At 56.7% G+C, this 57671-nt stretch carries 49 protein-coding genes, 1 pseudogene and 2 riboswitches (1 of these 52 cut by a window edge); of the genes and pseudogenes, 16 read left to right on the forward strand and 34 right to left on the reverse strand.

All coding sequences use genetic code 11. The features are described 5' to 3' along the window. Nucleotides 1-308: pseudogene (locus tag Q1L34_RS28395) on the reverse strand (ISNCY family transposase) (its annotated part extends 117 nt beyond the left edge of the window); the annotation flags it as partial. Between the two features lie 183 nt (nt 309-491). Here Q1L34_RS28395 and Q1L34_RS13425 point away from each other — a divergent pair. Next, nucleotides 492-1124 carry a DUF6904 family protein gene (locus tag Q1L34_RS13425; protein WP_236949582.1) on the forward strand — a complete coding sequence of 211 codons (633 nt, stop codon included), beginning with the start codon at nt 492-494 and terminating at the stop codon, nt 1122-1124. A gap of 28 nt (nt 1125-1152) precedes the next feature. On the opposite strand, the gene Q1L34_RS13430 is transcribed toward Q1L34_RS13425, so the two are convergent. Together Q1L34_RS13430 and Q1L34_RS13435 are read right to left on the reverse strand one after the other, a co-directional pair. Next, nucleotides 1153-2556, reverse strand: coding sequence for an ISNCY-like element ISKpn21 family transposase (locus tag Q1L34_RS13430; RefSeq protein ID WP_001567368.1), 1404 nt, complete (start codon nt 2554-2556; stop codon nt 1153-1155). A 179-nt stretch (nt 2557-2735) separates the two neighbouring features. After that, entirely contained in the window at nt 2736-2897 is a 162-nt protein-coding gene (locus Q1L34_RS13435) for a hypothetical protein (protein WP_155075028.1), read from the reverse strand. Between the two features lie 311 nt (nt 2898-3208). Between Q1L34_RS13435 and Q1L34_RS13440 the strand changes: the two genes are divergently transcribed. Then, on the forward strand, nt 3209-3508 hold the full coding sequence (locus Q1L34_RS13440; protein ID WP_327204094.1) for a hypothetical protein: 300 nt from the start codon (nt 3209-3211) through the stop codon (nt 3506-3508). A gap of 105 nt (nt 3509-3613) precedes the next feature. Here the strand turns inward: Q1L34_RS13440 and Q1L34_RS13445 are convergent, their stop codons facing one another. The 6 genes from Q1L34_RS13445 to Q1L34_RS13470 form a co-directional block, all read right to left on the reverse strand. Then, the gene (locus tag Q1L34_RS13445; RefSeq protein WP_268962088.1) at nt 3614-4489 is read right to left on the reverse strand and encodes an NAD(P)-dependent oxidoreductase; all 876 of its coding nucleotides are present in this window, start codon (nt 4487-4489) and stop codon (nt 3614-3616) included. Between the two features lie 261 nt (nt 4490-4750). After that, on the reverse strand, nt 4751-5467 hold the full coding sequence (locus Q1L34_RS13450; protein ID WP_004861956.1) for an ABC transporter ATP-binding protein: 717 nt from the start codon (nt 5465-5467) through the stop codon (nt 4751-4753). Next, nucleotides 5464-6339 carry an ABC transporter ATP-binding protein gene (locus tag Q1L34_RS13455; RefSeq protein WP_015584331.1) on the reverse strand — a complete coding sequence of 292 codons (876 nt, stop codon included), beginning with the start codon at nt 6337-6339 and terminating at the stop codon, nt 5464-5466. The genes Q1L34_RS13450 and Q1L34_RS13455 overlap by 4 nt, the downstream gene beginning before the upstream one ends. Further along, nucleotides 6336-7622, reverse strand: coding sequence for a high-affinity branched-chain amino acid ABC transporter permease LivM (gene livM, locus Q1L34_RS13460; RefSeq protein ID WP_069475942.1), 1287 nt, complete (start codon nt 7620-7622; stop codon nt 6336-6338). Before livM ends, Q1L34_RS13455 begins: the two co-directional genes overlap by 4 nt. Before the next feature lie 10 nt (nt 7623-7632). Next, nucleotides 7633-8547 carry an ABC transporter permease subunit gene (locus Q1L34_RS13465; protein ID WP_015584333.1) on the reverse strand — a complete coding sequence of 305 codons (915 nt, stop codon included), beginning with the start codon at nt 8545-8547 and terminating at the stop codon, nt 7633-7635. Between the two features lie 99 nt (nt 8548-8646). Continuing rightward, nucleotides 8647-9705 (reverse strand): branched-chain amino acid ABC transporter substrate-binding protein, encoded by a 1059-nt coding sequence (locus Q1L34_RS13470; protein ID WP_162180097.1) that lies wholly within the window; start codon nt 9703-9705, stop codon nt 8647-8649. 714 nt (nt 9706-10419) lie between these two features. Here Q1L34_RS13470 and Q1L34_RS13475 point away from each other — a divergent pair. Continuing rightward, nucleotides 10420-11826, forward strand: a complete 1407-nt coding sequence (locus Q1L34_RS13475) for a glycoside hydrolase family 10-like protein (RefSeq protein ID WP_015584334.1) — start codon at nt 10420-10422, stop codon at nt 11824-11826. On the opposite strand, the gene Q1L34_RS13480 is transcribed toward Q1L34_RS13475, so the two are convergent. The 10 genes from Q1L34_RS13480 to Q1L34_RS13525 form a co-directional block, all read right to left on the reverse strand. Beyond that, entirely contained in the window at nt 11759-13090 is a 1332-nt protein-coding gene (locus Q1L34_RS13480) for a type II toxin-antitoxin system HipA family toxin (protein ID WP_015584335.1), read from the reverse strand. The two genes, Q1L34_RS13475 and Q1L34_RS13480, sit on opposite strands and share 68 nt — an antisense overlap. Beyond that, nucleotides 13090-13362, reverse strand: a complete 273-nt coding sequence (gene hipB / locus Q1L34_RS13485; protein ID WP_032717448.1) for a type II toxin-antitoxin system antitoxin HipB — start codon at nt 13360-13362, stop codon at nt 13090-13092. The genes Q1L34_RS13480 and hipB overlap by 1 nt, the downstream gene beginning before the upstream one ends. A 202-nt stretch (nt 13363-13564) precedes the next feature. Continuing rightward, entirely contained in the window at nt 13565-14119 is a 555-nt protein-coding gene (locus Q1L34_RS13490) for an RNA polymerase sigma factor (protein ID WP_004861926.1), read from the reverse strand. A gap of 5 nt (nt 14120-14124) precedes the next feature. Next, complete coding sequence (locus Q1L34_RS13495; RefSeq protein WP_032724724.1) at nt 14125-14550, reverse strand: hypothetical protein; 426 nt, start codon at nt 14548-14550, stop codon at nt 14125-14127. A gap of 133 nt (nt 14551-14683) precedes the next feature. Then, nucleotides 14684-15637 carry a hypothetical protein gene (locus Q1L34_RS13500; protein ID WP_004861921.1) on the reverse strand — a complete coding sequence of 318 codons (954 nt, stop codon included), beginning with the start codon at nt 15635-15637 and terminating at the stop codon, nt 14684-14686. A 213-nt stretch (nt 15638-15850) separates the two neighbouring features. Then, the gene (locus Q1L34_RS13505) at nt 15851-16483 is read right to left on the reverse strand and encodes a class I SAM-dependent DNA methyltransferase (RefSeq protein WP_048023555.1); all 633 of its coding nucleotides are present in this window, start codon (nt 16481-16483) and stop codon (nt 15851-15853) included. 19 nt (nt 16484-16502) lie between these two features. Then, nucleotides 16503-17744, reverse strand: coding sequence for a GGDEF domain-containing protein (locus Q1L34_RS13510; RefSeq protein WP_004861912.1), 1242 nt, complete (start codon nt 17742-17744; stop codon nt 16503-16505). Nucleotides 17745-17972: 228 nt separating this feature from the next. After that, nucleotides 17973-19079, reverse strand: coding sequence for a DUF4056 domain-containing protein (locus Q1L34_RS13515; RefSeq protein WP_004861907.1), 1107 nt, complete (start codon nt 19077-19079; stop codon nt 17973-17975). A gap of 53 nt (nt 19080-19132) precedes the next feature. After that, complete coding sequence (locus tag Q1L34_RS13520) at nt 19133-20092, reverse strand: porin family protein (protein ID WP_015584341.1); 960 nt, start codon at nt 20090-20092, stop codon at nt 19133-19135. 17 nt (nt 20093-20109) lie between these two features. Further along, entirely contained in the window at nt 20110-21237 is a 1128-nt protein-coding gene (locus Q1L34_RS13525; protein WP_004861901.1) for a BamA/TamA family outer membrane protein, read from the reverse strand. A gap of 292 nt (nt 21238-21529) precedes the next feature. Further along, nucleotides 21530-21631, forward strand: a riboswitch (TPP riboswitch). Between the two features lie 66 nt (nt 21632-21697). Between Q1L34_RS13525 and Q1L34_RS13530 the strand changes: the two genes are divergently transcribed. The 6 genes from Q1L34_RS13530 to Q1L34_RS13555 all read left to right on the forward strand — a co-directional run bounded on the left by Q1L34_RS13530 (nt 21698) and on the right by Q1L34_RS13555 (nt 27980). After that, nucleotides 21698-22390 carry a TenA family protein gene (locus Q1L34_RS13530; RefSeq protein ID WP_004861896.1) on the forward strand — a complete coding sequence of 231 codons (693 nt, stop codon included), beginning with the start codon at nt 21698-21700 and terminating at the stop codon, nt 22388-22390. Next, nucleotides 22387-23115 carry an ABC transporter ATP-binding protein gene (locus Q1L34_RS13535; protein WP_327204095.1) on the forward strand — a complete coding sequence of 243 codons (729 nt, stop codon included), beginning with the start codon at nt 22387-22389 and terminating at the stop codon, nt 23113-23115. The genes Q1L34_RS13530 and Q1L34_RS13535 overlap by 4 nt, the downstream gene beginning before the upstream one ends. Then, nucleotides 23112-23852, forward strand: a complete 741-nt coding sequence (locus tag Q1L34_RS13540; protein WP_004861892.1) for an ABC transporter permease — start codon at nt 23112-23114, stop codon at nt 23850-23852. The genes Q1L34_RS13535 and Q1L34_RS13540 overlap by 4 nt, the downstream gene beginning before the upstream one ends. Before the next feature lie 9 nt (nt 23853-23861). Further along, nucleotides 23862-24797: an ABC transporter substrate-binding protein gene (locus tag Q1L34_RS13545; RefSeq protein WP_064367562.1), complete on the forward strand. Its 936-nt coding sequence runs from the start codon at nt 23862-23864 to the stop codon at nt 24795-24797. 306 nt (nt 24798-25103) lie between these two features. Continuing rightward, nucleotides 25104-26489: a diaminobutyrate--2-oxoglutarate transaminase gene (locus Q1L34_RS13550; protein ID WP_015584344.1), complete on the forward strand. Its 1386-nt coding sequence runs from the start codon at nt 25104-25106 to the stop codon at nt 26487-26489. Between the two features lie 9 nt (nt 26490-26498). After that, the gene (locus Q1L34_RS13555; RefSeq protein WP_160873090.1) at nt 26499-27980 is read left to right on the forward strand and encodes a pyridoxal phosphate-dependent decarboxylase family protein; all 1482 of its coding nucleotides are present in this window, start codon (nt 26499-26501) and stop codon (nt 27978-27980) included. A 224-nt stretch (nt 27981-28204) separates the two neighbouring features. Here Q1L34_RS13555 and Q1L34_RS13560 read toward each other — a convergent pair whose 3' ends face one another. From Q1L34_RS13560 to Q1L34_RS13590, 7 genes are all read right to left on the reverse strand, one after another. Next, the gene (locus tag Q1L34_RS13560; RefSeq protein WP_123629349.1) at nt 28205-29395 is read right to left on the reverse strand and encodes a cytochrome c biogenesis protein/redoxin; all 1191 of its coding nucleotides are present in this window, start codon (nt 29393-29395) and stop codon (nt 28205-28207) included. Between the two features lie 84 nt (nt 29396-29479). Then, on the reverse strand, nt 29480-30841 hold the full coding sequence (locus Q1L34_RS13565; RefSeq protein ID WP_032717441.1) for an ATP-binding protein: 1362 nt from the start codon (nt 30839-30841) through the stop codon (nt 29480-29482). Continuing rightward, on the reverse strand, nt 30838-31578 hold the full coding sequence (locus Q1L34_RS13570) for a response regulator (protein ID WP_004861874.1): 741 nt from the start codon (nt 31576-31578) through the stop codon (nt 30838-30840). The genes Q1L34_RS13565 and Q1L34_RS13570 overlap by 4 nt, the downstream gene beginning before the upstream one ends. 84 nt (nt 31579-31662) lie before the next feature. Then, nucleotides 31663-32655: an alpha/beta hydrolase gene (locus Q1L34_RS13575; protein ID WP_327204096.1), complete on the reverse strand. Its 993-nt coding sequence runs from the start codon at nt 32653-32655 to the stop codon at nt 31663-31665. A gap of 186 nt (nt 32656-32841) precedes the next feature. Continuing rightward, on the reverse strand, nt 32842-33582 hold the full coding sequence (locus tag Q1L34_RS13580; RefSeq protein WP_113991092.1) for a glutamine amidotransferase: 741 nt from the start codon (nt 33580-33582) through the stop codon (nt 32842-32844). Between the two features lie 159 nt (nt 33583-33741). Next, a complete protein-coding gene (locus Q1L34_RS13585; RefSeq protein WP_004861863.1) occupies nt 33742-34728 on the reverse strand; it encodes a YhfZ family protein in 987 nt (328 codons plus the stop codon). Nucleotides 34729-34743: 15 nt separating this feature from the next. After that, on the reverse strand, nt 34744-35595 hold the full coding sequence (locus Q1L34_RS13590; protein ID WP_004861860.1) for a class I fructose-bisphosphate aldolase: 852 nt from the start codon (nt 35593-35595) through the stop codon (nt 34744-34746). A 168-nt stretch (nt 35596-35763) separates the two neighbouring features. Here Q1L34_RS13590 and Q1L34_RS13595 point away from each other — a divergent pair, with 168 nt between their 5' ends. The 6 genes from Q1L34_RS13595 to Q1L34_RS13620 all read left to right on the forward strand — a co-directional run bounded on the left by Q1L34_RS13595 (nt 35764) and on the right by Q1L34_RS13620 (nt 42855). Continuing rightward, nucleotides 35764-37161, forward strand: a complete 1398-nt coding sequence (locus tag Q1L34_RS13595) for an FAD-binding oxidoreductase (protein WP_004861858.1) — start codon at nt 35764-35766, stop codon at nt 37159-37161. Between the two features lie 24 nt (nt 37162-37185). After that, complete coding sequence (locus Q1L34_RS13600; RefSeq protein WP_015584351.1) at nt 37186-38529, forward strand: FGGY family carbohydrate kinase; 1344 nt, start codon at nt 37186-37188, stop codon at nt 38527-38529. Beyond that, nucleotides 38526-39491 carry a 1-phosphofructokinase family hexose kinase gene (locus tag Q1L34_RS13605; protein ID WP_327204097.1) on the forward strand — a complete coding sequence of 322 codons (966 nt, stop codon included), beginning with the start codon at nt 38526-38528 and terminating at the stop codon, nt 39489-39491. Before Q1L34_RS13600 ends, Q1L34_RS13605 begins: the two co-directional genes overlap by 4 nt. Before the next feature lie 14 nt (nt 39492-39505). Next, entirely contained in the window at nt 39506-40888 is a 1383-nt protein-coding gene (locus tag Q1L34_RS13610; protein ID WP_327204098.1) for a sugar porter family MFS transporter, read from the forward strand. A gap of 79 nt (nt 40889-40967) precedes the next feature. Next, nucleotides 40968-41474, forward strand: coding sequence for a D-ribose pyranase (gene rbsD / locus Q1L34_RS13615; protein WP_004861848.1), 507 nt, complete (start codon nt 40968-40970; stop codon nt 41472-41474). Nucleotide 41475: 1 nt separating this feature from the next. Continuing rightward, a complete protein-coding gene (locus tag Q1L34_RS13620; protein WP_004861845.1) occupies nt 41476-42855 on the forward strand; it encodes a sugar porter family MFS transporter in 1380 nt (459 codons plus the stop codon). A gap of 146 nt (nt 42856-43001) precedes the next feature. Here Q1L34_RS13620 and mrdA read toward each other — a convergent pair whose 3' ends face one another. The 8 genes from mrdA to Q1L34_RS13660 form a co-directional block, all read right to left on the reverse strand. Next, complete coding sequence (mrdA, locus tag Q1L34_RS13625) at nt 43002-44924, reverse strand: penicillin-binding protein 2 (protein WP_004861842.1); 1923 nt, start codon at nt 44922-44924, stop codon at nt 43002-43004. Between the two features lie 222 nt (nt 44925-45146). Continuing rightward, nucleotides 45147-46946: an allophanate hydrolase gene (gene atzF / locus Q1L34_RS13630; protein ID WP_327204099.1), complete on the reverse strand. Its 1800-nt coding sequence runs from the start codon at nt 46944-46946 to the stop codon at nt 45147-45149. Beyond that, nucleotides 46943-50548, reverse strand: a complete 3606-nt coding sequence (gene uca, locus Q1L34_RS13635) for an urea carboxylase (RefSeq protein WP_327204100.1) — start codon at nt 50546-50548, stop codon at nt 46943-46945. The genes atzF and uca overlap by 4 nt, the downstream gene beginning before the upstream one ends. Before the next feature lie 168 nt (nt 50549-50716). Further along, nucleotides 50717-51352 (reverse strand): urea amidolyase associated protein UAAP2, encoded by a 636-nt coding sequence (locus tag Q1L34_RS13640; RefSeq protein ID WP_004861833.1) that lies wholly within the window; start codon nt 51350-51352, stop codon nt 50717-50719. A gap of 10 nt (nt 51353-51362) precedes the next feature. Then, the gene (locus Q1L34_RS13645) at nt 51363-52091 is read right to left on the reverse strand and encodes an urea amidolyase associated protein UAAP1 (RefSeq protein WP_004861830.1); all 729 of its coding nucleotides are present in this window, start codon (nt 52089-52091) and stop codon (nt 51363-51365) included. Nucleotides 52092-52095: 4 nt separating this feature from the next. Continuing rightward, nucleotides 52096-52875 carry an ABC transporter ATP-binding protein gene (locus Q1L34_RS13650; RefSeq protein ID WP_004861827.1) on the reverse strand — a complete coding sequence of 260 codons (780 nt, stop codon included), beginning with the start codon at nt 52873-52875 and terminating at the stop codon, nt 52096-52098. Further along, nucleotides 52872-53687 carry an ABC transporter permease gene (locus Q1L34_RS13655; protein WP_327204101.1) on the reverse strand — a complete coding sequence of 272 codons (816 nt, stop codon included), beginning with the start codon at nt 53685-53687 and terminating at the stop codon, nt 52872-52874. Before Q1L34_RS13655 ends, Q1L34_RS13650 begins: the two co-directional genes overlap by 4 nt. A 24-nt stretch (nt 53688-53711) precedes the next feature. After that, complete coding sequence (locus tag Q1L34_RS13660) at nt 53712-54770, reverse strand: putative urea ABC transporter substrate-binding protein (RefSeq protein ID WP_004861822.1); 1059 nt, start codon at nt 54768-54770, stop codon at nt 53712-53714. A 56-nt stretch (nt 54771-54826) separates the two neighbouring features. Continuing rightward, nucleotides 54827-54925, reverse strand: a riboswitch (guanidine-I (ykkC/yxkD leader). Nucleotides 54926-55491: 566 nt separating this feature from the next. On the opposite strand from Q1L34_RS13660, the gene katG reads away from it, so the two are divergent. Further along, nucleotides 55492-57669: a catalase/peroxidase HPI gene (katG, locus tag Q1L34_RS13665; RefSeq protein WP_015584359.1), complete on the forward strand. Its 2178-nt coding sequence runs from the start codon at nt 55492-55494 to the stop codon at nt 57667-57669. Nucleotides 57670-57671: the final 2 nt, after the last annotated feature.

Genomic DNA, 57671 nt, shown 5'->3' on the forward strand with positions numbered 1-57671 from the left:
ACAACCATCATTCAGAATCAGCTCACCACATCTTTGGTGCCTGCGTCGGCCCAAAGTCGATATAGCGTTCGCGGATTATGTTGAGTGCATACCGGGCAAGACCGGCCGGGAGCTGGTTATTGCTGGTTTTTCCCCGAGACGGTTAGCTGTGTTCGCGTAACGCGAAAGAAGACGTCGCGACACTGACGCTCGAAGATACCCAAGGCGCTGCGCGGCTATCTGTGTGGTCAGTCGCCGGCGACAACATCGTGAATGATTTTGAGTCGGTTAACTTCATCCAAAGTGAAAAACTCCGCTGCATGAACAATGCATCGGAATCCCTCGATGGTGAAGAATCTACGGCTTAGGACATTACAGCTTTGCTACCACATCATTTGTCAAGGCTCAATTGAAATGTCCGTTATCCAGCTCAATTAAAATGACCACTTTGATCTCTCATTCTCTTTACTGATAGACTTTCCTCCGACTGAAACAACAGGATGATTGAGCCCATGCTTCGATACGAGTTAACGCCGAACAATGCAGGTTTTATACTGTGGGGAGATTCAGAAGCCCTGAATGAATTACATGAACTCATTCATTACATCGTGGATGAAAGCCCACTGATTAAAGTTAAAGACGGATTTATGTTATCCCTTGCCTATGATATTCGTAAAGCACGGGAAGGTAATCATCGTGTTGAGCAACATCAGTATGATCAACATGATACATATAAGCTTTATGGTGTTGAGCTTTTATGGCCTCTGGTCCTGGTACAGTCCTCAATACTCAGAAACTCAATGGGTTATATTCAGACAGACAAAAACCAGCTGTCTGTCATGTATGCCTTTGAATACCTGATAGAATCAGCATTAACAGAGTCTGAGAGAACAACGTCGAATGATATTATGCTAACAGTAAAATATGCATCAGACTCTGATTTTAATTTCATTGAGGATAATATTGACAGCAGGTGCTGCTATTTTATCAGCCTATCTCCGGAGCAAAGAAAAAAGCAGTTAATCAGTATTGTTCGTTCTTTTCATTCATTATGGGGTAAGTATGCCCGTGAAAAGCAGGACATAAAGATGCTGAACGAAATGAATAATACATCATGGGTCTGGCCGGACAATATCAACTGGTGAGCAACCACTGTCCGGCCAGTGAGTACCATCAGCGGGCTCTTTTACCAAAAATGTCCTCTGAACGTGACTGAAGCTGTTTGAGTGCTTCGAGCATGTCATCATTATCCAGTGAGCGCTGGGATTTCTTCCCTTCCTGCTTTGGCCGTCGTCGGGAAGGGCCATCTCCAGCGGGAATTGACTGAGAGCGCGTGTTATCCCGCTTGCTCTGCACCAGACTGATAAACTCCAGGGTTCGGCCAAGACGCTTGTTATCGACAATCGCGCCCTGGTCGATTTCTGACAGTCGGTCGTAGGTAGAGTAGGGAAGTAGCGTACCGTTCAGGCGCAGCTCTTTTCTGCCATCAGGATAGTGATACACATCGATATATTTACCTATTGCACGGCGACTCAGTTCGCTGTCTTCAATCAGGTACAACATTTTATCATATTGTATCGTCAACGATTTTGAGACTTTACGTTTTTCACGAACAGTGAAAATAAGCCCCAGGTCCTCATCATGTTCTACAGCACGGTGTACGTCAAAATCATGTCGCGGTACTTTGCCAAAACGGCGGTTATAGTCAGCCATATAGGCCTCAGCGAAGTCATTTGCAGCCTCCATTGAACAAATGCCCTGTAACCGCAGCTCTTTGACCAGACGATCCTGTAAAGTGAGGTGAGCTCGTTCTACACGCCCTTTGGCGGGACTGGTTTCTGCACAGATAGTCTGGATGTTCAGTTCATGCATGGCTCGCCCAAACTGAGTATGCCCGTCTCCGCCTGTGGCGTGTTTATTGTTAACACGAAAAACACCGGCTTTATCGCTGTACAGTGCCAGCGGTTTACCATGCTTATCGATATAGCGCCGCGTGGCTTCGAAGTAAGAAAACGTGGACTCCGATTTAACAAACAACAGTTCCATCAGTTTGCTGGTTGCATCATCAACATAGACCAGCGCGGTGCAGGCCGGGCCACGGCCTTCAAACCAGTCGTGATCACAGCCATCTATTTGTATCAGCTCACCAGTACACGGACGCCGGTACCGTGGTTGAGGGATCCTTGCGGCACGTTGTTTACGGGGAACCCATAAGCCAGCCCGCACCATGATGCGCCGGACAGTTTCTTTGCCAAGAAACAGTCCGTGGAGTTCTTCGAGCTTTTCACGCGCCAGAGTCGGACCGAAATCAGCATAACGCGTCTTGATCAGTTCCAGAGCCTGATCTGCGAGCCCGGGTGGCAACTGGCGGTTACCACGCATGCCACATCGTCTGCTGGCCATACCAAGCGGTCCGCCTTCACGGTAACGGGCAAGAAGTCTGCGGCATTGCCTGTCGCTGATACCGAGGTGCTCGGCCGCACGGCGCGTTGTGATGCGACGTTCAATGACGTCCTGTATAATCTTGATCCGGTTGATCTCTTTCAAAGTAAACACTCCTGAGCTTTCTGCGCTCATGATATGCCTCCCGGTAGTTTAAACGGACCAGTGAAGCTTACCATAGCGCGGACATCTGAATTGAGCCACAGGCGGACATTACTATTGAGCCATTACATCATTGGTGCGCATAATGTATATTATGTTAAATTGCATTTAAGGAACCCTGACGTTATACGGCCCTGATGCTATGCCAGATATCAATAGATGCCCGCCTTGAGTTCCTGCCCTTTTTCATACATCAGCTCGGGATACATTATCTTCATACCGCGTGCTGCTTGTTGCTGCTTCATCAACTCAGCATCACCACCGCAGATTGCTACCATAATCACAAATGTCTGTGGATGTGGATAAATACCCATTCGGCTCACCCTCAGTTGCCAGCTGATGAATTGGGCACTATCTCAGTCCTGTCTGGCTGAATACGGCCTGACTGAGTCATCACGTTGTCGGACACTGCGTTAATCCGGCTCCGGCGCATTCCAGTTTTCTCGTCAGTGCAGGCAATTCCCGGTGTCCCGAACGCCAGTGACCCAGTCAAACCACTGGTCCGGCAGCTTGTCGCTAACTCAAAATGAAACGAATAGCGGAAAAAATGAAATACAGGCAGCACACGAGCTGTATTAAATTCTATCCCCACCTGGCATAGCACCATTGATGGCGCTCTCTGGCGTTGGCTGCGGCAATTTTGTCTTCAGGTTCTGCGACTTTTGTATTCACTCTTTTTCTTAAAAAGTCCCAACACAACATAACGAAAATTAAAATCACGATCGCTTTAAAAAGTAAGGTGTTAAGCATTGTCAAACAGTCAGCCTCGTCTGGCTTAATAACACAAAACCCTGCAGGTACAGCGCAGCAATGGTGCTCAGAACACAAACGTAATATTCCACGCCCAGGCACAACTACAGCGAATATCGCTGATGTCGGCGTAGCGATCCCCAAAAACTGGAATATTCCGCGCATTACCTTATGATTTATAAAGATTTAATGGAAAATGCGTGCGCTACGTGAATTCTGTATGTTTCGCAGTACGATTATGCACAAGAATTCACGTAGGCTCCCTGCTCTTTTGGCATTATTACTCGGTTGTCGGCCGTCCCGCCAGCCAGGCATACACCGATGCCAGGTCTCGATCGGCATATCCCTCATCGGCGGCGTCATCCCAACAGTCGGCGATGGTGGCCAGAATCGGCAGCTGCGTATCTTCCGCCGCTTCGAGCGCCAGCCGGGCATCTTTCAGCGCATGGCTGAGCTGCATCTGCGGAGTAAAATCATTCGCCGCGATCATCTCCAGCTTGGCTTTCACATACGGTGCCGCCAGCGGGCCACCGTCAAGCGCGCCCCAGAACGCTTCTGGCGTAAAACCTAATTTCGCCGCCAGTAGCGTACTTTCTGCCACGCCTTCCATCATGGTGATCAGCCAGGCGTTCAGTACCAGCTTCATTTTCTGGCTGTTGCCGGCATCACCAAACCATTGTGTGCCGCGCGCAATCGCGGCAAAGACGCTCTCGGCCTTTGCGCCTCGCTGACGATCCCCGCTGGCAAGCACCAGAATTTGCGCATTTTCCGCCGGTTTTTTGGTTCCCGACACCGGAGCATCAAGATAGACCATCGATGGACGAAGCGACGCCAGCAGGCCAACGGCCTCCTGTGTTTCTTCCACGCCAATCGTCCCCATCTGGCAGAAAACGGTATCTGGCTGGCAAACCGGAGCCATTTCGCGGATCGCATTCAGAGTCGCCTCACCATCGGTCAGTACCGACAGAATCACCTCCGCCGACGCCGCGGCCTGTTGCGGCGTCGCGTGACGGATTAATCCGCTGGCCATCAAATCTTCACCCCGCTCAGGGGAACGGTTCCAGCCATGAACGGTAAAGCCTTTTTTTAACAAATTGCTGGCAAAAGCATGCCCCATGGCGCCGAGCCCAATAACGGCAACAACCGGTAAGTTCATTCCATTTCTCCTGCGTTAATTTCGCACCTGCATAGCGTCCCGGGCAGCGATCCGTCCGTTCAGGTGACGTCGGTAGCGTGCTAACCGGGTAAAGTTCATTCAGTATGCCCGTATCCGCGGAACAAAGGCCAGCACGTTTATCGTCTTTATCCTGCAGAAATCAGTGGCTTGCCCTGGCGAGAAAAACAAACGCCGGCGGGAAATCGCCGGCGGACAGGATATCGCTGCTTTTTTATGTTTAAATGGTGACACTGTCACTTATCAGGTGACGCCGAGATAGGCATTTCTCACCTCCGGGTTATTCAACAATTCCCTGCCCGTTCCGGTTAATTGAATCTGACCATTCACCATGACGTAGGCGCGATCGGACAACTTCAGCGCATGATGCGCATTTTGTTCCACCAGAAACAGCGTCATGCCCTGCTGCGTCAGCTCCCGCAGGATCTGGAATATCTGTTTGACCACCAGCGGCGCCAGTCCAAGGCTGGGCTCATCCAGCAGTAACAGTTTTGGCCGGCTCATCAATGCCCGGGCAATGGCCAGCATCTGCTGTTCGCCCCCCGATAACGTCATGGCGCGTTGCGCCCGTCGCTCTTCAAGACGCGGAAAAAGCTGATACATTCGCGCTTTGTCCTCATTCTGATAGCGGCTGCCTACGGGAATTGTCCCCATCAGCAGGTTTTCCTCCACCGTCATATCGGCAAAAATTCGCCGCCCTTCCGGCGCCTGGGCAATACCGTTACTGGCAATAAAATGGGTAGATCGTCGGCTGATATCCTCGCCGCGATAGCGAATTTCTCCTGCAGCGATGCGTGGCTGGCCAAAAATGGACATTAACAGCGTGGACTTCCCGGCGCCGTTGGCGCCGATTAGCGCCACCGTCTCCCCTTCATTAACCGTTAAGGAGACCTGTTTCAACGCCTGGATTTGACCATAGAACACATCAACCTGACGAAATTCAAGCAACGGTTGGCTCATTCGGCAAGCTCCTCTTCATCCGTTCCGAGATAGGCCGCGATCACGCTGGTATTCGACTGAATCTCCTTCGGTTCGCCGCGGGCGATCACGTCGCCATGATCGAGCACGATCACGTGATCGGAAATCTCCATCACCATTCCCATATCGTGTTCAATCAAGAGTACCGTCACGCCGTGATACTGGCGCAGGAAGCGGATAATCTTGCTCAGCGCCTGAGTCTCCACGGGATTCAGCCCCGCCGCCGGCTCATCCAGACAGATCATCTCTGGCCCGGTACACATCGCGCGGGCAATCTCCAGCCGCCGCTGCTGCCCGTAGGAGAGCGTTCCCGCCAGCAGGTTAGCGCAATCCGCCATCCCGACCACCTCCAGCCAGTAAAAGGCCCGATCCAGCGCCCGGTTTTCGGCATTTCGATACCCGCGGGTATTTAAGATCCCGGCGAGTAAATTACGGTTTACCTGCATGTGCTGGGCCACCAGCAGATTTTCAATTACCGACATCTCACGAAACAGCCGGATATTCTGAAAGGTTCGTGCCAGCCCCGCCCGGTTAACCAGATGCGTCCCACCGAACATTTTGTAATACAGCCGCGATCCCAGCGCGGCTGGATGAAGAAAATCCGTCGGATGAAGCTTCTGTCCCAGAACCTGAATCACGTCGGTGATCCGCGAACGGGCATCTAGCCTGATCGCCCCGCCGGTTGCACGATAAAACCCGGTCAGACAGTTAAATACCGTGGTTTTCCCCGCGCCATTAGGGCCAATCAGCGCGGTAATTGACCCTCTTTTGACCTCAAGATTGACATCATTGAGCGCTTTAATGCCGCCAAAATGCATCATCAGATGCTCAACCTGCAAAATAGTGTCATTCATGGCGCCACTCCCTTCCGTACCGCTACCCCCGTACGACTGGTACGCACCAGCCCACGCGGCCGCCAGATCATCATCAGCACCATTAATACGCCAAACAGCAGCACCCGATATTCGTCGAACCCCCTGAGCAGTTCCGGGGCCACCGTCAGGACAAACGCGGCCAGCACCACGCCCAGCGTCGAGCCCATTCCGCCCAACACCACGATGGCCAGAATCAACGCCGACTCAAAAAAGGTAAACGAGGTCGGGTTAACAAACCCTTGATAGGTGGCAAAAAAGACCCCGGCAATTCCTGCCGTGGAGGCTCCCAGCATAAACGCCGAGAGCTTCACCAGCACATGGTTGAGCCCCATAGCCCTGCAGGCTATCTCATCTTCACGCAGCGCCTCCCACGCGCGCCCGATAGGCATTCGCGTCAGCCGGTGCTTAATAAACAGCACCAGCAGGACCACCAGACAAAGCACGGCGTAGATAAAGATAAATTTGAGGTTGGGGTTATAGCTGATGTGCAGAAACTCGTGGATGGGCACCCCGCCGTCTTTGGCCCGCCGGCCAAACTCGAGGCCGAACAGCGTCGGCGCCGGGACGGAAACCCCATTCGGTCCGCCGGTAAAACTGACCCAGTTATTCAGCACCAGGCGGATAATTTCGCCAAACCCGAGGGTGACAATCGCCAGATAATCGCCATGCATTCGCAGCACCGGAAATCCCAGCAGCGCACCGGCCAACGCCGCCATAATGGCACCTGCCGGCAGCATTGCCCAGAATCCCAGCCCCAGATACTGATAACCCAACGCCAGCCCGTAGGCACCAATAGCATAAAAGGCCACATAGCCCAGATCGAGCAGGCCCGCCAGACCGACTACAATATTCAGCCCCAGTCCCAGCAGGACATAAATCAGCCCGAGAATGGCGACCGTCAGCAGATATTTCGTGGCGACGATCGGGAACAGGATTGCGAGGAGCGCCAGCAGCGGAATCACCCAGCGCAGCCGCGAACGATAACCGGCGGGTCTCACGTATACGCCATCATTCGTTCCTTCAAAACGGGCGAGAAACTGGCGACCGCTGCGACTTTGCAGCAGCAGACTGAGCAGCAGTCGCCCAATCATCACGATGCCAACCAGTATCAACACCCGCTGGGTTGACAGATTGTAACTGTAACCTTTAAGCACAATGCCCACGATCGGGCCAAATACAATCAGCGCGCACAATCCGGCCAGGATGCTGTCGATCAGGCAGCGCCTGATCGACAGCCCTGGCTTACGGGACACTTCAGCCATGTTTGACCCCTTAAACCTTAGCAACCATCGGGCGACCCAACAGCCCTTGCGGGCGGAAAATAAGGATCGCCACCAGCAGCGCGAAGGAAAAAACATCTTTGTAATCCGAGTTCACCAGCCCGGCGAACTGCGCTTCGGCCACCCCCAGCAGTAAACCGCCGAGCATCGCGCCGGGTAGCGAGCCGATCCCCCCCAGCACGGCGGCAGTAAAAGCTTTGATGCCGATGATAAAACCGATATAGAAATCAAAGGTGCCGTAGTTCATGGTCACCAGCACGCCAGCCAGACCGGCCATCGCCGCGCCAATGACGAAAACCAGCGAGATCACCCGATCGGTATTAATTCCAAGGATTGCGGCCATTCGCCGATCCTGCTGCGTCGCCCGGCAGATGCGCCCGAGCCGGGTATGCTGAATGATCCAGGTCAGGACGATCATGCCCACCAGCGCGGCGACAAGGATAAATATTTTGGTCCAGGTGATTTGCACGATGCCGTCGCCAACCTCAAAACGCAGGACGCCGGAGAGCAGCGTCGGGATCCCCTGTTGATTGGGCCCCTGGCTGATTTGTACGTAGTTCTGCAGGATAAGCGACATACCGATAGCCGAAATCAGCGGCGCCAGGCGGGTGGAGTTGCGCAACGGCCGGTAGGCGATACGTTCGATAGTCCAGCCGTAGACGCCGGTCACCACAATGGTGAAGACCAGCGTGCCGAAGATCAGCAAAGGAAAAGAGTGAATCCCAAAACCGGAGAGCAGCGCCAGCCCGATAGCGCACAGATAGGCCGAAATCATATACACCTCGCCGTGCGCGAAGTTAATCATGCCGATGATGCCGTACACCATGGTATAGCCGATGGCGATTAATCCATATACGGCGCCCAGCGTCAGCCCATTGATCAATTGTTGTAGAAAGAACGCTTCCATAGACACCATCCTGCCGGTAAACGGGCAGCGAACAGCCTGGCGCACCGCCGCTGCCTTTTCGCGAATAGCCCCTTGCGAAGGGGCGGAAAGTTCTGGCGGTTAAAGCTGGTGATATTTGCCTTTATCATCCCACTTATAAACCACGTAATCGGATACCTTCAGATCGCCCTTGCCATCCCAGGCTTTTTTGCCCATCACGGTATCGACGCTGTGGTTTTTCAGCCATTCGCTGGCTTTGGTGTTATCGGCTCCAACGGCATTATAGGCTGCGGCGATCGCCTGGATCGACGCGTAGGCATACAGGGTATAGCCTTCCGGTTCGAAACCGCTGGCGCGGAATTTTTCAATCACGGCTTTCCCTTCCGCAATGGTGCGCGGATCCTGACCGAAGGTCATCAGCACGCCGTCAGTGAACTGCGGGCCGCCGGCAGCGGTCACCAGCTCTTCCGTCACAATACAATCGCCGGAGAAGAATTTCGCCTGTACCCCCTGTTCTCTCATCTGACGAACCAGCGGGCCGGCTTCCGGATGGCAGCCGCCGAAATAGACCACATCAGGCTTCAGCGCACCAATTTTGGTCACCAGCGCGTTGAAGTCCTTCTCGCCCCGGGACAGCCCCTCGTACAGCACCTCTTTCGTCCCGCGTTTCGCCAGCGCGGCGCGGGTGGCATCCGCCAGCCCCTGGCCATAGGTATCTTTATCGTGGATCACGGCGATTTTTTTCGCCTTCAGCACATCCAGCATATAGTTCGCCGCAATAGCCCCCTGCTGGTCGTCACGACCGCACATGCGGAACATATCTTTCATACCGCGTTCGGTGATTTGCGGGTTCGTCGAGCCCGGGGTGATCGTCAGAATACCGGCCTCATCATAGACTTCGGAGGCCGGCATGGTGGATGACGAACAGAAATGCCCCACCACGGCAGAGACACCGGACTCATCGACCAGACGGTTCGCCACCGCGACAGCCTGTTTGGGTTCGCAGGCATCGTCCCCCTGAACCAGCACAATTTTTTCGCCTTTGATTCCTCCCGCCGCATTAATATCCGCCGCCGCCTGCGAGGCCCCTTTCCAGTACTGGGCGCCATAAGTCGCATTCGGCCCGGTAAACGGTCCGGCAACACCAATCTTCACATCCGCCTGTGCGTAAAATGCCACGCTCATACAACCCGCAATCGCAAAATGAAGAGTCAACTTTTTAAGTTTCAGAGACATTCGATATTCCTCAGCGATTTATAGCCTTGCGCCCTGTTACGGCGCGGAAAATATCAATTACTGTTTGGTTTGCCGAAGGCTGACAATGTGCCGTCACGGCCGGGGTGGAAGAAGCAAAAATCCCGCCAGGGAGAAATGGCGCGTCAGATCGCTTAGTGATGGATGGCAATAACGCGTGATAACAACGTTACCGCCTCCGGCTGACGTGCATTTCAGTACGAGTCAGGAGGTCTGTTGCCATCACGTGGCGAGTCGGGAACTGCGGCGTCCATATCGACCAGCGAGCTAAACATAGTTGCTCTTTTCACTCGTTGCGCACTGCCCTGGTGCAAAAGTGCGAAAATGATCATGAGAGTGAATAATTTTGTTGCGGTATTGTGAACAATATAACAAGACGCGCGAGAAGCGGCGCGTTAACAGGGATTCCGCGCTATGGACGCATAGCCCACTCTTATGATTTCCATCGTGCCGGCTGACCTCATCTGACGGCAAAAGGCGGCGATAACGACCCGACGCTGTTGCGGCGTCGTTCGCCGCCGCGCCCGCCCAGCCCACATAACAACAGGTCAGACGCGGGGAGAATACACACACTGATTGACTTGAATCCGAATCGTAGGAGAATGCATCTTCACGCAACGGCCTATAACGATGACGAATATGATTTTCTGCTCTCGTAGCGTCCCTGTTTTCGCTAAAGTCACCCTGTCCGCCGCGGCCGTGGCCGCCGCGCTGTTGTTGGTGAGCTGTTCCGGTAAACCGCCCGCCTCTCTGGTGACTCCGCTTCCTCCGGCGCTGAAACAGCCCCATTTACCCAAAACCCATGAACCGGTACGCGGCGTCTGGCTGACAACGGTATCTCGCCTTGACTGGCCGCCTGTCGACTCGGTGACGACTGGCGACCCTGCGGTTCGGATCCGTCAGCAGCAGAAAGCGTTGACCGATAAACTGGATAAACTGCAAAGCCTCGGCATCAATACCGTCTTCTTCCAGGTCAAGCCGGATGGCACCGCGCTGTGGCCGTCAAAAATTTTGCCGTGGTCCGATATGCTGACCGGCCACATCGGCCAGGATCCGGGCTACGATCCGCTCCAGTTTATGCTCGATGAAGCCCACAAACGCGGTATGCGGGTCCATGCCTGGTTTAACCCCTATCGCGTCTCTGTGAACACCCGGCCAAAAACCGTCAGCGAACTCAACGGAACCCTGTCGCAGATCCCCTCCAGCGTCTTCGTGCTGCATCGCGACTGGATCCGTACCGCCGGCGACCGCTTTGTCCTCGACCCGGGGATTCCGGAAGTCCGCGACTGGATAACCAGCATCGTTGCCGAAGTGGTGGAACACTACCCGGTTGACGGCGTGCAGTTTGACGATTACTTCTACACCGAATCGCCGGGTTCCGCGCTGAACGACACCCAGACCTACCGGAAATATGGGCAAGGATATGCCTCAAAGGCGGACTGGCGGCGACACAATACCCAGCAGCTGATTGCCCAGGTGTCACGCACCATCAAGCAGCTTAATCCCGATGTTGAGTTCGGCGTCAGTCCTGCGGGCGTCTGGCGTAACCGGTCACACGATCCGGCAGGATCCGACACCCGCGGCGCGGCCGCCTATGATGAGTCTTACGCCGATACCCGCAGCTGGGTTCAGCAGGGGCTCCTTGACTACATCGCCCCTCAGCTGTACTGGCCCTTTGCCCGTGATGCGGCCCGCTATGATGTGCTTGCTAAATGGTGGGCCGACGTGGTGAAACCGACCGGTACCCGGCTGTATATCGGCGTGGCGCTGTATAAAATTGGCGAGCCGTCGAAAAATGAGCCCGACTGGATGGTCAACGGCGGCGTTCCGGAGCTGAAGAAACAGCTGGATTTGAACGAATCGATGCCGCAAATCCAGGGGACGATCCTGTTTCGCGAGAACTATCTCAACCAGCCGCAGACCCGGCAGGCGGTGAACTACCTGAAAAGCCGCTGGGGAAGTCGCGTCGGGCCCTCGCTCAGCCCGACGGAGACGCCGCCATTGCGTTCTGCAAGCGTGAATGGACCCACAGTAAGCGATCGGTGATCGCCTCATATACCGGTTGTGAAAAGTCAGGCGGTAAAGTCCCCTTTACCGCCTCAACCGCGCGGGGAACGTTATCGACAAAATAGCGCAGAATCTCCAGCATCTGCTGCTGGGCAAACCCTACCTCTTTAGCCGTAGCGAGAAAGTGACGCGGATAGAGCGTCTGGATCTCCGTTTTACGTCCTTTACTGGCCTTCAGACTCATCGACAGCTTGAGATCGCTCAGGTGCAGTCCCTTTCCGCCAAGCAGCGGAAACGCGGAGATAATGTCGTAGAACGGGGTTAAGCGGTAGCTGCCGCCCGGCTGGAGGAATATCGAGAAGTTTTTGGCGTGGCCATCGGTTGCGCCAATCAGCCACTGGAAAACCATAAACTTCATAAAGTTATAGCGATCCTCGAGTGCCTCGCTGGAGCCAACCAGAAAAGCCATAATTGCCCGAATGCCCGGCCCGCCGTCGGACTCATACTTAATCGATGACGGAATGCCGAAGGCCTGACACAGATCTTCCTGCGGCAAACGCAGCAGCACCGTTTTCTCCTGCGCCCAGCGACGGTCGAAACGCTCCACCGCCAGCGCCCTGATACTGGCTGTCTGGATAATGCTGGCGGGCGGAACGGCAAAACCCAGCGCCCGGGCCAGCGCCAGACACAAATATTCGTTATCGACGCTTTCGCTGAGATCCAGCACCGCATCCGGCTGTTTGATCTCGCCGATAGGCAGTTTAATGATGTGGGTGGTCGGCGTGGTACCCGTCGGGATACACCACTGCTCGCCGATTTTCAGCAGCGCGGTTTTCTCCTGGGCCCCGGCCACCGAGATCCTGAAATCATCGTGTTCGTTGACCATTCCGAGCGGTATATCCGACTGGTAGGCCGTCAGTAACGCATCCAGAGCGTGGTTATCCAGCGGCTCCCAGCTCAACGCACCGCGGGGCGCATTTTCTCCCGGCGGGAGTAACGTTACCGCCCCGACGCTGTCCCGTCCGATCTCGGCCAGCAGATCAAACGGCTGCTTTGAACGCGCCTGATAGCGCTTAACAATGCGGTCCCGTACCCGCGGACTGTCCGGCAGCAGATTGTCAAAGTAGTTAAATACCGCCTCGTCGGTGATGTTACCGTACTGCAGCGGAAGCGACAGTGAGAGCGGTCTGGCGCGCGGATTGCGCATCCACGCCTCTTCATAGCGAAAGAGATGTGCGCCGTTCGCCTGCTTGATTAGCTCGCCGACCCGCTCATTGTTCATCCATGTCACGAGAGTCGCCATTACCACTCCAGATCCCGCGGGTTATCACGGTTATCGTCGGTATCCGGCGCATTTTTTTCGCAAATCGCCATCGACAGTTCCAGTGACTGTAAAATTTTAAACACCGTGGTTAACGTCGTTTTCTCGGGATGATTTTCAAAGTTAGAGACGGTGGCCTGTTTAATCCCCATACGCTGAGCCAGCTCGCTCTGCGTCCACTGGTTTTTCTGGCGCACCAGCTTGAGATAGTTTGCCAGCTGAACCGGGCTGTATATCGTTGGTGAAGGGCTCATCGGGTTTCCTTATCCTCTTCTGCGGATAAAACACTGTTTATACCCTGTCAGGGATAATGTCAACCGGATTGCTCGCCGCTGTCCGCCATTTATCCCCACTAAAGGATAAACATAAAAATATCCCCTTATGGGGATATTTTGGGTGTTTTGGGCTTAGTCAGACGAGCTGCATGAGAGGAAAGCGCGGAACCGGACGGCGGGCTTAGCCGTCGACCAGCTCATCGTAGAAGGTCCGCAGACGCGAACGAAGATAGAGAACGGCTTTATGTTTGCGCGAGAGCAGCGCCTGCTCGCTGGCCCCGCACTCTTCAGCCAGCTCCTTGTAGCTGTAGCCTTGCAGTTCGGTCTTCTCAAAGACTTCGCGCTGGGCGGTCGGCAGTTCGGACAGCGCCTGATTCAGCGCCTCCCAGAGCAGCGCTTTCAGATACTCCTCTTCCGGCGTTTGAGGTACGCCAAACAGCGTCTCTGAGAGCTCATCCTCCGGCAGACTGTCGTCCGGGCTCACATAGCCCGCCAAGGGCAGCTCACGCTTTTTACGCGCCCGGTCGGTCATCTCGTTACGTGCCGCACGAAACAGCCAGGCCGCCACGTTCTCCACCGGCTGTTCCACGGTCATCAGCTGACAGGTGACTTCCTGCAGGATATCATCCGCATCATCGCGCACCGGCGTCCGACCGCGGATAAACGCGCTCAGCCGTGAGCGGCAGGCGTTGATTGCCGATAGCAACAGCGACTCCCCGCCTGGCCCTGTTTTCATCTGACTCACTCGTCTGGCGTCGTTTTGACCGCGTCGTTCTGCGGCGGGGTTTTCTCCTCCCGGCGTTCGTGCCAGCCGCAATGCCCGCGCGGGTCGCGAGAAGCGCGATGGTGGAAGCGCTGAATAAACTCTTCGCGCTGTTCCGGGCTCATCTTCATCCAGCGTTCGTGCATCCGGCGACGCATCCCGAACATGCCGGGGCGAAAGCCCAGACCGCCAAACAGAATGCGCGACAGTGCCAGAATACCTAACGCCTGCCAGAAACCGATACTCTTGACGCCAAGAATGGCCGGCAGCAGCGCATTCCACAGCGACATCACCAGCAGCCCAAGAATCGCGATCAGCACCACGCCGATAATCAGCGGTTTAGCCATTCGATGATGACCAAACCGGCGATCGCGCGCATAGCCGTGCATTCCAAAATCTCTCATCAGTGTGACCTCATTAACGTAGTGAAAAGTAACCTTGTGCTGAGGTAGACGAATGAGCGGCGGGAATATTGCTAAAAAAATAAAAAAAAAGCGGCAAGTTGCACAGTTCGATGCGCAGTCAGAACAAACGCGACTAAAAACTCATTGCTAAACCGACGCCGTAGCCCCGGGTATTATCCCCGAACATATAGCGGGCGACGAGACGCGTGCGGCTGATGAACACGGGATACTGGCTGCTGTCGAGCTCCAGCCCAACTCCCAGCGAACTAAGACCGTTAAACCCAAGCTGCCCGCGCTGATCGCCCAGATACTCGGTATGCGCGCCTTCCAGCACGTAGCGCACCGGGCTTTTCAACAGCGTCCAGTCGGAAATGGGCGCCCGACGACGCAGATACAGCCCCAGGTTTTCGGCGCTGGACTGTCCGCTGACGGCTTCCGGCGTGCTGCCAAAGGTTTGCAGGCTCATGCCGGAATAGCGCAGTTCAACATCGATATCCTGCTCTTTGGAGAACAGTTCGTAATCCAGCATCAGCGAACCACCGAGCCCGTATGCATTAAGCCGTCCACCGTCAAGAAATTTAAAGTCCGCATCCCGCTTATGCTCAATCAACCGGCTGCCGATCCGCACGTCGCTGGCCATGGTCCCCAGCATAAAGTTAAAAATGGGCCGCAGGACCAGCGTACCGCCCCACTTATCGGTATACAGATTAAAGTCCCAGCCGATGCCGCCGGTCCCGGTCAGGCTGTTCCACTTCGCCGGAATAGTGCGGCTGTCATCGCCGTTGCTCAGGACAAACTGCGGATCGTAGCGGCTGTAGCCCAGCGTTCCCTCTAAATAGATCGGATAACGTTTACTCAGGGTCGCCCCGCCGCCGAACTGGGTAATCGACAGCTGATTTTTCTCATTGGTGCCGGAGCCGATATTGAGGTCGCTGGCGGTGACGTCGGGGACGACGGTGTAGCTCATCAGCATCAGCACGGCATCGGCGCGCTGTTTTAAATGGCTACCGTCAAGAGCCAGACAGGCCGGACTGACCAGCAACAGGGCAGCAGACAGAGTGCAGGCACGTGGCAAAGAAACCATCATTTCTTATTTGAAACCTCACCCGGAGATCAAAGGGTTACCCGAAAGCCTGGGCTGACAATGAAATACTGACCTGACGAAAAACAGCGGATCGGTATGATAATTCAGTATAGCGATAGTTTTGCATCCCTCCTGGCGAGCCAACGCGCGGATTGACGTATTTTCTGCCGGCCCCTGGTCGTCCGCGCGCTCAGCCGATCGTTGCAAGGCACAGATTCAGGCGTTTTTTACCGCCAGCCAGACCGTGCGCCCGCCGCAGCACGGGTCGTTGACAACATGCTTCAGTAATTCAAAACCGTGGGTTTCCAGCAGCAGGCGATACGCTTCCGGCGCCAGGCTGGCATGATAGAGCTCGTCCCCCTCAAACCGCCCGATAGCTTCCCCATCGTGGGTCCCGCTGGTGAACATCAGCGGCGCGTGCGGACGGGCATGGGCCGCAAAGCGGGCAAACATCGCGCGCTGGGCGTCACGGGTCAGATGGAAGAAGCTGTCCCACGCCAGCAGCGCGTCAAACTGCTGCCCCAGCGCCAGGGTGCGCATATCTGCCACCATCCACTGTTGTTGCGCAAAGTCCCGGCGGCAGCGGGCAATCATCGTCGGGGAGGCGTCGATGCCGGTCACCCGATATCCCCGGCGGATAAAGTAGGCGGCGACAGGCGTGCCGTTACCGCAGCCAATATCGAGAATATGACCGTCGGGTCTCACCCGCGCAAGAAACGTATCCAGCCAGGGTTGTTCAAACAAGTGGGTTGAACGCAGTTCCGCCCAGCGTCGGGCATGGCGCTCATACAGATCGATGATCTCCTCAGCGCACGGATTATCCGGGGGAGAAGGTTCCGGGGATTGCATACGTTCGTACTCCAGGTGTTTAATATTTTTCGACCAGATGAAGTTTTACCTGGTTTCGCCCTTCTTTCTTCGCGGCATACAGCGCTTTATCGACGCGATTAAACAGCTGATCGATCTCTTCACCCTCTTGATGTTCCGCGACGCCGATACTGACCGTCACCGTACCGGCATGCTCGGGGAGATGATAACAGCTGACCGCGTGGCGAATCGCTTCTGCCATCGCCAGCGCCGGTGCGATTGACGCGCCGGGGAGAAATAATAAAAATTCTTCCCCTCCCCAGCGATAGATCTTGTCCTGAATTTTGGCAGCGGATTCAAGAATTCGGGAAATCGCCAGCAGCACCTCATCGCCTTTTTGGTGTCCGTAGCTATCATTAATCGCTTTAAAATTATCGACATCCACCAGCAGCAGGCAAAAACCGCCTGAATGAAATAATGAAGAATCAACAATACGATAAAACTCGCGTCGGTTAAGTAATCCGGTTAAAGGATCGTGAGTGGCGGCAAATTCAAGTTCTTCCTTCAGATGCACTTCTTCAGTAATGTCATGAACAATACACAGCATCAACCGTATATGGTTCAGCACCACCGGTCCGGCATAGGTCTGAACGTAGCGGAGAGAACCATCGGACAGAATATGGGTAAAATTAAGCGGCTTGTGGCCGCCGGGTAAGCTTGCCACGCTGCGCATCACGGGTAGCACGTCCCTTCCCAGAGTATTGATTTGCCAGGTATGGCGAGTGCGCATCTCATCGGCCGTATAGTTATAAAACCGCAGCGCGGCGATATTAGCATCAATAATTCGCCCGTCCTGTTCAGGGTCAATCAACAGCATCGGGGCAGAACTGGTCATAAAGAATCGCGAAAAGAAACTATTGCTGCGCCGTTTGTAAGGGTGCGCGGGGAGCGCCTTAAACGAGTCATTTTGCTGCAGGATCTTTGCCGCTTCAAAAAGAATTAATGTGTCATATTCTGCGGATTTAATCAGGGTGGTTTTACAATAAACCGGACTCAGACCTTCCGGGGTTTGAATCGTCCACACTTCGAATACTTCAGCAATATTTTTGAAGTAGTACAGATAATTCTGCAGGCTGCGTTCCGGGCAGCTGGAGAGCGTACCTTTGCGCATTTCATCCAGCGACATCGCTCCGCTGAGGGTTCTGGAAGCCTGATTACAATAGACGACTGCTTCTTTAAAAGGATGAACCACCCAAACAGGGGTGCTTAATAAATCAAAAATCATTAACTCTTTTAATAACATGCAGCCCTCCAGCGAACAGGCACCACGCTTCTGAACAACGCGCTCATCGCCAATATGGCCCAACGGCGTAGGCTAATAAGCTAATGAAATGACGTCGAAAGTTCAGACACGAGATGGAGACGCCGGAAGTATAGTTCCTTTTTGATTATGGAAAGTGTACCGGGAAAGCAAAACGGCGCTGCCGCTGACAGAAGCCGGGCATTCTCCCCGGCGCTCGCCGTTCCTGAGTTATTTCTCGATACGCTCAAGCTGGGTTTGATCCGCCCGTTCGGCGCGATCGGCCAGTCCCTGGAACTGCCCGGGGGTATAGAAGGTCTCCGGCACTGGCAGCATCTGCATGTCCTGCCCCGGATGAATTTGCAACTGACCAAGTTCTGCGAGCGAAAAGCCGTCCACCGTCTGCGGCAGAGTTAACCGCCAGGGCGTCGTCCTCTCGAACGGGACCGGCGTCGGAAGCCGATCGTCGCTCATATCGTAATTGCGTTTGAGCACCAGAAATTTATCCGGAACCCGACGCTGGCTGTTCCACCAGTCGCCATCCAGCTTGCGAAACATACTTTCCGTTTCACTGCGCGGAGCCACCATCAGCTTCACCAACACCTTTTTCAGCGCGACGTCCATCGCCCGGTTATAGTCGTCAACCGAACCGGCATGGCCGTGCAAAATGACGCTGATGGCCAGCCGTGCCCCCAGCAGATTCGAATAGAGATCTTCCGGGGAAAAGGCGGAGATTTCCTCCGAAAAACCGGGAACTGACTGGAAACCATTCCACTGCGCAATTTCATGCCATTGCGCAAGTTCATAGGCCAGACGGCCTGCGAGCCAGGCGGCAATCTCATAGCGTCGGGACAGGGAAGCCGGCGGCATAAAAGCATTGAGCTGGATCCGTCTGACGCCCAGCTCCTCGCTGTAGAAAATGCGCCCCGCCTGTCCAAGATTCGGGTAAATGCGGGAGAAGAGATAAAAAGTGTTATCCGCCGTATCGCGCACGTGGGCGATATCGATAAACCCGCCGCGACGGGTATAGATCAGCCCGTTTTCCTCTTCACTCAGCCCGACAAGATTTTTTACCGCCCCCAGCGCGCTGTCGTTGTAACGATGCTTACCCAACGTATCGAGCGTCAGGACATTACCAATTTGATAGACCGGGATCGGCACCCCAATCGCTCTGACATGCAGATCATAGCCAAAAGCACAGCACGGACGAAGCGATTCCGGCGGCGCCAGCTGGCTGACCACCGGTTTGACCCGGGGAGTGGGAACGACCGGTAATACCGGATCCTTCGCGCACACCGAGAACGCGGCCGCCAGCAAAAATAACAAGCCATTACGCATTAACATCGTCTCCAGGACATAAAACGGACGCTCGCAGGCGGCATTTTGCGAGGTTAAAAACGGTATTCTCCGGCAACAAAGAAGCTATTACGTTCGTTAAAACCAAACTCGGTTAAGACGTTAAAGTTCTGCGTAATTTCATATTGCGCGCCCACCAGCATGTTCCACGGAGAAGAGAGCCGCTGCTTCACGTCAAACTTGCCCTGATCGTCTTTATTAACCGCAGCAATAAGCGGCTGGAGTTCCGGCGGCATATGCAGATCGGAGAGATTGCCTTTGAACTCCTGCTGTACGTTCTGGTACATACTGCCCACCCAGATACTTAAGTTTGACGGGCCGGCGATACCTTGCAAATTAAAGCGATAGCCAATGCGCGGCGACACGGTGGTGGCCGAGATTTTACCGTCAAGAATATCGAAGTCGGTACGGGTATAGTTGGTATCGATCAGGCCGAACCAGTTGCCATAGCCGCCGGCGAGGGTAAACCCGGTTCCCCAGGTGGTGCCTTTAAAATCGAGCGCAAAATCAATATCCTGCAGCTGTCCGTTTTCATGGAGCCGATGCACGGATCCGGCAATAATCCGGTCGATCCCGGTATATTTTGAGGGATCGGCGTCAACGGAGACTTTTGATAACGACGATCCGCTGGTATGCCCGGCGATGCCGTAGATATTTAAGAAAGGAAACACCCACATATCCAGACGCAGGTTCTCGGTCTTGCTCTTTTGTCGCGTGTGTCCGGCATCGATAGCGAACATATCGCTCGGTATCGGGTGGTTCCCGAGCTTCAGTCCGGAAAAAGAGATACTGTCGACCAGGATATCCTGGCGAATGTTCATATAGCTTAAATTGACCCCGAAAGGCAGCGGAATGGAGTATCCACGCGCCCTTGCCTCATCACCCCAAATCGGAAAATAGCTGTCGTTACTGCTGCCGGAACTGTCGGTCGTGCTGGCCCCCCAGGCGGTGCCCGACGTTAACAACAACGTAAGTACGGTTTTAGTCCATCTCATTTTTTTCTCATCTGACCTTAAAGTCCGGAACCTACATTAAAATAAAGCGCCTGTTCATGTTCGCTGAAGGCAATATCAATCCCCGTATGTAATCCATACTGGCGCGCTATCAGGTAGCGAAACCCTGTCCCCCACGCCACTTCGGTTTGCTCCCACAATGAATGGGCCTCGTCAGCGGCGCTGCCGATACCGACGAACCCTTGCAGGATCCAGCGCGGCTGAAATTCCCAGGCAAGCTGGGTCTGCGCCGTACTGACATAATCCCCCTGATAGCGGTAACGAGAAATCCCGCGTAATTCGATATAAGGGCGAGCCATTGGCGTCAGGCGCTTATCATGGTGGGTCAACGACTGATAGTTGCCAGCCACGGCGAGCGTCAGCGTGCGACTGAGCGGGATATAGTATTTCCCATCGACAGAGAACTGATCGTAATGATAGTCGCCACCTAACAATGAACGGAAAAATCGATATTCGCTTTGTACCGATAACCCCTTCTCAGGATAGAAAAAATTATCCGTAGTGTCATATTCCGCCACCACGCCCAGCGCCGATGATGCACTCTCCTGACCCAGCACCTGCTGCCATACCCGATTAACGACCGGGTTATCGGCGGAAACGTCGGTTTTCGCATACACCTGAGAGGCCCCGACAAATACCGGCGTGTCGCCTACGCGAAACAGCAGTTTTTGCAGACCGCCATAGCCGCGGGTCTGCGAATGGATAGCGGTATTTTTGTTAAAACTGGTCAATCCGTCGGAATAGATATCCAGTTTAATATTGGCGTAGCCCAGCAGCAGCAGATAGCGGATACGGTCATTATTCCAGGTATGCCGGTGGCCGCCGCCGATAAACCAGGTCCCGTTCTGCGTTCCACCGCCGCCAAAAGCGGTGATCGGCGGCGGAATAAAATGATCGCCATCCCGCGTCCCTTTACCGTGCAAAAAGAGACCAAACAGCCCCCCGCCGTAGCCCACCGCCGGCTCGGTTATCACCACAGGCACCGGAAGAAACCCGTACTGGTTATCCTGGAGATAGCGGCTCATATCCAGCATGCCATCTTCGGGATCGAACAGATCGGCGCCAACGGCGGGAAGGGAAAGTGGCACGATGAGCGCCAGCAATAAGGTCGGTAGCGAAAACTTCATGCACTCTCCGGCGCCGTGATGGGTTCTGAATGCCCATGTGGCTGAAGAATAATGGGTTTCATGGTAATGAAAATATATCCTATGGTGCCATGAACTACCAATTTTCGGCCGGCGGTTTTTTTTAATTCTGGACAAATTAGCCAGTTAAAAACGCATAGAAAGCCAATGGTCTACGGCGAAAATATGCTGGCGCTGAGTTTTTAGCCATCATGGTAAGTGACGGTGTCACATATTCAGATACCAATTCGCCCGCGGCCGGGATTGTAATCAAAAAGTGAATGCCGTATAACATGGCGCAACCGAGGGGTGTCCCGTGAGGGCTGAGATGGCGTAAGCCGAACCCTTTGAACCTGATCTGGGTCATGCCAGCGAAGGGACGGGTCGGCAATTTTGCCAGTTTACCGCCATTGCCTGTTCATACTTCCGCACACCCGGATCTCCCCCGTAATCAGGAGGTCCTGTGATTCTGCCGATCTTTACCCAGGGTATTTATGGTCGTCTGCGCCAGCAGGCGGGAGGCGACTGGGAACAGTACGTTGCCCATCCTTTTCTCCGCCAGCTTGCCGACGGTACCTTGCCCGAACGCGCCTTCCGACGCTATCTGACTCAGGACTACCTGTTCCTGATCCACTTTGCCCGTAGCTATGCCCTGCTGGTCAGCAAACTGCGCACGCTCCCGGAGATGCGCGCCGCGGCCGCCTCAATGAACGCGATTCTTGGCGAACTGCCGCTGCACGTCGGCTATTGCGCGGGCTGGGGGCTGGACGAAGCGACAATGGCCGCCGAAAGCGAAGCGCCGGAGACGGTAAACTACACCCGCTACGTGCTGGATATCGGTCATTCCGGCGATGCGCTCGATCTGCTGGTGGCGCTGATGCCCTGCGTGGCTGGCTATGCGGAAATCGGCCTCGGACTGCTCCACAATCCGGCCACCCGGCTCACCGACAACCCCTATGCCTCCTGGATCCGTAACTACGGCGATGCGGGCTATCTCGACGGTGTCACGGCGGCTATCGGCCTGCTGGAGCGTGTCTGGCAGCAGCGCGGCGCCGAATCGCGCATCGCAGAGCTGGGTGCCATCTTCACCACCGCCACCCGTCTGGAAGCCAACTTCTGGCAGATGGGACTGAATGCCGCGGCGGTCGCTCAGTGACGGCTCCGACTATCGCGGTGCGGGAATTAAGTCTGCGCTTCGGCTCACGGGTCATTTTTGACAAGTTGTCGTTTGATATTCCCGCTGAACAGTGGATTTCGCTGCTGGGCGCCAGCGGTGCCGGCAAAACCAGCCTGCTGCGAATTATCGCCGGACTGGCCGCCCCCACTCACGGTCAGGTTCAGGCCAGCGACGGTCGCCCGCTGGCCCCTCGTCTGGCCTGGATGGGGCAAAAGGACCTGCTCTATCCGTGGCTAAGCGTGCGCGACAATGTAGCGCTTGGCGCCCGCCTGCGCGGAGAGCGCGTCGATCGGCAGCGGGTTGCGAGGTTATTAGAGCAGGTGGGACTCAGCCACTGCGCCGACGATCGTCCGGCGTCGCTCTCCGGCGGCATGCGTCAGCGGGCGGCGCTGGCGCGCACGCTGTATGAAGATCGGCCGATCGTGTTAATGGATGAGCCTTTTTCGGCGCTGGACACCCTTACCCGCACGCGTATCCAGACGCTGGCAGCGGAACTGCTGACTCAGCGTACGGTGGTGTTGATTACCCACGATCCGATGGAAGCCTGCCGGCTCAGCCATCGCCTGCTGGTGCTCTCGCCGCCGCCCGGCGGCATTGATGACTCCCATCATCTGACGGGGAAACCGCCGCGGGCGCCGGACGATCCGGCGCTGCTGAGGGGACAAGCCGCGCTACTGCAACAGTTGATGAGGGCCAACGGATGAGAGGGAAACTTTTCCGCGGCGGCGTGGTGTTCTGCGGCCTGCTGGTGTTTTGGTGGCTGCTCAGTAACAGCGGCATTCCGGCGTTCCTGCTGCCGTCGCCATCGGCGGTGGCCGCCGCCCTGTGGAACAACCGCAGCTGGCTGAGCTGGCACACGCTGGTTACTTTGAGCGAGATCCTCAGCGGCCTGACTCTCGGGGTACTGCTCGGCGTGGTGTTGGCCCTGTGTATGATGATCTCGCCGCGCCTACAGCGCTGGCTGATGCCGCTGGTGCTGACCAGTCAGGCGATTCCGGTTTTCGCCCTCGCCCCGCTGCTGGTGCTGTGGTTTGGCTTCGGGATGAGCGCCAAAGTGATGATGGCGGTTCTGGTGATTTTCTTCCCCGTGACGTCGGCATTTTTTGACGGCCTGCGGCGGGTCAATCACGACTACCTCGATCTGGCGCGTACGATGGGCGCCTCGTCAGGGGCGCAGCTGCGACATGTTCGCCTGATGGCCGCCCTGCCGGCGCTGGGTTCCGGCCTGCGCATGGCCGCGGCCGTAGCGCCAATCGGCGCGATCATCGGCGAATGGGTCGGTTCTGCCGAAGGACTGGGCTATGTGATGCTCAATGCTAATGCGCGCATGCAAACCGATGTCTGCTTTGCGGCGCTGTTTATTTTAGTGCTGCTGACCATTCTGCTATGGCTGGCAGTGGATGCTCTATTACACCGGCTGATCAACTGGACACCGGAATAAGGAATAATCATGCATAAACCCGTTTTCACCGCCATCACATTAACCGCGCTTATCAGCGGACAGGCGATGGCCAACGAGAAGCTGACCCTGGTGCTGGACTGGTATATTAACCCGGACCATGCGCCGATTATGGTGGCGGAACAGATTGGCGCCTTTAAAGCGCAGGGCCTGGACGTGAAGATTGTCCCGCCGTCTGACCCGGCCCTGCCGCCGCGTCTGGTGGCCGCCGGCCAGGCGGATCTGGCTATCACCTATCAGCCGCAGGTGCACTTTTTCGCCGATGAGGGGCTGCCGCTGGTGCGGGTCGGTACGTTGATTAACTCGCCGTTGAACACGATCATCGCTCTGGATAAGCGCATCAAAACCCCCGCGGATCTGAAAGGGAAAAAAGTCGGCTATTCGGTTAGCGGTATCGAGCAGGCTACGCTGGCGACTATGGCGCAACATGACCATATCGATCCGCAAAGCATCAAGCTGATTAACGTCAATTTCCAGTTGACCAGCGCCCTGCTGGCCGGCCAGGTTGATGCGGTGATTGGCGGCTATCGTAATATTGAAGCGCTGGAGCTCAAGCTGCAGGGTAAAGATCCGCAGGTGATGAATGTCGAAGATTTCGGCGTTCCGGCCTACGACGAGCTGGTGATTGTCGCCAACCGCGATGAAATTCATGCGGCCAAAATCAAAAAGTTCCTCGTCGCGCTGCAGGAGGGAGTGGCCTATCTGCGCGCGCATCCGCAGGAAACCTGGCAGGCTTTTGCCGCCGCTCATCCGGAGCTGAATACCGAGCTGAACCAGCAGGCCTGGCAGCAGACGGCCCCCCTGTTTGCCGCCCATCCCGCGGCGCTGGATAAGGCCCGCTACGAAGCTTATGAACAGTTTTTATATAACAACAAGTTGGTTAAAAAAATCACACCTTTAACTCATTATGCGGTCGAACTGGATTGAGTAACCATACGGCTGACGGAAGAATTTCCGTCAGCTACTTTAGCGAAGCGGTAATAAAACCCGGCGCTTTCCCTCACTAAGAATTACACTTTTAATGGTTTTATAACACTTTAAATAAATCATATAAATCAAAGCATTACCATTGATTTTCGTTGTGTAAAAATAACGTAAAAATACCTCAATAAATAAAACATTGAATGACGATTTAAAAAGCCATATATTGTGCGCGCTTTATGAATGGCGATTCATTTTCTAAAACCAATTATTCAACCAGTGTTCAACCGTAACGCTGGTTGTGGGAGTGATATGATGACGGATAAAGTCCGTATTGATACTTTAAGTGCAGATTTATTGGACGCTAACAACGAAACCTTTTTGGCCCGTCAGGCTGAATTCGAATCGAACGTCAGGAGTTACCCGCGCAAGCTGCCGCTGGCTATCGCAAAAGCGGAAGGCGTGTGGTTAACCGATGCGGATAACAAACAGTACCTGGATTGCCTTGCCGGTGCTGGTACCCTCGCTCTTGGTCACAACCACCCTGATGTGCTGCAAAGCATCCAAAGTGTCATTACCAGCGGCTTGCCGTTACATACGCTCGATCTGACTACCCCGTTAAAAGATCGCTTCTCCGAATACCTGCTCTCATTACTGCCGGGAGAAGGTAAAGAATACTGCCTGCAGTTCACCGGCCCGTCCGGCGCTGACGCCGTAGAAGCGGCCCTGAAGCTGGCGAAAAAATACACCGGTCGTTCTTCGGTGATTAGCTTCTCCGGCGGCTACCACGGTATGACCCACGGCGCGCTGTCGGTAACCGGCAACCTGTCACCGAAAGAAGCCGTCAACGGCATGATGCCAGAAGTGCAGTTTATGCCGTATCCGCATCAGTACCGCTGCCCGCTGGGTATCGGTGGCGAAGCGGGCGTGAAAGCGCTGACCTACTACTTCGAAAACCTGATCAACGACGTGGAAAGCGGCGTGCGTAAACCGGCGGCGGTCATTCTCGAAGCCGTTCAGGGCGAAGGCGGCGTGAACCCGGCTCCGGTTGAGTGGCTGCAGCGCATCCGCAAAGTGACTCAGGAACATGGCATTCTGCTGATCATCGACGAAGTTCAGGCTGGCTTTGCCCGTACCGGTAAGCTGTTTGCCTTCGAACACGCCGGCATTGAGCCGGACATCATCGTGATGTCGAAAGCCGTCGGCGGCGGTCTGCCGCTGGCCGTTCTGGGTATCAAGAAGCAGTTTGACGCCTGGGAACCGGGCCACCATACCGGCACCTTCCGTGGCAACCAGCTGGCGATGGCCACCGGGCTGACCACCCTGCGTCACCTGAAAGACAACGACATTGCCGGCAAAGTGGCCGCGCAGGGCGAATGGCTGAAAGGCAAACTGGCCGATATGCAGAAGCGTTTCCCGGTCATGGGTCACATTCGCGGTCTGGGTCTGATGATCGGTATTGAGATCGTGAACCCGAATGGCGAGCAGGATCATATGGGCTGCTACCCGGCTGACGGCGCGCTGTCCGCCCTGCTGCAGAAGAAATGTTTCGAAGCGGGCCTGATCCTCGAGCGCGGTGGCCGTGGCGGCTGCGTACTGCGTCTGCTGCCGTCGCTGCTGATCAGCAACGCCGAGCTGGAAATTTTCCTCGACAAATTTGAACAGGCCATGCTGGCCGCCGGTGTCAAACCGGTCTGAGTGGAGCGAGTGACCGCAATGTCCAAATTGAATCCGATTCTTGCTGGTTCGCCGCAAAGTATTGAGGCTTATCAGCAGGCGATCGCCCAGACCAGCCAGGCCGTCGCGCAATGGTTGCAGCAGCCTGAGATGTATCAAGGTAAAAGCGTCGCCGAACTGCGTGAGCGCATTACCCTTGAGTTCACCGAGCAGGGTCTGGGTAACCAGGCGGCGATTGAACGTGCGATCGAGTACTTCCTGAAAGACAGCCTGTCGGTGCATCACCCGCAGTGCGTGGCGCATCTGCACTGTCCGAGCCTGGTCGTTAGCCAGGCGGCGGAAGTACTGATTAACGCGACCAACCAGAGCATGGACTCCTGGGACCAAAGCCCGTCGGCGACCATCATTGAGATGAAGCTGATCGAATGGCTGCGTGCTCAGGTCGGTTACCCGGCCGGCGACGCCGGCGTCTTCACCAGCGGCGGCACCCAAAGCAACCTGATGGGGCTGATGCTGGCGCGCGATGCCTTCTTCGCTCGTCAGGGGCACTCTATCCAGCAGGACGGTCTGCCGGGTGACGTGCGTCAGTATAAAGTGCTGTGCTCTGAAAATGCCCACTTCTCGGTGCAGAAGAACATGGCGCTGATGGGCCTCGGCTACCGCGCCGTGACGCTGGTGAAAACCGACGAATTCGCGCGGATGGACGTCGCTGACCTGAAAGCGAAAATCGCCGAAGCGCAGGCTAACGGCGAGCAGATCATGGCGATCGTCGCCACCGCTGGCACAACCGACGCGGGCGCTATCGACCCGCTGCGTGCTATCGCCGGCGTGGCGGCAGAACATCAGATCTGGCTGCACGTGGATGCGGCATGGGGCGGTGCACTGCTGCTCTCCGAGCAGTACCGCGACTATCTGGACGGCATTGAGTGTGTGGACTCCATTACCCTGGACTTCCACAAGCAGTTCTTCCAGACCATCAGCTGCGGCGCGTTTCTGTTAAAAGACGCACGCCACTACGAGCTGATGCGCTACCAGGCGGCCTATCTGAACTCCGAGTTCGATGAAGAACACGGCGTGCCGAATCTGGTCTCCAAATCGCTGCAGACCACCCGTCGCTTCGATGCGCTGAAGCTGTGGATGGGGCTGGAAGCGCTGGGCCAGAAACAGTACGCGGCGATCATCGATCACGGCGTGACCATGGCGAAAAAGGTGGCGGAATACGTTAAATCTCAGCCGACGCTGGAACTGGTCATGCAGCCGCAGCTGGCGAGCGTGCTGTTCCGCTCTCGTCCGGCGCAGATGGCCGGCAGCGATGATGCCGCGATCGCCCTGCTCAACCAACGCGTTGGGGATGCGCTGCTCGACTCCGGTCGTGCAAACGTCGGCGTGACCGAGCACAACGGCATGACCTGCCTGAAGCTGACGCTGCTGAACCCGATCGTGACGCTTGAAGACGTGAAGGTGCTGCTGAATCTGGTGGAACGCACCGCGCAGGAATTGCTGGCGAAGTAATATCCTTGAGCGGGACGGTGGTTGACTGCCGCCCCGCTCAACAATCCTCGCCATGAGACTTGTTGGTAAAAGCCGATAACTTAGCTTATCGGCTTTTTTATTTCTGTCTGCGGAGCAGGAATAAGTAACACCGTCACGATTTGAGTGCTGAGCGGGCCACTGATAACCTGTCAACGTCTGCCACTGGCCGCTTCAGCGCAACGCCAGCGGGACTATTACCCCACTCAGGCTTTCGCCTCTTGTAACAGCTGCTGGATCATTTTCTCCTGCTGCACGTAGTCCCCTTCGCCAAAAGCGGTGTAGCGCAGCTTCCCCCTGGCATCAAACAGATAATGTGCCGGCCAATACTGGTTGCCAAAGGCGTTCCAGATAGCGTAACCGTTGTCCGCGACGATCGGATACGGCAGCTGCCATTTTGCCACCGCGTCACGCAGCGCCGGCAACGAGCGTTCCCACGGGTATTCCGGCGTATGCACCCCCACGACCAGCAGCCCGGCGGCGCGATATTTGTTCGCCCACGCGCGTACATACGGCAAGGTGTGCTGGCAGTTAATACAATCCCGGGTCCAGAAATCGATCAGAACCACCTTCCCCTGCAGGTCGGCCGGGCGCAGCGGCTGGCTGTTGATCCATGCGCTACCGCCGAGCAGCGCGGGTATATCGCTGGTTGGTTGTGGCGCGACAACCGGTTGTAGTACCGTTGTCTGCGCCCGCTGCGGTAAGCTGGCGCTCAGACGTTGCTCCAGCGACTGCGTCAGACCATTTGCGCCTTGCAGGTAGCGGTCCGCTCCGCTGGCAATCAATGTCACCGAGGCGAGGATCGCCCCTCCCGCCAGCTGACGCAGCCGCTGGCTAAAGGCCAGCCCGCGATGCAGACGCGCCACCAGCTTTGAGCCCAACCACCACAGCAGCGCCAGCATCAGGGCGCAACCGCTGCCGTAGGCGGCCAGCAGCAGGCCTGTGGTCACCGACTGGCCGTTAAGAAACGCAAAGCTAAGGATTGCCCCCAGTACCGGCCCGGCGCAGGGCGCCCACAGCAGCCCGATGGCCAGCCCCGCCAGCAGCGCCGAGAATCCGCCGGCATGGCGATAGCTGCGATCGTTGATACGATTGCCCAGCGCCACCAGCGGTGAAGCAAGCCGTTGGGCGACACGTTGCGAGAGCAGGCTCAGCCCCACCAGCGCCAGAAAAATCAGCGCCAGCCAGCGCCCGGCCAGGGTCAGACTGACGATGCCGCTGCTGGCCAGCGTCACCAGTAGCGACATCCCGGTAAACATCAGCACCATCCCGCCAAGCAGGAGCAGCAGATGGCTGCGTTTACCGCGAAGGTTAGCAAAGATGAGTGGGATCACCGGTAAAGTACACGGACTCAGCAGCGTCAACATACCGCCGAAAAAAGCGATCGGAAGAGACATCATATTCACCTCGTTATCAACATGCGGCCGGTCATGGCCGCAGGCGTATTACATCAGGCGAATGTCGTTATAAAGTGTCTGAATTTACGGGTTTTTGTCTGTTAAGTTGTCTGTCTCAGCGCGAGATACAGACGGATACAAAACGGCGGAGTCGAGACGAATAATCGCCTCTAATCCCCCTTCCGGGCGGTTCCCCAGGCGAAGCGTTCCCGGCATCTGGCTGGTCAGCTGCGCGGCGATCGCCAGGCCGAGCCCGGTGCCGCCGGTTTCACGGTTGCGCGAATTTTCCAGGCGAAAGAATGGTTGCAGCACCTCCTCCAGGCTCGCTTCCGGGATCCCCGGACCGTTATCCATCACCTGAATGATGGGGTCGCCATTCATTGCATAGCTCAACCGAATATCGACCCGCTCAGCGAACTTTAAGCCATTATCGATCAGATTGGTCATGATTCGGCGCAGCGCCTGAGGCTGTGTCAGCACGACGCGCCCCTCTTCGGCGGGGATAAAGGCAACCGGTCTGCCGACATCGGCATAATCCAGGGCGATGCTGTCCAGAAACGCGTTCAGATCGAGGCGTTGGCGCTTCTCTTCCAGCGGCTGCGCCGAGCGGGCAAAAGCAATCCCTTCCCTGACCAGACGACTCATATTGTCGAGGTCCTGCAGGAGTTTATCGCGCAGTTCCGGCGCGTCGGTCATTTCCAGTCGCAGCTTCATGCGCGTAATCGGCGTCTGGAGATCGTGGGAAATTGCCGCGAGGATCCGCGCGCGTTCCTGTAGATGGTCGCGAATGCGCGTCTGCATCGCGTTGAACGCCCGGGCGGCGTGCTGTACTTCCACCGGCCCCTGTTCCGCCATCATGCCTGGCGCGCTGTTCGCCGGTTGCAGGGCGTCAATCGCGCGGGTAAAGCGCGTCATCGGACGCACAACCTGGCGCACGGCATACCAGGCGCACGCCAGCAGCAGCAGGAACTGGACGATCAGCACCGCCGGGAGCCAGCGGGCAATCGCCGGCAGCCGCGGCCATAAATCAATGCTCAGCGGCGCTCCGTCATGCAGGGTGATATGTGCCTGAATATGTTCACGCGGACCGGGCACCGCAATAATGCTGACCGGATAGCTGCCGCTCAGCGCTTCCTGCAGAGAACGCACCGCATCGCGGGAACGCCAGCTGTCAGGATAGTGTCCGCTGACGCCGGCGGACAACCGGTAGCGATAGTTGCCACGCGCCAGCCGCGCCAGCCACTGCGGACGCTCGGCGGCGGGAAGTCGGTCAAGGATCGCCACGCTGGTTGCCACGTCGTACTCCAGGTTTCCCAGCATCACGCTGCGGGCACTGCTCATCCGCTCATACAGCAGCAGCGAAAGGGTCAGGGCATTAGCCAGCAGTAAGGTGAAGAAAATCATCAGCATCAGCCGTGACCGCAGAGAAGCGGGCCACAGCCTCATTCGCGGACCTCGCGAATGGCAACCGGGACCGCGAGGACATACCCTTCGCTACGCACGGTTTTGATGTAGGCCGGTTCGCGGGCATCTTCCCGCAGCCGCTGGCGTAAGCGGCTCACCAGCAGATCGATGGAGCGCTCAAACAGCTCGGCATCGCGTCCCTGGGTCAGGTTCAGCAGCTGGTCGCGGTTGAGCACCCGCTGGGGATGGTCGAGAAAGACCCGCAGCAGTCGGTATTCTGCCCCGCTCAGCGCGACGATAGTGCCGTCATTATCCAGCAGATGACGCGCGGAGGTATCCAGTTGCCAGTCGCCAAACGCAATCAGTCTGCCGGCTTCGGTAATTTGCAGATTGGGTGGCAGCGCGCGCGTGCGCCGCAGGATCGCTTTAATCCGCGCCAGCAGCTCCCGGGCGACGAAGGGTTTGACCAGGTAGTCATCGGCGCCCATTTCCAGACCCAGAATACGGTCGCTGTCGTCGGTGCGGGCGGTTAACATCAGAACCGGGATATTTTGCTGACCGTGGCTACGCAGCTGGCGACAGAGGATCAGGCCATCATCGCCGGGAAGCATAATATCGAGGACAATCAGATCCACATGATGACCCTGCAGCACTGACCACATCGCTTTACCATTTGCAGCACCCGTGGCGCGGTATCCCGACTTATTCAGATAATCGGTCACCAGTTCACGAATATCGCGGTCGTCATCGACAACCAGAATATGGTCAATATGTTCCACCGCAGGCTCCGTCGTGAATGAATGCAACTCAACAAGAATATGCGCTGTTGCCGGAAGCGCAACTCGCCGCCTCCGGCGCACGCGCTACAGACGGTCGGCATCGACCACCGCTTTAACAAAGTCGGCGGGATCTTCCTGCGGTAGATTGTGACCGATGTTGCCGGTTAAGGTCCGGTGCTCATATTTGCCGCTAAATTTCGCCCGATAGCTCTCCGGCGTCGGGTGCGGCGCACCGTTGTTGTCGCCCTCAAGCGTAATGGTCGGGACGGCAATCGTCGGCAGCAGCGCCAGTTTCTGTTCATAGGCGGCATATTTCTGTTCGCCTTTATCGATGCCCAGCCGCCAGCGATAGTTACTGATGGTCACGGCAACATGGTCCGGGTTTATCAGCGCTTTGGCGCTTTGCGCAAATTCGGCTTCGCTGAAGGCCCAGCCCGGCGAGGCCTGATGCCAGATCAGCTGCGCAAAATCGCGCGTATTCTGCCGATAGCCCGCCTCGCCGCGCGCGGTGGCGAAATAAAACTGATACCACCAGGAGAGTTCCGCCTGCGGCGGCAGCGGCCTGGCGCCGAGTTGCTGGCTGCCAATCAGATACCCGCTCACCGAAACCAGCGATTTAACCCGCTCCGGCCACAGCGCCGCCATGATATCGGCGGTACGCGCCCCCCAGTCAAAACCGGCCACATCGGCCTGTTTTATCTGCAAGGCGTCCATCAGGTGAATAATATCTGCCGCCATCGCCGACGGCTGTCCGTTGCGCGGCGTCTTCGCAGAGAGAAAACGGGTGGAACCATATCCACGCAGATACGGCACGATAACGCGGAACCCTTTTTGCGCTAACGCGGGTGCCACTTTCTCATAGCTATGAATATCATACGGCCAGCCGTGCAGCAGGATAACCGGCTGACCGTCGCGCGGACCGATATCGACATAGCCGATATTCAGATCGCCGGCCTGAATCTGTTGAACATGATCGAATGCACCGGCATCGTCCGCCGCACAAACGCTGGCTGACCACAGAGCCGACAGCGCCAGCATCAGCGCACTACCGTTACGGACCCGAGATAAACTGTTCATAAAGCCACCTGTTAACTGAAAGAGAAGAGCGTACCCAGACAGTTAACCCGCGTTTTGTATACGGCATATGCGCAGAATGGCGGGGTTTTGTATCGCGATGTATTGCTCCCCCGGCAGATACATTGTGATACAGACGGAAGGCGCGCTGTGCGGGCCAACGCTTTACGTTAAGCCCTCAGCGGCCTGTTAAGCATGTGCAACGTCCGGCTCCAGATAGTTGGCCACGAAGCGGGTTAATATTCCCGCCGCGACCGGACACGCCTCCACCTTATCCAGCAGTTGCCGGGGATCGATCCCCTCCGTTCGCAGCACGTCATCACGATAGTGGATCAATGAACGCGCAATTTCAGGGGTAAATTCCGGATGGAACTGTGTGGACAGCGCATGGCGGGTATAGCGCACTATCTGGTGGGGATCGTGCACTGAAGCGGCTAGCACCGTCGCATCCGGCGGCAGCCTGACGACCGTTTGCAGATGGCTGAGGTGCGCGGGGAAATGGGCCGGCCGGTCGCTGAGCAACGGGTCCGTTCGTCCGGCAGCGGAAAGCGTAATCGCCTTGCATCCCGTTTCACGTCCTGCCGGATGGTACGCCACCTCGCCGCCGAGCGCGTCGGCCATCAGCTGATGACCGTAGCAGATACCAAATAACGGCATCTCTACCGCCATCGCCGAACGGATCCACGCGGCGGTTTTCTCGCTCCACGCCAGCCGATCGGTGACCATCGCCCATGACCCCGTCATTACCGCCACGGTCTGGCTATCCGGATCGGGCAATGTTTCCCCCGCATAGACACGCACGGTGGCGATCTGCTGACGCCAGGGGGCAAGCAGCCGGCCAAACCACTGCGGAAGATCGCCATGTTCGGCCTCAATTTCCGCCGGCGGCGCGCCGGTCTGCACAATAAGAAGTTTGTTTCTCAACGCCATAGCCCGTTACCCTTCGATGCTTTCTACAGTCCTTTCACTATGGAGAAAGGCGGTTGTTTCGACAAATAACCAATCTCTATGAGTGACACCATGCGGGAATAAGCGCTGCTCCGCGTGGAAGCCGGCAAGGAAACGATTTACGCCCCCCCTATTGCACTATCAGGTACGCGCGATCGAGGCAATTTTCTGGAAGCGGAGAATATCCGGCACGCTGGCAAAGTAAGGATCAGACGTGTTTACGGGTTGCATAGCCTGTCGTTTGAGCTTATCGAAATCAACTTGCCGCAATAGCTGAGCAACCGGTGATGTTGAACGAACAACCAGCACAGCGCTGGAAATCTCATCTGCCAACGCCATCGCCTGAGGATTATCCAGCGCACGAATCGTTAAGCCAATTTTATCCAGCGGGATCAGCGAAGGCTCCTGATGCCAGACACCGGTATCAATCTCACCAAGGAAGACGGAACGCGGCAGCAAGGTAAAATCGACCTCAACGTATTCGCATTGCGTCTCCGGAAACTGGGCGCGGGTAAGACGCTGATGATCGCTGGAGTGAAAATCAATTCCGACGCGTAAACGCGTCGCCGCCACGGTATCGGTTTTTTCCACCACCACCAGACTTTCTGGTCGGTAATAGCTGCCGTTGCCGACTTCAAATAACTCATAGCCTTCAGCAGCCGCATCCTTCATTAGCATTTGCGCCGAACCGGACGAGAGCAGAACGATATCCGCGGTGTTTTCGTTGAAGGCGGCCAGGCGCGAGTGCGCGCCGCGCAGATAGCCAACGGTGGTGACGACACCCCATTGGCTACACTGCTCAACCAGCGCGGAAGCCACCTGGGTCGCTTCCCGGGAGCCTCGAGGAGGGAGTAGCATATGGACCGGCGGTATCCGGGCGGCGTTCCACAGCAATGTAAAATCCCAGGAGACCACAAAGGTCCCCTGATGACCACGAGAAACAAGGGTTACCGCACCGGATTTTTTTAGTTCCTGTAGCGCTTTCTGCACGGTCCCGGAACCGATTTCCAGGACATCCTGATACCAGGAGGTCGTAGGAAGGCGTCCGGACAAGCCGAGTGAAATAATCGAGCGTGCAATAAATGCGACCGGAGAGAGATGCTTTGCTTCACGCGCAATAACCGTCATTGTTTTCGCCGACTTTTACTGTTCCAGATACTGTAACGCTTGTTCAACGCTTTGACCTTCATGCACGACAGCATTGAGCGCACGAAGGACGCCGGCAGGTTGCTGTGCGCGGAAAATACGTCGACCAAACATCACCCCTTTGGCGCCTGCCCGAAGCGCATCCGCAGCCAGCTGCAGGGTTGAGTGCGGATCTTCGCCACCCGCGCCTCCGGCGAGTAGCACCGGAGTATAGCAGGTGCTTGTTACAGCAGCAAAATCCTCCACTGACCCCGGCCAGAGCGCTTTGACCAGATCCGCGCCGATATCCGCGGCGATACGGCAATACAGACTCATGACTTTGGCACTCAGGGCATCGGGATCGACACCTTCCAGCGCAGAACGCGGTTCGATAATAACGCCAATCCCATGCCGCTCACATTCGCGTACGATACGCGTATTGCGCGCAATCTCGGCCTGTTCCAGCGCCGTATCTTTCTGCCCCAGATACATGTAGGTCATCACTGCATCAATGCCACACGCGGACACCTCTTCGATGTGCGCTAGTTGTGCCAGAACGCCTTCACTGCGGCCGTCTTTACCCGGGGTATAGATAGAACGGGCATGATTTTTCCAGTCCAGATGCAGGACAAAACCAGGCCGGTCGCGACCAATAAAGGTCTTTTCAACCACAGGAATCATCCCAGGAGTCACCATCACGCCGTCTGCATCACGCAACTGAGCGAAAACAGTTTCAATTTCATCGCGTGTTTTCAGTCCAGAGGGAGGACCTGACATCACCCCGTGGGATGCGGCAACAACCACTGCCCGCCCCGTTTCCGGGCGCAAAATACGACCTAAACGAACTGCCTTACCGGTGCGACTATCCATTTTGCTCTCCTTCACAAAGTCTGGAAAATATTAAAATGCAATTTGCAGCTTTCTGCAAATTGATCGTATATTAGCCACTAACGTGCTGTCAATGAAATATGCCCTGTGCGTTTTACCCCGTCTCATCGCGCCAGGAAAATCCTTTAAACTGAAAAAACAGGAGTTAGTATGTCCGACGTTTCCCATCTCATCACCGACCTGAAAAGCATCCTCCCTGAGTCACAGGTACTCAGCGATCGTGAAACGCTGCAGGCATCCAGCCACGATACCTGGCCTCTGTCCACAAAGCTCAGACGCTTAGGATGCCATGATTATCAGGCTGATGTAGTGGTAAAAGTCACCGACGAAAAACAGATTCAACAGGTACTGGCGCTGGCGACGGCAAATGATACGCCGGTCACCCCCAGGGCGCTGGCATCCTCAGTAACCGGCCAGCCTCTCCCGACGCGCGGCGGCATCGTATTGGATGTAACCGGTATGACGCAGCACCGCGAAATCAACATCACGAACCTCACCGTCGAAGTTTCTGCCGGCTATAACGGAGGTCAGCTGGAAGATGAGCTCCAGCAGATGGGCTGGACGCTGGGTCACTCGCCACAATCACTGTATCAGTCCACCGTCGGAGGCTGGCTGTCCACGCTGGCAACCGGGCAGTTTTCATCTTACTACGGTGGTATTGAAGAGTTAGTTACCGCCTATACGGTCATTCTTGCTACGGGTGAAAAGCTGCGGCTTAAGGCTTCTCCGCGCGCAGCAATGGGCCCGGATCTCCGCCAGCTGTTTATTGGCGCCGAAGGTACGCTTGGGATCGTCACCTCGGTGCAGCTCAAAATATTCCCCCTGCCCCAGACGCGCCTGTACGATTCGCTGGAACTCCCTTCTATCGACGCTGGTCTCGAGATCATGCGTGAGCAGGCCATGGCGGGTCTGCGGCCGTTCCTGCTGCGCCTGTATGATACCAATGAAGCTCGTCATGCAATGCAAAACCCACTGCAGGATAAACCGGTGATGTTCCTCGGCACCCAGGGCGTGGATGCCGTCGCGCACGCTGAAATGGATGCTTTTATGGCCATTGTTCATCGCCACGGCGGAAAATCCATCGGCTCAGAAGGCGTGCTGAAATGGATGGAGCGCCGATTTGATTTTTCAACCGTGGAGAAACTACTTGATAGCCATGGGGGATTTGCCGAGACCATCGAAATTGCGCATACCTGGGACGGTATCTCCGGTCTGTATCACGCTCTGCACGAGATGCTTACCCCGCTCGCGGACGAAGTGCTGTCGCATTTTTCGCACGTTTATCCTCAGGGGACCTCGATGTACATGATTCTCCTTGGGCGGGAGAGCAGCGACCGCGAAGCGGTAGAAAAATTGCGCACCATCTGGCGGGAAACTATGCGCGTTTGTCTGGAACATCACGCCGAACTGTCGCATCACCACGGCGGCGGATTAGTTCGTTCACCTTATGCCCGCGAATCTCTCGGTTCCGCACATTTATTATTGCGCCGCGTCAAGCAGGCACTCGATCCTAACGGAACGCTGAATCCAGGTAAGCTGGGATTATAAACGGCACAGTGAGGGGGATTCACCATGTGGTTTCTCGGTATAGATATTGGCACGACACATATCAAGATCATCGGTCTGAGCGAGGACGGTGTACTTTTACCCGTGAAAAAGTGCCGCACTCCCATCCTGCAACGTGACGGGTTGACCTTCCACGATGCGCAAGACGTATGGCAAATGCTGGTGATCCAGCTAACAGATTATGCCCGTACAGCGGCCCGGGCTCACGGACCGCTGGCCGCAATTTCTATTGGAACCTTTGGACAAGAAGAGTCCGTGGCCGTGAACCTCCGCGGGGACATTGTCTACCCTTCTCTTGCCTGGTGGGAAAACTACCCTGCCGCCGCGCTGGATAACGAGACGCAAAGCTGGCTGGACAGCGAGGAGCACTATGCCATCTCCGGTATGCGTTCACGACCAAACCAAAGTCCGGAACGGCTGAGCTGGATACGGCAGCATCATGAAGAACTCTGGAATCACATCGATCGCTGGGTTGATTTCGGCACTTTCATCATGTGGCGGTTAACGGGAGAATGGCGCGCACCCTCCTCGCAGCTGACCCATTCGCAGTGCATCGATCTCAAAAGCATGCAGCCGCACGAACCTACGCTGCAACAGCTGCGACTTTCGCCAACATTATTCCCGACGCCGGCAGATACCGGCGAGTGCTGTGGCGAAATCCATGCGCAGATGCTGCCGGGTGTTGAGCTGTATCCGGGCGCCTGCGTATTCATTGGCGGGCATGATCAAATCGTCGGTGCGCTGGCCGTGCAACACAGTCAGCCGACCCACGTTTTCGATTCGATAGGCACATCAGAATACCTGATGGTGTTAACCCCTCATTTTCCTGATACATCTGCTGCCTGGCAACTTGGCGTCGATATCGAACGGACCTGGAAAGCCGGCGAGTTTGTGATGGGTTGCGCGACCCCTTCCGGGAAAATAATCCAGACACTCGCTGAACTGCTTTATCAGGGGGATTATGACCACCTTTTCAACGATCTATTGACTGATGCAGACACCCGTGGGGTGTCGGTGTCGGTGGATGAGAGCGAAGCTCAAGGCCTTTTTTCACTACACCACCTGAATGCCGGTATTCGCCCCGCCGGATTAGTTCAGGCCACACTCAACCACATCGCCGATCGCGCCTACCAGCTGCTTACCCAGATGTGTGAAATGGGGGCGATACGCCCCCAGGACGCCGTACTTATGGGATCTTTATTCCAGCGTTCGGAGATGATTGAACACCGGAAACGCCGCTGGAAAATGCCGCTCTTCGCCAGCACATTAACCGAACCCGTCGCGATGGGGGCCGCCATGATTGCCCGTGAAAGCTGGTTTATCGCGACCCACAGGGAGGACCAGCTATGAAAGTCATCATCGCTTCACTGAATACGGCGATCGAACGTTTGCTACTGGTTGATAAACAGCGCCCTGGCGACGTTCATCGTTTGCTGGATGACAAAACGCTGGCCGGCGGTAAAGGCGTCAATGTCGCGCGGGTACTTAAACAGCTGACGACATATTTACCGGATGCGCCGGTGCCGCTGTTACTGGGGTTTCTCGGCGGCGCCACCGGACGCCTGTGCCATGAGCTTTTGCAACAAGAAGCGCTGGCCGGATGCTGGTGTGATATCGCCGGCAGCACCCGCATCTGCGAGGTCATTACGGAAACGGACTCGCCAGAGAAAGCCAGCGTATATAACGCCGGCGGTCCGCCCATCAGCCAGGAGGAACATCAGCGTCTCCATGCCCTGCTGGCGCAGGAATTACCCCATGCGGATGCGTTAATTTGTACCGGCTCACTGGCAAAAAATCTGCCTCCTGACGAGTACGGATACTGGATAGCGCAGGCACGTGCCTGCGGTGTGCTTACGCTACTCGATACGCACGGCGCAGCGCTGCTGCACTCTGCAAATGCACTTCCGGATATTATCAAAATCAATCGCGACGAACTGCGCCACGCTAATGCGGAGTCGTCGCTGCCTCTCCCTAAGACATGGTTGGTACAAGGGGTGCGTTGCGTGATTATCACCGATGGCCCGCGCCCGACATTAGCCCTTACGCCGGATGGCCATTTCGAACTAACAGCCCCCTCCGTAATGACAGCCAGCCCGGTCGGTTCCGGGGACGCATACTGCGCAGGACTGATCGCCAGCCTACTTTCCAGGCCACAGGCTGGGTGGGTGGAACATCTGAAGCTGGCAGCGGCCTGTGGCGCAGCAAATGCCGCCAGCTCGACGGCAGGCCTCGCTGCCGAACTCCCGCTTTCAACACTACAACGGCGCTGCGCGGTACGCACTATTCCAACACCGCCCCGCTCACCGACTTAATCACGGAGGGTACTATGGTTAGTCATGCACATGTCACGGCAAAAAATGTCTGGATGCGCAACGTCCTGTTGATTTCAATCATCACCGCCGTCGGCGGGTTTCTGTTTGGCTTTGATAACGGTAGCATTTCGGGTTCCGTTGGTTTTTTGCAAAACAGATTCGCACTGGATGCCGATGGTATTGGTTGGGTCACCTCATCCATCATTATTGGATGTATTGTGGGCGTTGCGCTGGCGGGACCACTTTCCGACGCCGTAGGGCGAAAAAAGGTGCTGTTGTTAACGGCGCTGATTTTTATTTTTGGCGTTCTGGGTGAAGCCATGGCGACAACGGCGGAAATGTTGGTCTGGTTCCGTATTCTGGTGGGCGTCGGTATCGGCGTGGAAACGACAATTGCCCCGCTCTATATTGCGGAGGTCTCCCCAGCCCATATTCGCGGGCGTCTGGTCTCACTTAATCAGCTTTTCAACTGCGTGGGTAATCTGGCCATTTTTTCAATTGCCGCAGTGATTGCCAGTCACGCCAGTGAAGCATGGAATGTTGAACATGGCTGGCGAATTATTTTCGCCACCGGTATCGCACCGGCAATTGTTTTCCTGTTGCTACTGATCTGGGTGCCGGAAAGCCCACGTTGGTTGATACGCAAAGGACGAGATGCGCAGGGTCTGACTATACTGCGCAAAATAAATCCCGATGAAACAACAACCCGCGAGCAGCTCGCTGCAATTAAGTCCGCCTTATTAAGCGACTCTCCTTCGCGATTGCGTGAACTCTTCACCCCGCGCTTACGTAAAGCGCTGGTGGTTGGCTTTTGCGTTGCACTCTTTCAGCAGATAACAGGCATCAACGCGATTTTTTATTACGCCCCGGAAATATTTAAAACCGCGGGAGTTGATGTCAGCGGCGCGATGTCGTTTACCGTACTTATCGGACTGGTATTGGTTATTTCAACGCTGGTTTCAATGTGGATAATCGATAAGGTTGGCCGCCGCTCGTTGCTCATTTTCGGCTCGGCGGGAATGGCCATTGCTCTTGGCTGTATCGGACTTCTGTTTCGCGCCAGTGAAACACAAACCACGCTTTTGCTGATTTGCATTCTGGCCTATGTGGCTATTTTTGCCGTATCTTACGGCACGGTAGCCTATGTCATTATCGCTGAAATTTTCCCGATTCACGTCCGTGGCATCGCCGTATCAATAGCAACCTTCGCATTATGGGGAGGAAACTTCCTGGTTTCACGATACTTCCCGGTTCTGGTGGAAAATATTAGCGCGGCAAATACCTTCTTTATCTTTTCCGGTATATCCATCATCGCTTTATTTTTTGTCCTGACGAAGGTGCCGGAAACCAAAGGGAAAACGCTGGAGGAAATTGAAACCGAATTACATCGAAAATAATCACCAGGCACCGTCTGGATAAATAGAAAAATACATTACCTGATTCTGTACGCCTAAATAACTATAACCGGAGAATATTATGAGACCTGGTAAAATTCTACATCCGCAGATCGCCGAAGCGCTGGCCAGTTTAGGTCATGGTGATATTGTATTAGTTACCGACGCAGGTGCGCCAATCCCGTCACATAGCCAGCGAATCGATCTCGCTTTTTATGCCGGGATGATTGATTTACTTGATATTTTATCGGTCCTGCGACAGGAGATTTTTATTGAGAATGTAATTTTTGCCGATGAAGTACCGCAAAAAAACCCGAAACTCCTGCAGCGTGTCACTGAAATATTTACCGGTTCAGGCGCTGATTTCACTTTAATTCCTCACGCGCAATTAGTTGCTGAAGTCTATGGCAGCGCCAGAGTCATTATTCGTTCAGGATCCTTAATGCCATGGGGCAACTTTGCTCTGGTGGCGAGTACCGACCCTGATGCGTGGTTTGACGATTCAATGCAAATCATTCCTGAATATATAGAAAGATCGGCAAAAATCAAAAATGGGGCCGTACCCGTCATAAAGAAAACCGGTGAATAAAATGAAAACAGTATATACCACGAGCTATAAGTTATCCCTTATTGCCTCACTGGCCGGTTTACTCTATGGATTTGACTCCGCGGTGATTGCCGGTGCGATATTACATTTAAGGAATTTTTTCTCCCTTGATGATATAGGGATGGGATGGGCCGTATCTTCTGTTGTCCTTGGGTTTATGATCGGCGCTTTCAGCGGTCAATTTATCACCAACCGGTTGGGAAGAAAAAAGGCGCTGATTATTACCGGAGGGTTGGTTTTTCTTGCCGGAATTGGTACTGCATTCCCCTATAACTTTACCATGTTTATTCTCTGCAGAATTGCCGGTGGGATCGGTGTCGGACTGGGCTCAGCTACTGCCCCCGTGTATATTGGTGAAATTTCGGCCAGCCAGGTGCGGGGGAAAACACTCGGTTTTTATCAGATGATGATCGCCTTCGGGATCCTTTCCGTCTATCTGGTTAATGCCCTGGTTGCCGGCTGGACGCCTGATGCCGAGTGGGCGACGCAGTACTCCTGGCGCTATATGCTCGGTGCCATGTCGGTTCCTGGCTGTGTGTTCATGGGTTTAGCATTCTTTTTGCCGGAATCTCCTCGCTGGTTGATTAATAAACATCGTGAGGAGGAAGCGGAAGTCATTCTTAAGTTCATTCACGGGCAACAATATGATAGCCAGACGGCTATTGCGGAGATAAAAAAATCGTTTAATCCGCAAAATGTAACGCATAATAATGAAAAGATGTTGTCTAAAAAATACCGCAAAGTCTCCTTCACTATCATGGCCATGGCGTTACTGGCCAATCTGTGCGGAATAAATGCCGTGCTATATTATGGCAATGTATTATTCGAGAACATCGGAATTGCCAATGAACAAACGGCTTATTATCAGCAAATTATTATTGGTATCGCTTTTTTTGCGGCGGCGGTGTGGGCGGTGTATAACGTCGAGAAATACGGAAGGAGAAAACTACTAATAATCGGATCATTTGTCTGTTTTGTTGCCATTACGCTTCTCGGAATATTAATCTGGATGGGCGTCACCAGCGTGCTTATGCTGGTTATTATGATAGTTTACATCCTCTTTTTTGGTGGGACTATCGGCCCCATTTTATGGATTATCATCCCGGAAATGGCACCAAATATGATCCGTGATAAATTGATGTCGTGGGCCACGCTACTCATCTGGACGGGGAGTTTTATCGTTTCACAGACATTTCCTATGCTCACAAACAGCCTGATCCTCAACAACATCTTTAACGGCAGCTTCCCTTTCTTACTGTACGGGGCATGTTGCCTGTTATGGTTTTTACTTAACCTGTTTTTCGTTGTTGAAACAAAAAACAAATCACTTGAGCAAATCAGTGCAGAAATGAGTGAAGCCTGAATCCCCACTAAAACGTCAGCCAGCCTCGCCTCTGGCTGACGTTCTGCAAGTACCCTCACCGGCCTCGGCAGACCACATCATGTTGACGGCGATTTACCGCTGTAACCTCGCCCGGCCAGCACAACACCGGGCGATACTCTCCTGTTCTACTGCGCGTCGGCGCTGTCTATCTGCGGAACGCTGGCTTCAGCCCCCTGTGCGACATCAGGCGCGTTGGCCGGATCAAAGATGTGGTCAAGGATAGCGCGCGCCGTTGGCCCGGCGACAACACCCTCGCCGCCGCCGTTTTCCAGAATCAGCGCCATCGCCACCTTTGGATGCTGATACGGAGCAAACAAGGTATAGAAAATATGATCGCGGAGTCTGACCGGGATCATCTTCGCATTGTAGGTCTGATTCTCTTTCAGGCTGAAGACCTGCGAGGTACCGGATTTCGCGGCAATCTGGTACGGCGCGGTATGAAACAGTTTATAACCGGTGCCATTAGGCAAGTTAGCCATGCCGTACATCCCGTTGCGCACGATGCCCCAGTACGGCGATTTCGGGTCGCCCACCTGCGGCGTATTATCCGGCGGCTGATAGCGTTCAACCTTATTGCCGCGCTTCATGGAATAGAGCAGATGGGGATTTTTTACCTTGCCGTTGTTGAGCAGCGTCGTCAGCGCCTTCACCATCTGGACTGGCGTGGCGATCCAGTAGCCCTGGCCGATGCCGACCGAAATGGTGTCCCCCTGATACCACGGTTTTTTATGCACCTTCTGCTTCCACTCGCGGCTCGGCAACACCCCGGCATACTCTTCATTCAAATCAATCCCCGTTAACTGCCCGTAGCCAAACTTGCTCAGCCAGCTGTGAATGCGGTCAATGCCCATTTCGAAGGCCACCTGATAGAAGAAAGTATCCGCCGACTCCTCAATCGCCTTGGTGACATTCAACATCCCGTGACCGGTTTTCAGCCAGTCGCGGTAGCGGCGCTGGGTGCCGGGCAGTGTCCAGGTCGGCGCGCCGAAAAAGGTGGTGGTGGGCGTAATCACGCCAGCGGAAAGTGCCGACAGCGCCATATAGGGTTTTACCGTCGATGCCGGCGGATAGAGCCCCTGGGTCACGCGGTTAATCAGCGGGCGGTCCGGGTTATCGAGCAGAGAACGGTACGCCTTATAGCCAATCCCCTTCACGAAGGGATTTGGGTCATAGCTGGGACTGGAGACCATCGCCAGCACGCCGCCGTCGCGTGGATCAACCACCACCACCGCCGCGCGCTGCCCCTTCAGTACCCCTTCAATATACTGCTGTAAATGCAGATCCAGCGTCAGGTAGATATTCTTCCCGGCTACCGGCGGCACCTCTTTGAGCAGGCGCACCACGCGACCATGGTTATCGACTTCCACCTCCTGATAACCGGTCATGCCGTGGAGCTCTTTTTCGTAATAGCCTTCGATGCCCTGCTTGCCGATATTATGGTCCGCAGCATAGTTTTCCGCCTCGCCGTTTTTGTCCAGGCGTTGCAGGTCGCTGTCGTTGATTTTCGATACATAGCCGACCACGTGCGCCAGCTGGGCGCCGTAGGGGTAGTCACGCTGCTGGTAGCTCTCCACCGTGACGCCCGGAAAACGGAACTCGTTGACCGCAAATCGCGCCACTTCAACATCGCTCAGGGCCGACTTCAGGGTCACCTGCTTGTAGCGACTGTTGTGGTGCATATCGTCGCGGAAACTGGCGATATCATCGGGGCTCAAATCCACGATCGGTGTCAATGCGTTCAGCAATGCGGTCATATCGGGAATTTTGCTCGGGATCACCTGCAGGCGGTAGAGGGTGATGTTCTGTACCAGCGGGATACCGTTGCGATCGAAAATAAGCCCACGGCTTGGCGCGATAGGCAGCATTTTTATGTCATTCTGATTCGATCGGGTCTGATAGAAATCGTGCTGCTTAACCTGTAAACGGTAGAGGTTAAAAATCAGCACGCCAAAGCAGACCACCACCAGTAGAAACGCGATCGCGGCACGACGAATAAACAGCATCTCTTCCGCTGAGTGATCGCGAATTTCATCTCTCAATAGGGTCATTAGCGGCAATTCACTTGAGTTTGCATAAAAGGCGAAAAAAAGAAAAAGCGCAGCAGAATAGCGTTATCGACGCGTCAGCCCTACAGAAAGGTTGCTAATGATTTAGCAGAAATGTTTCAGCATGTTAGATACCCGGCAGGCGCCAGCACAACCCCGGGGGATGAAATGAGTGTGACATTGTCACAAAAAGGCCTCTGCCCGGTTAAGGCAGAGGCCCCGGGGTCAGCCGCGGGTCAGCCAGGCCCGCCAGCCTCCGTAGCCGGTAATGTCGGTAGCCCCCTGCAGACCGTATCCTTCGCAGATAAAACCGCTCAGCCAGCGTCCGTCGGACAGTTCGACCTTGCCCAGCCCCAGCGGTGCGGGAATGGCCGCCAGCAGCGAGCCCAGCTCCGACGAGGGCAGCTCCCAGACCTCCACGGCGATGGCCGCGCCGTCGTTTTCATCACGCACCATCCCCGGACGACGTCCATCGGCCAGGGCATACAGCCGATAGCGCGGAGCGCTCTGTATGGCCGTCAGCAGACGCCCGCCCCGCTCCCGCAGCTGCCCGTTCAGCGCCAGGCCATCAAGATGGGCGCCACAGACCACCAGCGGCATACGATCGTGGCTCCCGGTGGCGGCAGGCAACGATGCGGCCAGCAGATTCCCGCCGACCAGCGGCAGTGGCTGTACGCGCTGGAACGCGTCGGCCACACCGAGAAGGTACTGGTCGGTGAAAGCCCGGCCAAACAGGGTGACGCCGGAGGGCAATCCGTTTGCCAGAAAACCGACCGGCACATTCACCGCCGCATAATCCAGCAGGTTCATAAAGTTGGTGTAGTAGCCAAGATTGGCATTTCGCTGCACCGGCTCGGCCTCCAGTTCAGCCAGCGTCACCGGGCGCGGACAGGTCGGCGTCAGCACGCAGTCCAGCGTCTCCAGCAACGCGTCACACTGCGCCTTGTACGCTTGCAGCTGGTACATTGCGCGGAATGTGGCCACGGCATCGGTATCCGGCGCTTTCGCCAGCACCTCGCGAATCACCGGCAGCACCGCCTCAGGCTGCTGCGTAATCAATGGTTCCACCACCGCATAACGTTCTGCGACCCACGGGCCGTCGTACAGCAGGCGCGCGGCGGCAAGAAACGGCGTCATATCGAGGTTGACCGGCACGCCACCAAGGGCTATCAGCCGTGCTTTCGCCTGCATAAACTGTGACTCGCTCTGCGCACAGCCAAGGAAATTCAGCGTCTGCGGCACGCCGAAGCGAAATCCCGGCGTCGGGGCGCCAAACGCCTGATGGCTGTTCCACTGCGGGTTGCGGCGACTGTAGGCATCTCGCGGATCCAGCCGTGCGGTCAGGGCCAGCAGCCGGCTGGCCTCGTCGGCGGTGGCGGTAAAGAATGTCGTACAATCGAGGGTCCGGCAGGCCGGCACCACCCCGGCGGTAGAGATAAGTCCCTTGCTGGCCTTCAGTCCCACCAGGTTATTGAGCGAAGCCGGGACCCGCCCGCTGCCGGCGGTGTCCGTTCCGAGGGCGAAGCTGGCCACTCCGAGCGCGACAGCCAGCGCGGAACCGGCGCTGGATCCACCGGAGGGATAGTCCGCATGATACGCGTTTCGGCAGCGGCCGTAGGGCGAACGCGTTCCGTTCAGGCCGGTGGCAAACTGGTCGAGATTGGTTTTGCCGACCGGGATAGCGCCGAGGGCAATCAGCTGGGCCACGATAGTGGCATCCTCAGTCGCGGTGCGGGCGAAGGCCGGACAGGCGGCGGTGGTGGCAATTCCCGCAAGATCGATATTATCTTTGATGGCAAACGGCACGCCGTACAGCGGTAGCGTCTCCGGCGCAACCGTATCCAGCGCCGCCAGCCAGGGTTCCTGCTCTTCCGCCGTCAGTATATGAATGAACAACTGATACTCCGGATTCAGCGTCTGCGCCTTCTGGCGGAGATCGGCCAGCAGCGCGCGCGGCGTCAATTCGCCGCGGCGATACGCCTCTGCCAGGGTCGCAAGACGTAAATCAAAGGTTGGCTGACTCATACGTTCTCCTCCAGGATCACCGCCACACGTTGCCCGGCGCGTACCGACGCCCCCGGCTGAACATTCATCTGTTGCACCATGCCGTCGCACGGCGCCAACAGCGGGATCTCCATTTTCATTGACTCCAGCACCACCAGAACGTCGCCGGCGCGCACATGACTCCCCGCGGCGGCCTGCACCTGCCACAGATTGCCGGAGATCGGGCTCTCCACGCCCTGCTGTCCGCGCTGCAGCGGCGCCTCGACACCCGCGTCAGCCGGGACTTCCTGGCTATCGAAATGCGCCTGGCCGCTGGCTATCCAGCGTTCGCGTTCATCATTGAAGGCGCGCTGTTGATGCTGGCGAAAAGCGTCGATACTTACCGCTTCCTGCTGCAGAAACTGCTGGTACTCCGCCAGCCGCAGAGTGCTGTGCTCAATGCGCAGCGGATAGCGGCCAAGCGGAAAATCGCGGCGGATCTGTTGCAGTTCCTCGGCAGAAACCGGGTAGAAACGCAGCTGGTCGAAGACGCGCAGCAGCCAGGGTTTACCGGCGAAGTCGGCGACCTCGTGATAGCGATTCCACATCTGCAGCGTTCGGCCAACAAACTGGTAGCCCCCGGGTCCTTCCATACCGTAGACGCACAGATAGGCCCCGCCGATCCCCACCGAGTTTTCCGCCGTCCAGGTACGCGCCGGGTTGTACTTGGTGGTCACCAGACGATGACGCGGATCGAGCGGCGTCGCCACCGGCGCGCCAAGATAGACATCGCCCAGCCCCATCACCAGATAGCTGGCGTCGAACACCGTCTGCCATACCGCCTGTTCGTCCGGTAAGTCGTTAATCCGGCGGATAAATTCGAGGTTACTCGGGCACCATGGCGCGTCGCGCCGTACGGTCGTCATATATTTATCGATAGCGGTGCGACAGGCCGGGTCGTCCCACGACAGCGGCAGATGTACCACCCGGGTCGGCACCTGCAGATCGTCGCTGACGCACACCGCCGCCCACGCCACGCTCACCCAGCTCAACAGCGCGTCAAGCGTCAGGGTTTCCGGCTGGAAATGAATTTGCAGAGAGCGAATACCTGGCGTCAGGTCAATCACCCCCGCGCGGGAGCCGCTTTCCAGCGCCTGCATCAGAGCATGAATGCGAAAGCGCAGCACCAGATCGAGCTCCGCCTCTCCCGCTTCCAGCAGCAGATGGGTATCGCCGGAAAGACGGGCCACCAGACGCTTATCCGCCTCTCCGCAGCTCATCACCACGGGGGAAGTTAACCGCGCGGGTTGCCACGCCACGGGCATTGCCTCCAGCGTCGCCAGCTCCTCCCGGTAGCCAGCCGCCAGTCGACGGGCCGTGGACAGATCCACGGCGACAAAACGCACCTTGTCGCCGGCTTTCAACTGCCCCAGCTGCCAGAGATCGGCTTCAATCACCGTCACCGGGCAGACGAAACCGCCGAGGCTCGGGCCGTCGGGGCCAAGAATAACCGGCATATCGCCGGTAAAATCAACCGCGCCGACGGCATAAGGGTTATCGTGAATATTCGACGGATGCAGCCCCGCGTCGCCGCCGCTGTCGCGGGCCCACAGCGGTTTAGGGCCAATCAGCCGCACGCCGGTACGGCTGGAGTTAAAATGCACCTCCCAGTCGGTGGCAAAAAAGGTGTCGATGTAATCTGCGGCAAAAAATTCCGGCGCACCGTGCGGACCGTAAATCACCCGCAGGGTACGCACCGTTGCCAGCGGCGGCACCAGCGCAACAGGCAGCGCGGCGCCAGTTTCTCCCTTGCCGTCTGGCGCCAGATGCAGAACATCCCCGCTGCGCAGCGCCCGCCCGCCATGGCCGCCAAACTGTCCAAGAGTAAAGGTACTTTTGCTGCCCAGATAATCCGGCACCTGGATGCCGCCGCGCAGGCAGAGGTAGCTTCTGACCCCCGCCCCTTCGACGGCGCCGATTTTCAGCGTCGCCCCGGCCGGGATCGGCAATACGCGGTTCATCTCTTGCGCGATACCGTCAAGGGTGACCGGGACGCCGGCGCCGCTCACCACCGCCAGGGCTGCGCAATGAAACTTCAGCGTTGGCCCGTTCAGGGTGATTTCCAGCGCCGCTGCTCCCGGCGGGTTATCCAGCAGCCGGTTGCCGAGACGCAGCGCCCGATCGTCCATCGGCCCCGACGGCGGGACGCCCACCGCCCAGTAGCCCAGCCGTCCGGGAAAATCCTGGACGCTGGTCTGCGTCCCGGCGCTGAGCACCTCGACGGTGGCGGCCCGATAGTTCAGCTGTTCCAGGCAACGGGTCCAGGGTTCACCCTGGGTAAAGGGTTCAAAGCCCAGAATCTGCTGGAGATAGATGCGGTTAGTTTCCACGCCATACAGGCGGGTGTTCGCCAGCGCCCGGGCCAGTTCAGCGATAGCCTCTGCGCGGGTTGGCCGCCAGGCGATCGTTTTGGCCAGCATCGGATCAAAAAATGGCGGCACGTCGCAGCCGGCTTCTACCCAACGGTCGATGCGAAGCGTTTCGCCGTCCGCCGGTGGAAAGAGCACCTCGGTCAGCAGACCCGGCGATGGCTGAAACTGCCGGCCCGGATCCTCCGCATAAATACGCGCCTGGATAGCGTGCCCCCGTGGAGTCAGATCGGCCAGCAGCGCAGTGAGCGGCGGTAAATCTCCGGCCGCCAGCGCCACCATCCAGCGCACCAGGTCGACGCCCCACACCTGCTCGGTGACGCCATGTTCCACCTGGAGCCGGGTATTCACCTCGAGAAAATAGAAGCGTTGCGCCGCGCTGTCATAGACAAATTCGACCGTCCCGGCGCTACGATAGCTGACCGCTTTGCCCAGCGCGACCGCCGCCGCACAGAGGGCCTCCGCCGTTGCGGTGGGTAAATTGGGCGCCGGAGTCTCTTCGATCACTTTTTGATTGCGCCGCTGTATCGAGCAGTCGCGCACCCCGAGGGCGATGACCTCGCCCTGCCCGTCGCCGAATATCTGCACTTCCAGATGGCGCGCGCGTTCAATGTATTTTTCGAGAAACACGCCCGCATCGCTAAAGTTGTTCTGCCCCAGCCGCTGTACGGTCTCAAAAGCGTCCGTCAGCTCGCGGGCGTCGCGACAGACGCGCATCCCGATACCACCGCCCCCGGCGGTGCTTTTTAACATCACCGGATAACCGATGGCGTCCGCCGCCCGGCACGCTTCAACGCTATCGGCCAGCAGACCGGTCCCCTCCAGCAGCGGCACGCCCTGCGCTTTGGCCAGCGCCCGGGCGGTGTGTTTCAGGCCAAACGTGCGGAGCTGAGCGGGCGTCGGGCCAACAAACGCCAGCCCGGCAGCTTCACATGCCTCGGCGAAGGCGGCGTTTTCCGACAGGAAACCGTAGCCGGGATGAATCGCTTCGGCCCCGCTTTTTACAGCGGCGGCGATGATTTTTTCCGTCATCAGGTAGGTTTGCGCCGCCGGGCCGTCGCCAAGGCCGATCGCCTCATCGGCTTCACGGATATGCAGGCTGCTGAGATCCGCGTCGGAATAGACCGCTACGCCCTTCACCTGCATCGCGCGCAGGGTGCGTAAAATTCGACAGGCAATGGCGCCGCGGTTAGCAATCAGTAAGGTTTTGAACATACAAGGGACTCGCGTCGTGGCGGGTCGTCCCGCCAAAAAATTCGACGTCCCCGGGGCCGTCCCCGAGGCGCACAAGCATTCAGGGCTTGCGCGAAGGTGTGCTTAACAGGCGGTCGGCGCGAACGGCAAACAGACGCCAGGCCAGCAGGCGCCAGCGCTGCCAACGGGTCAGTTCCATACCAGCACCTCCGCCGGCGTCGGATTCCAGCCGTTGCAGGGGTTATTCAGCTGCGGGCAGTTGGAGATCAGGACGATCACGTTGCGCTCCGCGCGCAGCTCGACGTACTTCCCGGCGCCAGAGATCCCGTCTTCAAAAGTCAGGCCGCCGGCTTCCGTCACCGGAACGTTCATAAAAAAGTTGATATTGGCGCCAATATCACGCTTATGCAGCCGGCCGTCATGCAGACAGGCGCAGAGAAAATTATCCCGACAGCTATGCATGTAGCGTTTATCCAGCGCATAGCGCACGGTGTTGCTCTCCTGCGCGCAGGCCCCCCCGAGGGTGTCGTGGCGCCCGCAGGTATCGGCCACGATGGTCAACAGCGGATTCCCGAGGTTGGAGTACAGCACGCTGCCGGTCGTCAGGTAGGCGTTGCCCTGGCGGCGCAGCGTGCGCTGCGGATCGTAACGCTCGCGTGGGCTGTCGGCGCAATAAAACAGGGTATCGACAGCCTGGTTGCCTTCCAGATCGAGCAGGCGCAGGGTCTGCCCCTTTTTGATTTCGAACAGCCAGGGTTCGCCTGCGGGAATCACGTGGCGATAGACGGCATCGGCGGGGTTACGGGTACTGGTCACAAGGCTCATCGCAGGCTCCTCAAAGGGCGAACAGGTGGGTGTTGGTGAAGGCGCGCTGGTTTTCATCGCGGGTAAACAGCGATTCGACCGCCGCCTGCTCATCGTCGGCCTGATACCAGTCCAGCTGGACCGGACGAGGAGCATATTCGTCAGACGGGTTCATCGGATGCGGCAGCGCGGTGAGGACCATCAGTACATCCATCGGCGCGAACAGTTCAACGTAGCTACCCGGGGTGGAATGGCCCGCACAAAACTGAAAGCGCCCTTCGCTGTCGACGGTGACTTTGCTGAACAAGTTGACCACCATCAGCAGATCCTCAAGGCCGAGATCCCATTTGCCCATTTCGACCAGCAGATTATCGGTGCCGTTGCGATGGAAGGTGTTGCGCAGTTCCTGGTAGCGACCGGCACCATATTTTTCTTCCGTCTCTTGCGCATTGAGCACCCCGCCGAACGGATCGTGCCAGCCGCAGCTATCGGCGATAATGCCCGCCAGTACCCGCCCCATATCGGAGTAGAAACAGTGTCCGGCCGTCAGTCGCGCGGTGTGCTGTCCCTTGAGGGTGTCCGGCAGGTTCAGGCGCTCGCTTTTCTCGTGCGGGTTGAGCATCATCATGCTGACGTTCGCACCGCCCTCGATGTCGGTCAAACGCAGGATCTGTCCACGGCGTAAAATGAACGAGGTATGGCCCCCGCCCGGCAAAAATTCTTCGCGCAGATTTGGTGAGGTATGAAAAAGCGCTGTCATCGGGCTATCTCCTTAAGGCATAGACATTGTTATCGGTACCGGTGCTGAGCATCTGCGACATCCGGGTCTCATTAAGCGGAATATCGTAGGTAATGCGCGCGCCATAGGCGTTGGGAGCCTGCGGGTCGTGGCGTACCTTATCGAAGACCAGCAGACGAGTGCCGAGGTTGAATCCTTCGGCCAGATCGTGGGTGACCATAAAGACCGTCATTCGCGTTTCGCTCCACAGCTGGAGCAGCAGTGCGTGCATATCTTTACGGATACCGGGGTCGAGCGCGCCGAAAGGTTCGTCGAGCAGCAGAACCCGCGGCTGCATCACAAAGGCCTGGGCGATCGCCAGCCGCTGCTGCATCCCGCCGGACAGCTGTGCCGGATAGCGGTCCAGGGCGTGGGCGAGCCCCACTTTGTCCAGCATCTGTGCCGCCTGTTCGCGGGCAGCGCGCTTGCGGGCACCGAACAGACGGCCAAAGCACGGCGAAGATGGCAGCTCCAGACCGACGGTCACGTTATCCAGCACGCTCAGGTGCGGGAAGACCGAATAACGTTGAAACACCACGCCGCGGCTGCGATCCGGCTCGGGAGCCAGCGGCTGACCGTCGAGCGTAATCGCCCCCCGGGTCGGTTGCTCCTGCCCCAGCAGCAGGCGCAAAAAGGTGGATTTCCCGCAGCCGGAAGCGCCGACCATTGAACAAAACTCCCCCTCTTTGACCTCTAAATTGATGCGCTCCAGCACCACATGGTCGCCGTACTCCTGCCAGATATTGTTGATGCGGATAAAACTCATGTCCGGCCTCCTTCGGCCCACGGGAAGCAGACTTTATGCAGCTGGCGCAGCCCCAGATCCATCAGCCAGGCCAGCAGGGTTATCCAGATGACATAGGGGATGATCACATCCATCGCCATGTAACGCCGCACGAGGAAAATGCGGTAGCCCAGCCCGGCGGTAGCGGAAATCGCCTCCGCCGATATCAGAAACAGCCAGGCCGATCCCAGCAGCAAACGCAGCGAGGTGATCAGACGGGACAGCAGCTGCGGCAGGACCACCCGCAGGACCACCGTCCAGCTGTTGGCGCCGAGGGTTTGGGCTTTGATAAACAGTTCCGCCGGGATTTCCCGCGCCCGCTGTTCAAGATCGCGCGCCAGCATCGGCGTGATGCCAATCACGATCAGCATCACCTTAGAGAGTTCATCGAGACCGAAGACGATAAACAGTACCGGCAGGATCGCCAGCGGCGGTACCATCGAGACCACGGTCATCAACGGCGACAGCGCCGCGCGATAGAGCGGAAACACGCCGGCAACGATCCCGATGTTCAGGCCAATCAGCGCGGACACCGCCAGCCCAATGAGCAGGCGGGTCAGGCTGATCAGCGTATCGCCCCACAGCAGGTATTCGCCGCTGCGTTTGTCCGGCGTAAACGCCATCCGCTCGACGGCCGCCGCCATCTGCGACAGACCGGGCAGCAGCTTGTCCTGCGGGTTAGCCTCAAGGCGAATAGCGGAGCCGATAAACCAGGCGGCGATCAGCAACACAAAGGGCAGCAGCAATAGCATCAGCCGCATGCCCTGCTGTGGATGGCGGTTAATTTGGCGCATGGCGTTCACTCCCGTCATCAATGATTACAGCTGGCCGGCGGCGGCCATTTTCAGATAGCTATCGTCGAAGCGCAGTCGGGTATTGGCGCTATCGCCGACGGTGACGTCGCCGGGGAAGCGCATGCCAATGAAGTCGGCGCTTTGCGCCCCTTCACCCAATAGCCCTTTATCAAATGAAAACTGCGCCACGCGCTGCATGGTTTTTGCCAGCTCCGGGCTGGAGATGAATGTCAGGGTTTCGGCGGCGGTCCAGAACAAGTGGGTCGTTTTCAGCTGCGCCTGGTAGCCAGCAAGATCGGTGCCGGAATCTGCCGCCATCGCGTTTAGCGCCTGGGCATCTCCGGCATGCATTTTGGCCATCATCTCAAACCATGCGCCGGTCAGGGCTTTACCCAGCGCGGGGTTATCTTTCAGGGTTTGCGTGTTGACCACCATCATGTCGATAAGCTCGCCGGGAACCTGCGCTGAGCTAAAGACTTCGCTGGTCTGCGGGGTCTTTTTAATCGCCGACAGCTGCGGGTTCCACGCCACGGCGGCGCGGACGCTGCTGGTGCCAAAAGCGGAGACAATATCGGCATCGGAGGTATTCACCACTTTGACATCTTTCTCCTGCAGACCGGCCTTCTCCAGACCGCGAACCAGCAGATAGTGCGAAACCGACAGCTCAGGGAGATAGACCTGCATCCCTTTCAGATCGGCTAACGTTTTAGCGCTGCCTTTGAGCACCACGCCGTCATTGCCGTCGGAATAGCTGCCGGTAATAAGCGCGGTGGTATCGACGCCGCCCGCTGCGGGGATCGTCAGCGCATCCATGTTGGTCATGGTGCAGCCATCAAACTGACCGGCGGTGTACTGATTAATCGACTCGATATAGTCGTTGAGTTGGACGATATTGATTTTGATGCCGTATTTCGCGGCCCATTTATCAATAATTTTTTCGTTGCTGATGGCGCCCCAGGGCATCCAGCCGGCATAGATCGTCCAGCAGACGTTGAACTCTTTTTTTACGGCGGCAAAGGAAGGGAAACTGGCCAGCAGCGCCAGCGACAGCATGAACGAGCGGATTACACGGGATGTCTTCATTATGAACCTCTGGTTGGCACAAAAACAGGAGCAGCGCGACACCTGACGGTGCTGCTGTCTCCCGGGCTTTTGTCCCGCCGTGTAACCTCGCAGAGGTCGCCAGCTCTCGGACCAGACATTCACCTGCGTGAACCGGAACCCTAGCCAGCTATTGGATCATCTTGATTGTCTGTTGCGCTGCCTTCTGATGTATTGAGTGCAAAGGGCATGCCAGAAAATTGTTCTTTTTAATTCAGTGAGATAGCTGAAAGTAGCGTGGCATCACACCACAATGGGGAGTGGTTTTGGGGCAATGCGTAACTTTGGTGCAGGTCATCTGTGCGACCGACAACCCGCCGCAGGCAATCAAGCAAAAACAGGCCCGGGCACATTTTGCAAGCACTACCGGGTTATATAAACGGAGGAACTCGACCGCGGTAATCTTATTTCTTGTCGTCGCGACGGAAACCAGTAAATGACCAGAATTCACCTGCTTAGCTTTTTTTGCAACCGCTGCTTTTATCACCAGAGGCTTCGCTACAGTGTCCTATACTGATTAGCTAATAAGAAAATACGTAAGCTGCTTTACGTATTTTGGCTTTAATCCACAAATTTTTTATGGATTTCTTTGTCACCTGTTGTTAAAAGGATATAACTATTAATTCCGTAGATTCTTTCAAGTATCACTTATTGGTTGCAGTGTATATCGTAATGGCATTCACAAAAGCAAACGGAGCCTGATATGAGCACGTCTAACGATTCATCTAACAACGCATCCGCCGGGAAGTGCCCTTTTCACGCAGGGAAGCCCACACAAAGTGCCGGTGGCGGCACCGCCAACCGCGACTGGTGGCCTAATCAACTCCGCGTGGACCTGCTGAACCAGCATTCCAACCGCTCAAATCCCCTCGGCGAAGACTTTAACTACCGTGAAGAGTTCAAAAAACTCGACTATGCCGCGCTGAAGGCAGACCTGAGAGCGCTGCTGACCGATTCGCAGGAGTGGTGGCCGGCAGACTGGGGCAGCTACATCGGGCTGTTTATTCGTATGGCCTGGCACGGTGCAGGCACCTATCGTACCGTTGACGGTCGCGGTGGCGCAGGCCGTGGACAGCAGCGCTTTGCGCCGCTGAACTCCTGGCCGGATAACGTCAGCCTCGATAAAGCCCGTCGCCTGCTGTGGCCGGTAAAACAAAAATACGGCCAGAAAATCTCCTGGGCCGACCTCTATATGCTGGCCGGTAACGTCGCGCTGGAAAACGCCGGTTTCCGCACCTTCGGTTTCGGCGCCGGTCGTGAAGATGTCTGGGAACCGGATCTGGACGTGGACTGGGGCCATGAAAAGGCCTGGCTCGAACATCGTCACCCGGAAAGCCTGGCGCAACAGCCGCTGGGGGCCACCGAAATGGGCCTGATCTACGTTAACCCGGAAGGCCCGAACGCCAGCGGCGACCCGCTCTCCGCCGCCGCCGCCATTCGTGCCACCTTCGGCAACATGGCAATGGACGATGAAGAGATCGTCGCGCTGATTGCCGGCGGTCATACTCTCGGTAAAACCCACGGCGCAGCGGTAACCACTCACGTAGGCCCAGAACCTGAAGCCGCACCGATTGAAGCGCAGGGCCTCGGCTGGTCAAACAGCTACGGCAGCGGAGCCGGTCCCGATGCGATCACCTCAGGTCTGGAAGTGGTCTGGACACAGACCCCGACCCAGTGGAGCAACTACTTCTTCGAGAACCTGTTCAAATACGAGTGGGTCCAGACCCGCAGCCCGGCTGGCGCTATTCAGTTCGAAGCTAAAGACGCCCCGGACCTGATCCCCGATCCGTTCGATCCGGAGAAAAAACGCAAGCCGACCATGCTGGTTACCGACCTGACGCTGCGCTTTGACCCGGAATTCGGCAAGATTTCCCGTCGCTTCCTCAACGATCCGCAGGCCTTTAATGAAGCCTTCGCCCGCGCCTGGTTCAAACTGATCCACCGCGATATGGGGCCAAAATCGCGCTACCTCGGACCGGAAGTGCCGAAAGAAGACCTGATCTGGCAGGATCCGTTACCGGCCGCCATCCATAACCCAACGCCGGCGGATATTGCGACGCTGAAGACCGCCATCGCCGATGCCGGACTGTCGGTCAGCGAGCTGGTGTCGGTGGCCTGGGCCTCTGCCTCCACCTTCCGCGGCGGAGACAAACGCGGCGGGGCTAACGGTGCGCGTCTGGCGCTGGATCCGCAGAAATCGTGGCCGGTGAACGCCGTTGCTGCAAAAGTGCTGCCGACGCTGCAGGCCATTCAGAAAGCCTCGGGTAAAGCGTCGCTGGCCGATATCATCGTGCTGGCAGGCGTCGTGGGTGTCGAACAGGCCGCTGCGGCTGCCGGTGTGCAGGTCAGCGTACCGTTCGCGCCGGGCCGGGTGGATGCTCGTCAGGATCAGACGGATATCGAGTCCTTCGATCTGCTGGAACCGCTGGCGGATGGTTTCCGTAACTATCGCCGTATCGAAGGTGGCGTCTCGACAGAAACGCTGCTGCTGGATAAAGCCCAGCAGCTGACGCTGACCGCGCCGGAAATGACGGTGCTGGTGGGCGGCCTGCGGGTGCTGGGCGCCAACTATGATGGCAGCCAGCACGGGGTCTTCACCGATCGCGTCGGCGTCCTGAGCAATGACTTCTTCGTCAACTTACTCAGCATGGCCACCGTCTGGAACGCTACCGACGAGCAGGGCGAACTGTTCGAAGGCCGCGATCGTCAGAGCGGTGAGAGCAAGTACACCGCGACCCGCGCCGACCTGGTCTTCGGTTCGAACTCAGTCCTGCGGGCGCTGGCGGAAGTTTACGCCTGCCAGGATGCTCAGGAGAAACTGGTTAAGGACTTTGTTGCGGCCTGGACCAAAGTGATGAACCTCGACCGTTACGATCTGTAATC

Origin of the sequence: Klebsiella ornithinolytica (genome assembly GCF_030505655.1) — a bacterium.
In the GTDB taxonomy this organism is placed as follows: domain Bacteria; phylum Pseudomonadota; class Gammaproteobacteria; order Enterobacterales; family Enterobacteriaceae; genus Klebsiella; species Klebsiella ornithinolytica.

Bases quoted from the DNA above. Each gene is read 5' to 3' on its own strand.
- Q1L34_RS13450 (WP_004861956.1), bottom strand. From the start codon at position 5,467: ATGAGCCAACCGTTGCTTGAATTTCGTCAGGTTGATGTGTTCTATGGT.
- Q1L34_RS13490 (WP_004861926.1), bottom strand. From the start codon at position 14,119: ATGAAAACAGGGCCAGGCGGGGAGTCGCTGTTGCTATCGGCAATCAAC.
- Q1L34_RS13560 (WP_123629349.1), bottom strand. From the start codon at position 29,395: ATGTCTCTTCCGATCGCTTTTTTCGGCGGTATGTTGACGCTGCTGAGT.
- Q1L34_RS13600 (WP_015584351.1), top strand. From the start codon at position 37,186: ATGTGGTTTCTCGGTATAGATATTGGCACGACACATATCAAGATCATC.
- uca (WP_327204100.1), bottom strand. From the start codon at position 50,548: ATGTTCAAAACCTTACTGATTGCTAACCGCGGCGCCATTGCCTGTCGA.
- Q1L34_RS13580 (WP_113991092.1), bottom strand. From the start codon at position 33,582: ATGGCGTTGAGAAACAAACTTCTTATTGTGCAGACCGGCGCGCCGCCG.
- Q1L34_RS13480 (WP_015584335.1), bottom strand. From the start codon at position 13,090: ATGGCGACTCTCGTGACATGGATGAACAATGAGCGGGTCGGCGAGCTA.
- Q1L34_RS13610 (WP_327204098.1), top strand. From the start codon at position 39,506: ATGGTTAGTCATGCACATGTCACGGCAAAAAATGTCTGGATGCGCAAC.
- Q1L34_RS13525 (WP_004861901.1), bottom strand. From the start codon at position 21,237: ATGAAGTTTTCGCTACCGACCTTATTGCTGGCGCTCATCGTGCCACTT.
- Q1L34_RS13475 (WP_015584334.1), top strand. From the start codon at position 10,420: ATGATTTTCTGCTCTCGTAGCGTCCCTGTTTTCGCTAAAGTCACCCTG.
- hipB (WP_032717448.1), bottom strand. From the start codon at position 13,362: ATGAGCCCTTCACCAACGATATACAGCCCGGTTCAGCTGGCAAACTAT.
- mrdA (WP_004861842.1), bottom strand. From the start codon at position 44,924: ATGACCCTATTGAGAGATGAAATTCGCGATCACTCAGCGGAAGAGATG.
- Q1L34_RS13445 (WP_268962088.1), bottom strand. From the start codon at position 4,489: ATGAACTTACCGGTTGTTGCCGTTATTGGGCTCGGCGCCATGGGGCAT.
- Q1L34_RS13595 (WP_004861858.1), top strand. From the start codon at position 35,764: ATGTCCGACGTTTCCCATCTCATCACCGACCTGAAAAGCATCCTCCCT.
- Q1L34_RS13620 (WP_004861845.1), top strand. From the start codon at position 41,476: ATGAAAACAGTATATACCACGAGCTATAAGTTATCCCTTATTGCCTCA.
- Q1L34_RS13655 (WP_327204101.1), bottom strand. From the start codon at position 53,687: ATGCGCCAAATTAACCGCCATCCACAGCAGGGCATGCGGCTGATGCTA.
- Q1L34_RS13590 (WP_004861860.1), bottom strand. From the start codon at position 35,595: ATGGATAGTCGCACCGGTAAGGCAGTTCGTTTAGGTCGTATTTTGCGC.
- Q1L34_RS13425 (WP_236949582.1), top strand. From the start codon at position 492: ATGCTTCGATACGAGTTAACGCCGAACAATGCAGGTTTTATACTGTGG.
- Q1L34_RS13515 (WP_004861907.1), bottom strand. From the start codon at position 19,079: ATGCGTAATGGCTTGTTATTTTTGCTGGCGGCCGCGTTCTCGGTGTGC.
- Q1L34_RS13575 (WP_327204096.1), bottom strand. From the start codon at position 32,655: ATGAACAGTTTATCTCGGGTCCGTAACGGTAGTGCGCTGATGCTGGCG.
- Q1L34_RS13605 (WP_327204097.1), top strand. From the start codon at position 38,526: ATGAAAGTCATCATCGCTTCACTGAATACGGCGATCGAACGTTTGCTA.
- Q1L34_RS13495 (WP_032724724.1), bottom strand. From the start codon at position 14,550: ATGAGAGATTTTGGAATGCACGGCTATGCGCGCGATCGCCGGTTTGGT.
- Q1L34_RS13510 (WP_004861912.1), bottom strand. From the start codon at position 17,744: ATGTTATTAAAAGAGTTAATGATTTTTGATTTATTAAGCACCCCTGTT.
- Q1L34_RS13465 (WP_015584333.1), bottom strand. From the start codon at position 8,547: ATGGAAGCGTTCTTTCTACAACAATTGATCAATGGGCTGACGCTGGGC.
- Q1L34_RS13520 (WP_015584341.1), bottom strand. From the start codon at position 20,092: ATGAGATGGACTAAAACCGTACTTACGTTGTTGTTAACGTCGGGCACC.
- Q1L34_RS13650 (WP_004861827.1), bottom strand. From the start codon at position 52,875: ATGAGTTTTATCCGCATCAACAATATCTGGCAGGAGTACGGCGACCAT.
- rbsD (WP_004861848.1), top strand. From the start codon at position 40,968: ATGAGACCTGGTAAAATTCTACATCCGCAGATCGCCGAAGCGCTGGCC.
- Q1L34_RS13540 (WP_004861892.1), top strand. From the start codon at position 23,112: ATGAGAGGGAAACTTTTCCGCGGCGGCGTGGTGTTCTGCGGCCTGCTG.
- Q1L34_RS13455 (WP_015584331.1), bottom strand. From the start codon at position 6,339: ATGAATGACACTATTTTGCAGGTTGAGCATCTGATGATGCATTTTGGC.
- Q1L34_RS13565 (WP_032717441.1), bottom strand. From the start codon at position 30,841: ATGAGGCTGTGGCCCGCTTCTCTGCGGTCACGGCTGATGCTGATGATT.
- Q1L34_RS13585 (WP_004861863.1), bottom strand. From the start codon at position 34,728: ATGACGGTTATTGCGCGTGAAGCAAAGCATCTCTCTCCGGTCGCATTT.
- Q1L34_RS13500 (WP_004861921.1), bottom strand. From the start codon at position 15,637: ATGATGGTTTCTTTGCCACGTGCCTGCACTCTGTCTGCTGCCCTGTTG.
- Q1L34_RS13435 (WP_155075028.1), bottom strand. From the start codon at position 2,897: ATGGGTATTTATCCACATCCACAGACATTTGTGATTATGGTAGCAATC.
- Q1L34_RS13545 (WP_064367562.1), top strand. From the start codon at position 23,862: ATGCATAAACCCGTTTTCACCGCCATCACATTAACCGCGCTTATCAGC.
- Q1L34_RS13505 (WP_048023555.1), bottom strand. From the start codon at position 16,483: ATGCAATCCCCGGAACCTTCTCCCCCGGATAATCCGTGCGCTGAGGAG.
- Q1L34_RS13645 (WP_004861830.1), bottom strand. From the start codon at position 52,091: ATGACAGCGCTTTTTCATACCTCACCAAATCTGCGCGAAGAATTTTTG.
- Q1L34_RS13660 (WP_004861822.1), bottom strand. From the start codon at position 54,770: ATGAAGACATCCCGTGTAATCCGCTCGTTCATGCTGTCGCTGGCGCTG.
- Q1L34_RS13550 (WP_015584344.1), top strand. From the start codon at position 25,104: ATGATGACGGATAAAGTCCGTATTGATACTTTAAGTGCAGATTTATTG.
- livM (WP_069475942.1), bottom strand. From the start codon at position 7,622: ATGGCTGAAGTGTCCCGTAAGCCAGGGCTGTCGATCAGGCGCTGCCTG.
- Q1L34_RS13640 (WP_004861833.1), bottom strand. From the start codon at position 51,352: ATGAGCCTTGTGACCAGTACCCGTAACCCCGCCGATGCCGTCTATCGC.
- Q1L34_RS13430 (WP_001567368.1), bottom strand. From the start codon at position 2,556: ATGAGCGCAGAAAGCTCAGGAGTGTTTACTTTGAAAGAGATCAACCGG.
- katG (WP_015584359.1), top strand. From the start codon at position 55,492: ATGAGCACGTCTAACGATTCATCTAACAACGCATCCGCCGGGAAGTGC.
- atzF (WP_327204099.1), bottom strand. From the start codon at position 46,946: ATGAGTCAGCCAACCTTTGATTTACGTCTTGCGACCCTGGCAGAGGCG.